42 protein-coding genes and 1 pseudogene (2 of these 43 running past the window's edge) are annotated in these 57,671 nt (G+C 59.8%); 22 read left to right on the top strand and 21 right to left on the bottom strand.

What is annotated here, in order from left to right:
- The 4 genes from AC07NR_RS17700 to AC07NR_RS17685 all read left to right on the top strand — a co-directional run.
- Nucleotides 1–175, top strand: partial view of an ABC transporter substrate-binding protein gene (locus AC07NR_RS17700; RefSeq protein ID WP_085730221.1) — the 3' portion only. It extends 929 nt beyond the left edge of the window; the window shows 175 of its 1,104 coding nt (coding positions 930–1,104); the start codon falls outside the window, past its left edge; its stop codon occupies nucleotides 173–175.
- Nucleotides 176–246: 71 nt separating this feature from the next.
- On the top strand, nucleotides 247–1,155 hold the full coding sequence (locus tag AC07NR_RS17695) for an ABC transporter permease (protein WP_495079060.1): 909 nt from the start codon (nucleotides 247–249) through the stop codon (nucleotides 1,153–1,155).
- A complete protein-coding gene (locus AC07NR_RS17690; RefSeq protein WP_273901620.1) occupies nucleotides 1,152–2,000 on the top strand; it encodes an ABC transporter permease in 849 nt (282 codons plus the stop codon). The genes AC07NR_RS17695 and AC07NR_RS17690 overlap by 4 nt, the downstream gene beginning before the upstream one ends.
- A gap of 16 nt (nucleotides 2,001–2,016) precedes the next feature.
- A complete protein-coding gene (locus AC07NR_RS17685; protein WP_248739223.1) occupies nucleotides 2,017–3,072 on the top strand; it encodes an ABC transporter ATP-binding protein in 1,056 nt (351 codons plus the stop codon).
- 112 nt (nucleotides 3,073–3,184) lie between these two features.
- On the opposite strand, the gene AC07NR_RS17680 is transcribed toward AC07NR_RS17685, so the two are convergent.
- Entirely contained in the window at nucleotides 3,185–4,126 is a 942-nt protein-coding gene (locus AC07NR_RS17680) for an AraC family transcriptional regulator (RefSeq protein WP_248739222.1), read from the bottom strand.
- A gap of 335 nt (nucleotides 4,127–4,461) precedes the next feature.
- Here AC07NR_RS17680 and AC07NR_RS17675 point away from each other — a divergent pair, with 335 nt between their 5' ends.
- Nucleotides 4,462–4,815, top strand: a complete 354-nt coding sequence (locus tag AC07NR_RS17675; RefSeq protein WP_085709576.1) for a putative quinol monooxygenase — start codon at nucleotides 4,462–4,464, stop codon at nucleotides 4,813–4,815.
- A gap of 43 nt (nucleotides 4,816–4,858) precedes the next feature.
- On the top strand, nucleotides 4,859–5,101 hold the full coding sequence (locus AC07NR_RS17670; RefSeq protein WP_065258578.1) for a hypothetical protein: 243 nt from the start codon (nucleotides 4,859–4,861) through the stop codon (nucleotides 5,099–5,101).
- 6 nt (nucleotides 5,102–5,107) lie between these two features.
- Here AC07NR_RS17670 and AC07NR_RS17665 read toward each other — a convergent pair whose 3' ends face one another.
- Entirely contained in the window at nucleotides 5,108–5,737 is a 630-nt protein-coding gene (locus tag AC07NR_RS17665; RefSeq protein WP_114885139.1) for a flavin reductase family protein, read from the bottom strand.
- A gap of 128 nt (nucleotides 5,738–5,865) precedes the next feature.
- A complete protein-coding gene (locus tag AC07NR_RS17660) occupies nucleotides 5,866–6,183 on the bottom strand; it encodes a hypothetical protein (RefSeq protein ID WP_114885136.1) in 318 nt (105 codons plus the stop codon).
- 347 nt (nucleotides 6,184–6,530) lie between these two features.
- On the opposite strand from AC07NR_RS17660, the gene AC07NR_RS17655 reads away from it, so the two are divergent.
- Nucleotides 6,531–7,289 (top strand): COG4705 family protein, encoded by a 759-nt coding sequence (locus AC07NR_RS17655; protein ID WP_119427823.1) that lies wholly within the window; start codon nucleotides 6,531–6,533, stop codon nucleotides 7,287–7,289.
- Nucleotides 7,290–7,351: 62 nt separating this feature from the next.
- On the opposite strand, the gene AC07NR_RS17650 is transcribed toward AC07NR_RS17655, so the two are convergent.
- The 6 genes from AC07NR_RS17650 to AC07NR_RS17625 form a co-directional block, all read right to left on the bottom strand.
- Nucleotides 7,352–8,671, bottom strand: coding sequence for an MFS transporter (locus AC07NR_RS17650; protein ID WP_114885132.1), 1,320 nt, complete (start codon nucleotides 8,669–8,671; stop codon nucleotides 7,352–7,354).
- Nucleotides 8,672–8,836: 165 nt separating this feature from the next.
- Nucleotides 8,837–10,165, bottom strand: coding sequence for a sigma-54-dependent transcriptional regulator (locus AC07NR_RS17645; RefSeq protein WP_248739221.1), 1,329 nt, complete (start codon nucleotides 10,163–10,165; stop codon nucleotides 8,837–8,839).
- On the bottom strand, nucleotides 10,165–11,925 hold the full coding sequence (locus AC07NR_RS17640) for a sensor histidine kinase (RefSeq protein ID WP_248739220.1): 1,761 nt from the start codon (nucleotides 11,923–11,925) through the stop codon (nucleotides 10,165–10,167). The genes AC07NR_RS17645 and AC07NR_RS17640 overlap by 1 nt, the downstream gene beginning before the upstream one ends.
- A gap of 297 nt (nucleotides 11,926–12,222) precedes the next feature.
- Nucleotides 12,223–14,973, bottom strand: a complete 2,751-nt coding sequence (locus AC07NR_RS17635) for an RHS repeat domain-containing protein (RefSeq protein ID WP_495079059.1) — start codon at nucleotides 14,971–14,973, stop codon at nucleotides 12,223–12,225.
- Nucleotides 14,970–19,427 carry a SpvB/TcaC N-terminal domain-containing protein gene (locus AC07NR_RS17630; protein WP_495079058.1) on the bottom strand — a complete coding sequence of 1,486 codons (4,458 nt, stop codon included), beginning with the start codon at nucleotides 19,425–19,427 and terminating at the stop codon, nucleotides 14,970–14,972. The genes AC07NR_RS17635 and AC07NR_RS17630 overlap by 4 nt, the downstream gene beginning before the upstream one ends.
- Nucleotides 19,428–19,579: 152 nt before the next feature.
- Nucleotides 19,580–21,103: a fumarate hydratase gene (locus AC07NR_RS17625; RefSeq protein WP_007960181.1), complete on the bottom strand. Its 1,524-nt coding sequence runs from the start codon at nucleotides 21,101–21,103 to the stop codon at nucleotides 19,580–19,582.
- Nucleotides 21,104–21,544: 441 nt separating this feature from the next.
- On the opposite strand from AC07NR_RS17625, the gene AC07NR_RS17620 reads away from it, so the two are divergent.
- From AC07NR_RS17620 to AC07NR_RS17610, 3 genes are read left to right on the top strand one after another with little or no spacing between them, the layout of a single operon-like run.
- A complete protein-coding gene (locus AC07NR_RS17620) occupies nucleotides 21,545–22,651 on the top strand; it encodes a GGDEF domain-containing protein (protein WP_134827912.1) in 1,107 nt (368 codons plus the stop codon).
- Entirely contained in the window at nucleotides 22,644–23,579 is a 936-nt protein-coding gene (locus AC07NR_RS17615) for an iron-sulfur-binding ferredoxin reductase (protein WP_495079057.1), read from the top strand. The genes AC07NR_RS17620 and AC07NR_RS17615 overlap by 8 nt, the downstream gene beginning before the upstream one ends.
- 29 nt (nucleotides 23,580–23,608) lie before the next feature.
- The gene (locus AC07NR_RS17610; protein WP_495079056.1) at nucleotides 23,609–24,358 is read left to right on the top strand and encodes an enoyl-CoA hydratase-related protein; all 750 of its coding nucleotides are present in this window, start codon (nucleotides 23,609–23,611) and stop codon (nucleotides 24,356–24,358) included.
- Between the two features lie 55 nt (nucleotides 24,359–24,413).
- On the opposite strand, the gene pyk is transcribed toward AC07NR_RS17610, so the two are convergent.
- A complete protein-coding gene (gene pyk, locus AC07NR_RS17605; RefSeq protein WP_085697206.1) occupies nucleotides 24,414–25,865 on the bottom strand; it encodes a pyruvate kinase in 1,452 nt (483 codons plus the stop codon).
- Between the two features lie 171 nt (nucleotides 25,866–26,036).
- On the opposite strand from pyk, the gene AC07NR_RS17600 reads away from it, so the two are divergent.
- Nucleotides 26,037–26,420 carry a tetratricopeptide repeat protein gene (locus AC07NR_RS17600; RefSeq protein ID WP_085709591.1) on the top strand — a complete coding sequence of 128 codons (384 nt, stop codon included), beginning with the start codon at nucleotides 26,037–26,039 and terminating at the stop codon, nucleotides 26,418–26,420.
- A gap of 216 nt (nucleotides 26,421–26,636) precedes the next feature.
- Nucleotides 26,637–26,996, top strand: coding sequence for a PilZ domain-containing protein (locus AC07NR_RS17595; protein ID WP_119427833.1), 360 nt, complete (start codon nucleotides 26,637–26,639; stop codon nucleotides 26,994–26,996).
- A gap of 114 nt (nucleotides 26,997–27,110) precedes the next feature.
- Here AC07NR_RS17595 and AC07NR_RS17590 read toward each other — a convergent pair whose 3' ends face one another.
- On the bottom strand, nucleotides 27,111–27,512 hold the full coding sequence (locus AC07NR_RS17590) for a DUF6124 family protein (RefSeq protein ID WP_495079055.1): 402 nt from the start codon (nucleotides 27,510–27,512) through the stop codon (nucleotides 27,111–27,113).
- Nucleotides 27,513–27,997: 485 nt separating this feature from the next.
- Here AC07NR_RS17590 and AC07NR_RS17585 point away from each other — a divergent pair, with 485 nt between their 5' ends.
- The 6 genes from AC07NR_RS17585 (at nucleotide 27,998) to AC07NR_RS17560 (ending at nucleotide 44,102) form a co-directional block, all read left to right on the top strand.
- A complete protein-coding gene (locus AC07NR_RS17585) occupies nucleotides 27,998–29,068 on the top strand; it encodes a hypothetical protein (RefSeq protein ID WP_495079054.1) in 1,071 nt (356 codons plus the stop codon).
- Between the two features lie 527 nt (nucleotides 29,069–29,595).
- The gene (locus tag AC07NR_RS17580; RefSeq protein WP_495079053.1) at nucleotides 29,596–31,155 is read left to right on the top strand and encodes an Ig-like domain-containing protein; all 1,560 of its coding nucleotides are present in this window, start codon (nucleotides 29,596–29,598) and stop codon (nucleotides 31,153–31,155) included.
- A gap of 226 nt (nucleotides 31,156–31,381) precedes the next feature.
- Entirely contained in the window at nucleotides 31,382–36,064 is a 4,683-nt protein-coding gene (locus AC07NR_RS17575) for a Tc toxin subunit A (RefSeq protein ID WP_495079052.1), read from the top strand.
- Between the two features lie 62 nt (nucleotides 36,065–36,126).
- Nucleotides 36,127–40,596, top strand: coding sequence for a Tc toxin subunit A-related protein (locus tag AC07NR_RS17570; RefSeq protein ID WP_495079051.1), 4,470 nt, complete (start codon nucleotides 36,127–36,129; stop codon nucleotides 40,594–40,596).
- Complete coding sequence (locus tag AC07NR_RS17565; protein WP_495079050.1) at nucleotides 40,593–43,385, top strand: hypothetical protein; 2,793 nt, start codon at nucleotides 40,593–40,595, stop codon at nucleotides 43,383–43,385. The genes AC07NR_RS17570 and AC07NR_RS17565 overlap by 4 nt, the downstream gene beginning before the upstream one ends.
- A gap of 3 nt (nucleotides 43,386–43,388) precedes the next feature.
- Nucleotides 43,389–44,102 carry a hypothetical protein gene (locus tag AC07NR_RS17560; RefSeq protein WP_495079049.1) on the top strand — a complete coding sequence of 238 codons (714 nt, stop codon included), beginning with the start codon at nucleotides 43,389–43,391 and terminating at the stop codon, nucleotides 44,100–44,102.
- Here the strand turns inward: AC07NR_RS17560 and AC07NR_RS17555 are convergent.
- The 6 genes from AC07NR_RS17555 to AC07NR_RS17530 are packed head-to-tail and all read right to left on the bottom strand — an operon-like array spanning nucleotide 44,099 to nucleotide 50,815.
- Entirely contained in the window at nucleotides 44,099–45,430 is a 1,332-nt protein-coding gene (locus AC07NR_RS17555) for a DUF58 domain-containing protein (RefSeq protein WP_248739209.1), read from the bottom strand. The two genes, AC07NR_RS17560 and AC07NR_RS17555, sit on opposite strands and share 4 nt — an antisense overlap.
- On the bottom strand, nucleotides 45,427–46,428 hold the full coding sequence (locus AC07NR_RS17550; protein ID WP_248739208.1) for an AAA family ATPase: 1,002 nt from the start codon (nucleotides 46,426–46,428) through the stop codon (nucleotides 45,427–45,429). The genes AC07NR_RS17555 and AC07NR_RS17550 overlap by 4 nt, the downstream gene beginning before the upstream one ends.
- Nucleotides 46,425–47,588: a DUF4350 domain-containing protein gene (locus tag AC07NR_RS17545; protein ID WP_495079048.1), complete on the bottom strand. Its 1,164-nt coding sequence runs from the start codon at nucleotides 47,586–47,588 to the stop codon at nucleotides 46,425–46,427. The genes AC07NR_RS17550 and AC07NR_RS17545 overlap by 4 nt, the downstream gene beginning before the upstream one ends.
- Entirely contained in the window at nucleotides 47,585–49,129 is a 1,545-nt protein-coding gene (locus AC07NR_RS17540) for a DUF4129 domain-containing protein (protein ID WP_495079047.1), read from the bottom strand. Before AC07NR_RS17540 ends, AC07NR_RS17545 begins: the two co-directional genes overlap by 4 nt.
- Complete coding sequence (locus AC07NR_RS17535) at nucleotides 49,116–50,093, bottom strand: stage II sporulation protein M (RefSeq protein WP_495079046.1); 978 nt, start codon at nucleotides 50,091–50,093, stop codon at nucleotides 49,116–49,118. The genes AC07NR_RS17540 and AC07NR_RS17535 overlap by 14 nt, the downstream gene beginning before the upstream one ends.
- The gene (locus AC07NR_RS17530) at nucleotides 50,090–50,815 is read right to left on the bottom strand and encodes an RDD family protein (RefSeq protein WP_305833462.1); all 726 of its coding nucleotides are present in this window, start codon (nucleotides 50,813–50,815) and stop codon (nucleotides 50,090–50,092) included. Before AC07NR_RS17530 ends, AC07NR_RS17535 begins: the two co-directional genes overlap by 4 nt.
- A 180-nt stretch (nucleotides 50,816–50,995) precedes the next feature.
- Here AC07NR_RS17530 and sbcB point away from each other — a divergent pair, with 180 nt between their 5' ends.
- Nucleotides 50,996–52,426, top strand: a complete 1,431-nt coding sequence (gene sbcB / locus AC07NR_RS17525) for an exodeoxyribonuclease I (protein ID WP_305833461.1) — start codon at nucleotides 50,996–50,998, stop codon at nucleotides 52,424–52,426.
- A 101-nt stretch (nucleotides 52,427–52,527) separates the two neighbouring features.
- On the opposite strand, the gene mvaT is transcribed toward sbcB, so the two are convergent.
- On the bottom strand, nucleotides 52,528–52,905 hold the full coding sequence (gene mvaT / locus AC07NR_RS17520) for a histone-like nucleoid-structuring protein MvaT (protein ID WP_007933316.1): 378 nt from the start codon (nucleotides 52,903–52,905) through the stop codon (nucleotides 52,528–52,530).
- Between the two features lie 337 nt (nucleotides 52,906–53,242).
- Here mvaT and purU point away from each other — a divergent pair, with 337 nt between their 5' ends.
- Both purU and AC07NR_RS17510 read left to right on the top strand, forming a co-directional pair.
- Nucleotides 53,243–54,091: a formyltetrahydrofolate deformylase gene (gene purU, locus AC07NR_RS17515; RefSeq protein WP_007912774.1), complete on the top strand. Its 849-nt coding sequence runs from the start codon at nucleotides 53,243–53,245 to the stop codon at nucleotides 54,089–54,091.
- Between the two features lie 85 nt (nucleotides 54,092–54,176).
- On the top strand, nucleotides 54,177–54,371 hold the full coding sequence (locus tag AC07NR_RS17510; protein WP_495079045.1) for a hypothetical protein: 195 nt from the start codon (nucleotides 54,177–54,179) through the stop codon (nucleotides 54,369–54,371).
- On the opposite strand, the gene gpgF is transcribed toward AC07NR_RS17510, so the two are convergent.
- From gpgF to AC07NR_RS17495, 3 genes and pseudogenes are all read right to left on the bottom strand, one after another.
- A complete protein-coding gene (gene gpgF / locus AC07NR_RS17505) occupies nucleotides 54,340–55,335 on the bottom strand; it encodes a glucosaminyl phosphatidylglycerol flippase (protein ID WP_495079044.1) in 996 nt (331 codons plus the stop codon). The two genes, AC07NR_RS17510 and gpgF, sit on opposite strands and share 32 nt — an antisense overlap.
- Before the next feature lie 189 nt (nucleotides 55,336–55,524).
- Complete coding sequence (locus AC07NR_RS17500) at nucleotides 55,525–56,289, bottom strand: methyl-accepting chemotaxis protein (RefSeq protein WP_371320922.1); 765 nt, start codon at nucleotides 56,287–56,289, stop codon at nucleotides 55,525–55,527.
- A gap of 93 nt (nucleotides 56,290–56,382) precedes the next feature.
- Nucleotides 56,383–57,414 (bottom strand): annotated as a pseudogene (locus tag AC07NR_RS17495) (HAMP domain-containing protein); the annotation flags it as partial.
- Between the two features lie 188 nt (nucleotides 57,415–57,602).
- Here AC07NR_RS17495 and AC07NR_RS17490 point away from each other — a divergent pair.
- On the top strand, nucleotides 57,603–57,671 hold the beginning of the coding sequence (locus tag AC07NR_RS17490) for a helicase HerA-like domain-containing protein (protein WP_423204175.1). Its footprint extends 1,419 nt past the window's final position; 69 of the gene's 1,488 nt are visible here — the first part of the coding sequence; the start codon lies at nucleotides 57,603–57,605; the stop codon falls past the right edge of the window.

The following is a 57,671-nucleotide window of genomic DNA, read 5'->3' as shown; positions in this document are numbered from 1 at the left end:
CATCTTCAACGGCCCGGTCAACGCCAAGGCGATCATCTCCGCCGAAGCGCGCAAGAGCCCGTTCATCCTCACCCCGGAGCAGATCGCGGAGAAGGCGATCATGCATGACAACGCCTTCCTGGCGACCGTGCATGACCAGTGGATTCGTCGCTACACGGAAATCTTTTCTTCCTGACGCCGACCTTCCGGGGCACCGCATGATCGGGGTGCCCGGGAGATTCGTTTTCCATTGACGAGATCATTGCTATGGAACATCAATCCCTGACCCAACCGGTCGGCGCGGGTGACGTGCGCCCGGCGCGCGGTGTTTCACCGACTGCGCGGGCGTGGTTTTTCCTCACGCCGTCGATGCTGTTTCTCGGCGTGCTGATTGCCGCCAGCCTTCTGGTGTTGCGCATGAGCGTCGGCACCAAGGGTGCGGAGTGGTCCGGTTTCAGCCTGGACAGTTACGCGCAGTTGCTCGAACCCTACTACCTCAAATCGTTGCTGCTGACCTTGCGTCTGGCGCTGATCAGCGCGGTGATCGCGGTGGTGCTGGCGATCCCGGTGGCGTACACCATGTCGCGCCTGACCTCGCCGTTCGTGCGGCGGATCTTTCTGGCGGCGGTGCTGTTGCCGTTGCTGGTCAACCTGCTGCTGCAAAGCTACGGCTGGCTGGTGATCCTCGGCCCCGGCGGCATGCTCAACCAGACCCTGATGGGCCTCGGTCTGATCAAACGCCCGATCATGTTGCTCTACAACCAGAACGGCGTGTTGATGGGCCTGGTGCAGACTGCGTTTCCGTTGGCCGTGCTGCCGATTGCCAGCGCCATGCGCGGTGTCGCCCGCAGCTACGAAGAAGCCGCCGCGACCCTTGGCGCCAGCCGTTTTCAGGTGTTCCGTCAGGTGGTATTGCCGATGAGTCTGCCGGGGATCATCACCGGCGCGACGCTGGTGTTCGCCTACAACGCCAGCAGCTTTGTGGTGCCGTTGCTGCTCGGCGGTCGGCGCGTGCCGATGCTCGCGGTGATGGTGCATGACCAGATCGCCCCGCTGATGAACTGGCCCGCCGCGTCCGCCGCCGGGGTGGTGCTGATCGTCACCACCCTGGCGATCATGACCTTGTCCGAATACATCACCGGCCGCCGTCGCCGTCTGCTGGAGGCTTCGCAATGAGTGCCCTGATCAAGAAGCGTCAGTCGCTGCTGCCGGGCGATACCGGCAAGTTTGCCGGCATCCTTTCGGGCGTCATCCTGTTTCTGGCGGTGTTGCCGATCCTGACGATGATCGTGATGTCGTTCAGCGGCGCGTCCAACCTCGACTTCCCGCCGAGCAGCTACAGCCTGCAGTGGTACAAGGCGGCGTGGCACACCTTCGTGTCGCCGGATGCCAGCGATGTGCTGAGCCTCGGCCAGGCCATGGGCACCAGTTTGCTGGTGTCTTGCCTGACGATGATTTTCGCCACGCTGATCGCGGTGCCGGCGGCTTATGCACTGACCCGTTGCGAGTTCCGTGGCAAGGGCGTGGCGCTGCAACTGATGTCGCTGCCGCTGGTGTTTCCGATGGTGGTGCTGGGGCTGGCCTTGCTGCTGGTGTTCGACAGCCTGCCGTTCCACATGACCACTTCGCGGCTGGTGATTGCCCACGTGATTCTGGCGCTGCCGTTCGTGGTGAAGAACTGCACGGCGGCCATGCTTTCCATCGGCAGTGAAGTCGAAGAGGCGGCGCAGATGCTTGGCGCTTCGCCGTTGCGCGCCATCGTCGATGTGGTGGTGCCGTTGATGAAATCGGGGATTCTGGCGGGGATGCTGCTGGCGTTCATCGTCTCGTTCAACGAATTCACCGTGACCTATTTCCTCTACACCATCGACGTCATGACCGTGCCGATCTGGATGTACAGCCGCACCGTGTCATCGCTTGACCCTACCGTGTTCTCGTTTGCCGTGCTGATCGTGCTGATCGACTTCGTCCTGATCTGGGCGCTGGAGAAACTGGTCGGTGAAGGTGGCGTTTCGTTCTGATTTCTTGAGGTGATTTATGTCTGGTCTGATTCTGGAAAACGTCGAGAAACACTACGGCTCGGCCTGCGCGGTAAAAGACGTCAACCTGCATTTGCCCGAGGGCAAACTGGTGTGCTTCCTCGGCCCGTCGGGCTGCGGCAAGACCACCTTGCTGCGAATGATCGCCGGGCTGGAAACCCTCACCGGCGGCGAGATCCGCCTGGACGGCGAGAACATCGGCCACACGCCGGCGCACCTGCGTAACTTCGGCATGGTGTTCCAGTCGCTGGCGCTGTTCCCGCACATGACCGTGGGCGAGAACATCGCCTATCCGCTGAAACTGAGGGGCGTGAGCAAGGCCGATCAACAGGCGCGGGTGGTGGAGTTGCTGGAACTGATCCAGCTGCAACCGATGATCGACCGTCCGGTTGCGAAGCTCTCCGGCGGCCAGCGTCAGCGGGTGGCGATTGCCCGGGCCATTGCCTCGCACCCGAAAATCCTTCTGCTGGACGAACCGCTGTCGGCGCTGGACGCCAAGTTGCGCGAGTCGATGCAGGTGGAAATCCGCCAACTGCAACAACGCCTGAACATCACCACCATCATGGTCACCCACGACCAGCGCGAGGCCATGACCATGGCCGATATCGTGGTGGTCCTCGGTGAACATCGGGTACAGCAGGTGGGCACGCCGATCGAAATCTACCGCCATCCGGCCAACGAATTCGTGGCGGACTTCATCGGCTCCGGCAATATCTTCCCGGCCACCGCGCTGGGCGATGGCAAGGTCGTACTGCCGGGCGGCGATGCCCTGCAGGTGCCGATCTGCAGCAGCATCGTGGTCGGGCAGAAAGTGAAAATGCTGATCCGCCCCGAAGACCTGCAACTGTCGGCGCCCCAGGCCACGGCGGGCAATCGCCTGCTGGGCAAGGTGACGTTCGTGCGGGATATCGGCGCGACCATCGAGACCACGGTGGAATGTTCCGGGGTGACCTTCACGGCGCTGAGCACGCCGTGTCAGGGCATCGGGCTGGGGATCGGGCATCCGGTTTCGGTGACGTTGCCGAGTGAGGCATGTCGGGTGTTGGGTGCTTGAATGAAAGGCCCCATCGCGAGCAGGCTCGCTCCCACAGGTTCAGTTGTACGCCGATCCAATGTGGGAGCGAGCCTGCTCGCGATGGGGCCAGCGGCCGCTATAAAAAATCGGATCAGACCGTCAGCCGCAACCGCGCCAGATCCCTCAACGGCGGCGCGCCGAACAACCGGCTGTACTCGCGGCTGAACTGCGACGGACTTTCATACCCCACCCGATACCCCGCCGCCGATGCCTCCAGCCCTTCAGCCAGCATCAGGCGCCGCGCCTCTTGCAGGCGCAGTTGCTTCTGATACTGCAACGGACTCATCGCCGTCATCGCCTTGAAACGGTGATGCAGGGTCGAGACGCTGAGGTTCACTTCTTTCGCCAGGTCATCGATGCGCAACGGCTGTTCGAAGTTGCCGTTGAGCCATTTGATCGCCTGGCTGATGCGATGGCTCTGGCTGTTGGCGATGGCGATTTCGTACAGCCGATGGCCCTGCGGGCTGCGCAGCAGGCGATAGAGGATTTCCCGGCGGATCAGCGGTGCGAGCATGGCGATGTCTTTCGGCGTGTCGAGCAGACGCGCCAGGCGCAACACCGCATCGAGCATCGCGCTGTCGATCCTTTCCACATACAGACCGCGCCCGGTCGGCCGGGTCGGTACACCCATCGGGCCGGCATCGGCGATCAGCGCGGTGATTTCCGCCGGGTCGATATCCAGGCGCACGGCGAGGATCGGCTCCTCGGGCGAGACATTCACCACCCGACCGCTCAACGGCATCGAGACCGAGACCACCAGATAATTCAGCGGATCGTAATTGAAGTACTCGTCAGCCAGCCGTACCTCCTTGCGACCCTGGGCCATGATGCACAGCGCCGGTTGCGCGAGCACCGGGGCGAAATCGTGGGATTTGGTGTGGCGCGACATGAACAGCGAGCCGACGGCGGTGGCATAACTGCCATCTTCGGAGGTGTTGCGGCGAATGATCGCCGCCAGTTCCTCGCGCTGCTTTTCCATGTCGGCTTCCATGTCGGCATCGCGCGGCGCCTGAAAACGATCGAATGACGTCATGCACAGCCTCCTCGGCAAGGGATGGAATGGGAGCAGAGCATAAGTTTGTGCAAGCGCAAGCGGTAGACACATCCTGCGAAATGCTTGCCTGATCCTGCATGGCGTTGCTGGCCCGTCCAGACATGACAGGGCGCCTCCCGGAAAACTTGCTCGAAACCGGTGTGACAGGACGGTGACAGCAATTCACGATCTGTTACAGGTCTGAAAGACAGTCTCGCAGGATTGTGCAACGCGACGGCAGGAATCGACTAACGGCGAGCATTGCCCGGCCCTTAACCTTGGATCCTGTCGCAGCCCGTCCCCGGCTGCCACGCGACTCCCTGGGAGGGTTGAACATGTCCAAGCAGATTCCCGTCAGTCATATGGCCTTCGTTCGAGCGCGCGCCGGGCGCTCGGCGGAACTCGGCATGCGCCTGAGCGCGCTGATCGAACCGTCCCGTGCCGCCGCCGGTTGCCTGAGCTTTTCCCTGCAGCATTCGCAGTGTGATCCGGAGTTGTGGCTGGTTTCCGGTTTCTGGAATAACCAGCAATCGATGACCGCCTATTTCAGCAGCCCGTCGATGGAGGTTTTTGCCGAGCTGGTGCAGGACCTGGTGGTCAACAGCCTGGATTTCCATACGTTTAAAGACGTGTCGGCAGCGCAGGCGCTGGGCCAGAGTTGCGCGCCGATACACAAACTCGCCGGTTGAGGGTTTAATGGCCGGCCTAACTGACTGAGCCAGGACCTGCGACATGGCACGTAAAGAGTTCGAACACTTCGAAGCGGTTTCCGCTGTAGTCCCCGTCGAATTGGGCAGCAACAAGGGTTATTTCGCGGCAATCGCGGTCAAGGCCCTGGTTGACGGCGGTGCGCCACGCTTTCACAAACTGTTGAATGACCAGGTCTTCCCTGGTGCCATTGCCGCCGATGAAGCGGCCATCAATGAGCTGGACAAGCTCAAGGGCGTCACTGATGACGCCGAGCTGATCTGGTAACTCCGTTTACTTGACGGCGCCCGGGCGCCACATCTTGAACAATGCCTCCGGCCCCAGCTGGAAGTAATCCGCCGGCCCGCCGCCGCGCAGAATCGGTTCTGCGGCGGCGGTGTCGTAGATCCCGTCCTTCAACAGCCATTTGGCGATGTGCACGGCGACCACTTCGCCGAGCACCAGCCAGCTCGGCACCGTCTCGCCGTCGGCGCGCTGCAACTGAATGATCTGCGTGACCTTGCACTCGAAGGACACCGGGCTTTCGGCCACGCGCGGCACGGCAATCACCTTCGACGCCACCGGCGTCAGGCCCGCCAGTTCGAACTCGTTGACCTCCGGTGCGACCGCCGCGCAGCTCTGGTTCATCTGCTCGGCCAGCGGGCGGGTCGCGAGGTTCCAGACGAACTCGCCGGTCTGCTCGATGTTGTTCAGGCTGTCTTTACGCCCGACGCTGGAGAACCCGATGATCGGCGGAATGTAGTTGAACGCGTTGAAAAAGCTGTAGGGCGCCAGGTTCAGCTTGCCCTCGGCATCCTGCGAAGAAATCCAGCCGATGGGGCGCGGACCGACGATAGCGTTGAACGGATCGTGGGGCAGGCCGTGGCCGTTGGCCGGTTCGTAGAAATGGATGTCATCGGGCATGGCGGGGTGTTCCTGAAGGCTTTTATAAGCGGCCAATAGTGCAAGTCCGGTCCGCGAAGATCAAATCCCGACCTTTGGAAATGAACAAGCCCGGCAATGGCCGGGCTTTGGTGTTTGCATTCTGCCGATCAGCTGATGGCAGCGGCGGTACCGGTTTTATCGAAACCGTCGGCTGCGATGGCAGCAGCGGTGCCGGTCTTGTCGAAGCCGTCGGCTGCGATGGCTGCAGCGGTGCCAGTCTTGTCGAAGCCATCGGCAGCAACCGCTTTGCCGACGTTGGTTTTATCGAAACCATCGGCAGCGTAGGCGCCCGAGTGGCTGGTTTCGATGGCGGCGCTGGCGCCGTTGATGAAATCGGCGGATTTGGTTTTGTCCGAGCCATCGGCGGCGAAGGTGTTGGCGGCCAGTACGGACAGGGTCAGGGCGAGGATCAGTTTGGTTTTCATGGTCGTTCTCCAGATTCGATATTCGTTGGCGGTGTGTCTTGCATGGGACTCATGGTACGCCAACTAAGTTGATTAAAAAGCGCAAAATAATGCTAAAAACAATCGATTAACTTGATGTTAAGGGCGACGCATTCAATTCGTCTCGTCGTGGGAGCGAGCGACGCGCAGTCAATCGATCAGGTAAGTGCAGGATGCGGCAGGGGCATTAACCGGTGATTAATCGCCGCTTTTGGCGTGTGTGACAGATTTTTCATACATTCCCGACCGGTTTTTCACCCTCGTAACGCCAGTCTGCCGGCGGCCAGAAAACCAAGAACCGGCCGTCACACACTGGAGCTTTACCTGCAATGAACAAACTGCCTCAAATCACCCTGGCCTTCTGGGTCATGAAAATCTGCGCGACGACCCTGGGGGAAACCGCGGGGGATTTGCTGTCGATGACCTTGAACGTCGGCTACGCCATGAGCTCGCTGATCCTGATCAGCGTGTTCGTCCTGACGCTGGTCACGCAACTGATGTCCAAGACCTACAAGCCGCTGCTGTACTGGATCGTGATCCTGTCGACCAGCACCGCCGGCACCACCATGTCCGACTTCATGGACCGCACGCTGGAGCTGGGCTACGCCACCGGTTCCATGATCCTGATCGCGATCCTGCTGGCGATCTTCGCGGCGTGGCGCCTGAGCGGTGATTCGCTCAACGTCACCAAGGTGCAGAGCTTTCGCGGCGAGATGTTCTACTGGATGGCGATTCTGTTCTCCAACACCCTGGGCACCGCGCTCGGCGATTACCTGGCGGACGACTCGGGCCTGGGCTTTGCCGGTGGCGCGCTGTTGATCGGCTCGGCGATTGCGGTGGTGGTACTGCTCAAGTACTTCACGAAGATTTCGTCGGTGGCGCTGTTCTGGGTGGCGTTCGTGCTGACCCGGCCGTTTGGCGCGACCCTGGGCGACCTGATGACCAAGTCCCATGAGAAGGGCGGTCTGGACTTCGGCACCATCGGTTCGTCGGCGGTGCTGGCGGGGATTCTGCTGGTGATGATCGTGGGCGCGTCTTATGCGCAAAAGCGTTATGGCGGCAAACAGGGCGTTGCCGAATTGTCCTGATCGGGAGATCGGACAGGAAAGAAACGCGCGAAGGTCTTGCACCTTCGCGCGTTTTTTTGCGATCAGTCAGTGACGATGCGCGAATGTTTCTGGGTGTCTTTCATGGTGATGTACACCAGCAGGGACACCGCGATGCACGCGGTCACGTACCAGTAGTAACCGGTTTCCATGCCGATGCTCTTGAACCACAGCGCGATGTATTCGGCGGTGCCGCCGAAGATCGACACGGTCAGTGCATACGGCAGGCCGACGCCCAGGGCGCGGATTTCGGTCGGGAACAGCTCGGCCTTCACCACGGCGTTGATCGAGGTGTAGCCGCTGACGATGATCAGCGCCGCCATGATCAGGAAGAACGCACCCCACCAGGTCTGGATGGTGTGCAGGGTCATCAGGATCGGCACGGTGAAGATCGTACCGAGCACGCCGAAGGCGATCAGGATCGGGCGACGACCGATCTTGTCGGACAGGCCGCCGATGATCGGTTGCAGACACATGAACAGAAACAGCGTGGCGGCGGAAATGGTGGTGGAATCGGAGATGCTCATGCCGACGGTGTTCACCAGGTATTTCTGCATGTAGGTGGTGTAGGTGTAGAACGCCAGCGTACCGCCCATGGTCAGGCCGACCACGGTGAGCAATTCCTTCGGATGGCGCAGCAAGGTGCGCATGGCGCTTTCCTTGGACTTCTCTTTCTTGGTGAACGACTCGGTTTCTTCCATGCCGCGACGCAGGTACAGCGCGACGATTGCGCACAGCGCGCCGATGGCGAACGGAATACGCCAGCCCCAGGCGTACAGTTGCTCGGTGGTGAGCATCTGCTGCAGCACGATCAACACGCCCAGCGCGATGAGCTGGCCGGAGATCAGGGTCACGTACTGGAAGCTGGAGAAGAAACCGCGACGCTCCTTGGTCGCCATCTCCGACAGGTAAGTGGCGGAGGTGCCGTATTCGCCACCGACCGACAGGCCTTGCAGCAGACGGGCGAACACCAGCAGGATCGGTGCGCCGATGCCGATGGTTTCGTAGTTGGGGCTCAGGGCAATCAGCAGGGAGCCGAAGCACATCAGGTACACCGAGGCCATCAGTGCCTTTTTACGTCCGACCTTGTCGGCGTACAGGCCCATCAGCCAGCCACCGATCGGACGCATCAGAAAGCCCACGGCGAAGATCGCGGCGGTGTTCATCAACTGGGCGGTGGTGGAACCGGCGGGGAAGAAAGTCTTGGCGAAGTACAGCGAGAAGGCGGCATAGACGTACCAGTCGTACCACTCGACCATGTTGCCGACAGAACCGCTGAAGATCGACTTGATGCGACTGGCGGTGGTTTTTTCTTTGACCGGCACGGCAGCCGACCCAAGAGGCAGGGCGTTGGAGTTATCCATTGAAGGATCCTTCGTTTAATTGTTTTTGTGGAGCGCGTTGAAACGCAGCCTGCGGGGGCTATAGCAGGAGCTGTGCCAACGGGGAGAGGGCCGGTTTAGAGGGGGGGGGGAGATGGGGTGAGCGGGATTTTGCCGATGGACCGGAATGAATGAGCGGATTTCCGCTCATTCAGGTACGAACATTTCCCGGGTCAGTCCATGTCGCTGCATCTTTTCATTAAACGTGCGACGCGGCAGTTGCAGCTCTTCAAGTACGGCTTTCACATCTCCCTTGTGCCGGGTCAACGCCGCCCGCAAACACTGCGCTTCAAACGCCTCCTGCTGCGCCGCCAGCGACTGGCCCGGATCGATGCCCTGCACCGGTTCATCCAGTCCCAAGACCTGCCGTTCGGCGACGTTCGCCAACTCGCGAACGTTGCCCGGCCAGTCATGACTCAGCAGGTGGCTCAATTGCGCGCCACTGAGCGGCGGGAAAGTCCGGCCCAAGCGCTGGGCGGCGCTCTGGGCGAAGGACTCGAACAACAACGGAATGTCTTCCCGACGATCACGCAACGGCGGCAGGCGCAATTCGGCGACGTTCAGGCGATACGCCAGGTCTTCGCGAAAACGCCCGGCCCGGGCTTCATCGAGCAGATCCGGTTTGGTCGCCGCAACAATGCGCAAGTCCACCCGAATGCTCTGGTTCGATCCCAGCCGCTCCAGTTTCTGTTCCTGCAACACCCGCAGCAGCTTCACTTGCTGGGCCAGCGGCATGCTTTCGATTTCATCGAGGAACAGCGTGCCGCCGTCGGCGTATTCCAGCTTGCCGATGCGCTTGCCGGAGGCTCCGGTGAACGCGCCGCTTTCATGCCCGAACAACTCGGCTTCAAACAATTGCTCGGGGATCGCCGCGCAGTTCAGTGCCACGAAGGGCTTGTCGGCGCGCGGGCCGAAGTCGTGCAGGCAGCGGGCGACCAGCTCCTTGCCGCTGCCGGTTTCGCCACGGATCAGCACGTTGACCGGCAGCGTCGCCAGATCCAGCACCTGCCGGCGCAGGGTCTGCAAGCCACGGGATACACCGAGCAGCGTGGCATCGAGTTTCGCGCGATTGTCGGCCTGTTCGTGCAGGGCGCGGTTTTCCAGCACCAGACGACGCTTGTCCAGCGCCCGGCGCAGACTGCCGAGCAGGGTCTCGGGGCTGAAGGGTTTTTCCAGAAAGTCATAGGCGCCGTCGCGCATGGCTTCGACCGCCATCGGCACATCGCCGTGGCCGGTGAGCAGAATCACCGGCAGGTCGGCATCCCGGCGCTGCACCTCGGCCAGCAGTTCAAGACCGCTGAGGCCGGGCATGCGCACGTCGCTGAGAATCACCCCGGCAAAATGCTTCGGCAGCGCCGCTAGGCATTCCTCGGCGCGGCTGAACAGTTGAACCTCGAAACCGGAGAGGCTCAACCATTGTTCGACGGCACTGCGAATACTGCTTTCGTCATCGACCACCATCACGCGATTGAGCATCAGAGGTGCGCCTCCAGATCGATTGGCAGGGTCAAGCTGAACACCGCGCCGTTGTCGCCGTTCTCGGCGCTCAGGCGCCCGCCGGATTCGTGGACGATGGCGAAGGATACTGCCAGTCCGAGACCGAGTCCGTCACCCACCGGTTTGGTGGTGAAGAACGGATCGAATACCTGACCCAGATGTTCTTCGGCGATGCCGCCGCCATTGTCGATGACGCTCAGGCGCCACAGTTGTTCGTCGGCCTCCAGGCGGATTTCCAGACGCTTGCACGGTTTGCCTTGCATGGCGTCGAGGGCATTGCGCAGCAAATTGATCAGTACTTGTTCGAGACGGATCGCATCGCCGCGCACCCAGGCCGGACGGGTCAGGTGCAGCACCAGGCTGACCTGTTCGTCGCGCATTCTCGCATCCAGCAATTGCAGGGCCTGATCGACCACTGTGGCCAGATCCAGCCGCTCGCGCAAACCGCTGGGGCTCTTGCGGGCGAAGGTTTTCAGGTGGCCGGTGAGGGCCGCCATGCGCGTGAGCATTTCATCCACCGGTTTGAGTGCCTTGTAGGCGTCATCGACCCGGCCGTGATCGAGCAGCAGCCTCAGAGTTGCAAGCTGCATGCGCTGGGCGGTCAGCGGCTGATTGATTTCGTGGGCCAGCGCGGCGGACATCTGCCCCAGCGCCGCCAGTTTTGCCGACTGCACCAGACCGTCCTGTGCAGTGCGCAGATCCCGGGTGCGTTCCTCGACCAGTTGCTCAAGCTCTTCGCGGCTGCGCTGGCGCATCTTCGCCAGACGCCAGCGCTGGTTGAGGAACAACAACAGAAACACCAGCGCCAGCCACACCCCGGCCGCGGCGAGCCCGGCATTGCGCTGGTCTTCGAAGGACAGTTGCGGGCGTCGCAGCAAGTGCAGGGTCCAGCCTTCGGCGGTCAGCGGCAGGGATTCCCACAGGTAATCCGCCGTGCCCTGCGGAGCCTCGACACGGCGCAGATCGCTGTTGTCGTCGAAGCGGCGCAGGGACAGATGAGTCAGCGGCACCAGCGACTGCTTGTCGTATTGGCGGGTGGCCTTGATCTCCCGATAGTCGGCCGGGGTCAGCGGATGCAGCAGGCGATAGCGCCACTCGGGCTGGTTGGCGATGAAGACGATGCCCCGGGCATCGCTGACCAGCAGGGTGTCGTTGCCATGGCTCCATTCGCGCTCAAGCTCCGGGAACTCCAGCTTGACCACCATCGCCCCGAGGAACTCGCCGTTGTCACCGAGCACGGCGCTGGACAGAAAATACCCGGGAATCCCGCTGGTCACCCCGACCGCGTAGAAACGCCCGGTGCCTTGGGTGCGGGTCTGACTGAAGTACGGGCGAAAGCCGTAGTTGTGGCCGACGTAACTGCTGGGCAGACGCCAGTTGCTGGCCGCCACCGCGAGGCCGGTATGGTCGAGCAGTTCCAGCGTCGAGGACTGCGCCGCTCCGTTGATCTTTTCCAGCTTCAGATTCAGCGCAGCCTGCTGTTCGGCATCCACGGGACCTGCCAGCGCCGCACGCAATTGCGGGTCCAGTGCCAGCACGGCAGGCAGGGCGCGATAGCGGTCGATCAGGGTGTGCAGCGAATTGGCGTACAGCGCCAGCTGCTGGTTGGCCCGCGCGGCGTCTTCTTCCAGCGCCTGGCGCTCGGCATGGCGGATCGCAAGCGTTGCAGCAAGGGCGGCACCGGCGATGATCAGCAGGGTGTACAGCGACAGACGCAGGGTACGGGAAGTCGCGAGCATATGAAGTATCAGGGCAGGTCGGGGCGAGCACGATAGCATGCACAAGCTGACTTCTTGCTACGTACCTTCCGGATCAGAGATTGCGTATACCATCAACTGATTGTCGTAGGTCGTGAGCCAGTAATTGCCCTGTGCATCCCTGCGATGAAGTTCTTCTACCGACTGACCAGGCAACACCATGCTAATGCCGGTATCGAAGCGATCACCAAAGGGGTATTTCGATGTGTTTGGGCGTCCATTATTGCCACTTGACCATAGTTTCACCTTTACATGCCCGGTTTGATCACCTGTCGGTTGTTACTTGTTCCTCTGTTTGTATGCGGTCTGCCTGCCATAGGTTTTGAGCATTTGCTTTCTGTCATCGACAACGTACAAGGCTTTCTCAGTGAGTGCGTGCAGATTGTCGAGTCTGACTGTTCTGGCTTGTTGAGTGCCGACTCTCCCTTGCCCCAGATCGAGTAGATGATCAACATCCGAGTTGTAGAACTCGATGACCTTAAGCTCGCTGAAGGCTATTTGGCCGGCATTGGATACTCTGACAATTTTCTCACGCAGTGCGTCGAGTGCGTTCAGGTGGGCTTCGATCTCTTGTGAAAACATGCCTTCCTCGGCCCTGATTCCCTGTTCTGCCACTTTCGCGAGTTCTATCAACTCTCCGACTCCGTAGAGTTGTGATCCCCCGGTGGCGGAGATGGCATTGACCGAGGCTTCGATGGCGTCCTTTGGCTCAAAAGATCTGACGTGCATGAAAGCATCGAGGGGACCACTTTCCACGCCCCTCGCCTGTTGCGAGATTGATTCAGCCGATATATCGGTTTTGCGGGGTATCAGAGGGTTGGAAACGTCCTGAAAGTTTGAAAAGGCCATATCGACCAGTTCAGCGGAACGTTCAGCGGTGAAGTTGCCGATGGTCAGACCCTTGAGTTCACCTATCATAGATGAATAAGGATCTCCTCCGGCTAATGTTTCCACCGCACTGAAAAGATCGTTTGTGGAGAACCAACTGGCAAGGACCTTCGCGACTTGTACGACAAATTTTGCAGTTATGACGGTACGGAACCGACTCCGACTCGAAAGGTTGTCAATCTGTCGTTCGAGAATATCCATTTGCCTGTTGGCTGCACTCAGGAAGTTCACCGAGTAGTCAGCCTGCCTTTTCAGCTCGGCAGGCGTCCTGGTCTGCCCGTTAGTGTCGACGTATGTCATCGGGTTGTTCCCGACAAACACATACCGATTCAATCCGTCCGCATCCTCCACCGGGTCGGCGCTCACCCAGCGACACAACCACGGCGCGTAATACCGCGCTCCGTAGTAATAGAGCCCGGTGACATCCATTTCCTTGCCCGAATAGCGGATGAATTTGTAGTCCGCTTCGATCTGCGAGCGGGCAGCCATCGTCGCGGTGTTGCCAAAGGCGTAGTAGCTTTCGCGGCTGATCACCTGCGCCCGTTGATCAATCTGCGTCACGCTCGATCCCAAGTGGTCGGAATGGGAATAACACACCTGATCAGCATCGATACCGGGTGGTTTTCCCGCGACCCAGTGCAGACACATCACCTCGCCGACACCGGTGGCGACGGTGATCCGGTGTAACTCTTCTCCGCTGCTTTTGGTGCGGACTTCCAGACTCCCCACGTAATGCACTTCAGCGATATGGCTGACTGTGCTGGCGTGGGTTTCATTGCGTTTGTAGACCCTTGCGCCCTGACTGTAGTGATACCGCTCCTGGTCGGGCGGACCGCTGGCATGATCCACGAAGATCAGCGACTCCAGGTGATTGCGGCTGGTCCAGTTCATCGGCTGGCCGGGTTGCAGGGCCAGCAAATTACCGGCGCGGTCGAACAGGGCGCTGAAGTCAGGTGCCGGGTCCCCCGCTTTCCAGCGCACACCTCGATTGCTGGCAGGGTCGATGAACATCTCGCGGGTGTAGGTGTTGCCGTCGCGTACGTGGGTCAGTTTTTTCAGGTTGTTGCCGTCGTCGTATTCGAAAGACTCGACATAGTTGCGTCGGTCTTTGGGATCGGTGGGTTGCGGCCGCCCGGGGTTATCCGTGGGCGGGGCGTCGCTGTAACCGGTGGCGCGGGTCAGGCGGTACACCGAGTCATAGCCAAATGTGCGTTCACCGTCGACCCGCTGGTTGCGGAAAAACGTCGGCGTGTAGGTGTGATCGATGATGCGGGTGACGTTTCCTGCGGCGTCATATTCATACTCGAAATCCTGAATCGCCGGCTCCGAAGCCTTTTGCGCGTACTGTCGAAGCAGACGTCCGTCGGCCTCGCGGTAATGCCAGTGGCTGGTCACGCCATTGCCGAGGCGCTGTTCGATGATCTGGCCGGCGGCGTTGTAATCTGCGCCGTTCAAAATCGGCTGCACACTTTGCCCGCTGAGTTGCAGTTGCACCTGAGCAAGCTGCCCGGCGATGTCGAAGGTTGAATGTTGGATATGCCCGCCGGCGTCCGTGGCTTGCAGCAGTGCACCGATGGCGCTGAAACGCTGACGGCCGGCGCAGATCTTGCCATCCTCGAAGGTGCGGATTTCTTGCGTTGACTGGTCACGCATGTTGAAGCTGTTGAATTGCACCGTACCCGATGGATCGCTCAGCGCCGTCATTTGTCCGCGCAGGTTGTGCGTCGGATCGGCCGAAGCCGTTTCATAGCTGAACGTTTCGAAGCCGGTTACCCCGTTTTCTGTGACGCTGCGCAGACGCAGTTGCGGGTCATAGCTCATCTCCCGGTGATTGCCGTTCGTATCCCAGCCTTGCAAAAGCTCACCGGCCAATCCTGGCAGGGCAGTATTTTCGCCACCGTCGACATTGCGGGTCTTGAGCGCCGTGCCGTCCAGTCTGTGCAAGGTCGTTGTATTGGGCGTTGCCAGACGCGGATCCCGCTGTGCGATCAGATGGCCGGCAGCGTCATGTTGCAGTCGGCTGATGAGCGCTCGCACGGCTTCCCCGGCCACCGTGCGCAGGTATTCGATTTGTCTGACGGCTTCGCCGCGAGGGCCGATTACCGACATCACGGGCGTGAGATGGTGCACGCTGGCGTTCATGACTTGACCTGTTTTGCGGGTTTTGCAGGCGCCGGTCTTTTTGCAGGCCTGGCCAGTGGCGGTTCTTGCGTATCGTTGTAGTCGTAGTTGAGAGTGAACCACGGATTCAGGAGGACGTATGCCAGATGGCCAAGGGCATTGATCGTCTTGATCGGCCGGCCCAGGGCGTCGTAGAACATCCGGTCGTGGTAGCCGTGCTTGCGCAAGGCGCTGTCATTGATGCAGCGATGGGTGTTGAGGAAATAAGAGCGGTAGATCCGAATGGTTTCACCCTTGTGGTTGTATTCCACACGACCCTGGACTCGCCAGCGTTGAATGGCCGGCAATTCGATCGGCTTGCCGTCGGTGCCGGTTGCGAGATTGTCCTCGAGGGTGGCTACAAACGCATCGCCCGGCGGGACGAGCTGTTTGCTTTGCAACTCGCGACCGAAGCCATCGACGTAGCTGATCGTCATCTGAATCTGTTGCAGCGAGTCGGTGTGATAGCGGTCGGCAACCAGGTTCAGGCTGTGCACTGGTTGTCTGAGACCGGTGCGGATGATCTTGAGCAGAGCCTGCTCGCTGGCCGTGCGTTTTTTGCGTTGGTTCAGCCAGCGCAGCGCCGATGCGCGTATGCGGCCATCGGGCAGGATCAGGCCCTTGGAAATCCATTCCTTTTTTTTGCGCGACAGCGTTTTGCGCGGGAGTGACGGCATCCAGCTGAACAGCTCGGTGCGTACCACGCTGGCGGCGGATGCCAGCACGGTTTTCGGATTGGCCAGGGCGAACTCGACACTCGTATCAGACTGCGGCGGGTAAGCGGACAAAGGCGCGAATCCCGCCGGCAATCCATCTTCGCTGCCATGAAAGCTGTGCACCAGGGGCTGACCGCCTGCGTCGTAGAGAACCTCCTGAATGTTCTCGTTGGGGTCGGTGACACTGAACGGCTGCAGGGTGTGCATGTCGTAGGTCACTGACGTCACACAGCCGTCCGGCAGGGTGATGGCAATGGTCAGCAGGTGGTCTGCATCCCAGGTGATGTGCGTCACACCGTGGCTTGCGGTCTGTTGCACCTCGGTGACGCGGTAAAAACCGCTGGCACTGGCGTAGGTGAAAAAGCCGCTTTGCGCTGACCACAGGTTTTGCAGCAGATCCTGTGCAGGGTCCTCCGGGAAGAACAGCTTCATGGGTGTGTAGCCGATCTTTGTCAGCTCGTCCCGGATGACTATCGGGACGTCGTCGTAGGCCTCAAGGGCCTTTTTGTCGAACACGGCCTGCTCGGTCGGCCCGGCCAGCGGCGGGTAGAGCATTTTGCCGGCGGATTCCAGATACGTGTGTTGCGAGAGTGAGGTCAGTTCCCGCGCGGCTTTCCATTCAGCGCTGTCTTTATGCTGCTCGAAATTTTCGAAACTGATATCCGCCGCTCGCAGCCCGCCCGGCAATGCGCCCTTGGGCAGTCTCATTGCGTTGCTGCGCTGGCGCCAGGGCAAGCCGAGCAGCCAGTGGCCGTCAGTGATCAGGTGAATGAAGGCGGCGAGTGATTCCGTCAGATAAAAGTACTGTTGTTGCTCATCGTGACTGTCCACCCAGGCCCGAAGCTGGTCTTCTCGGTCGAAGGGCGGCTTGTCCGTCCCGGTGCGACGGCGAGCACACGCTACCGTGAAACCGTGAATCAATTGGCCGTACTCGTCCCACGCCAGGTTGACCCTGTGCTGACAGTTCGGATCGTCCATGAAGCGTTCATATTGGTGGCTGCGGGTTTCCTGTTCGAACACCAGCAAACTGGACGGGTTGCCCTTGGTCACCCGCACCCGATAGCGAAATTCGCTCAGGGAGAACAAGCGTTCCGGGGCGGGATCATCCGCCTGACAGACCTCGATGCGCAGCGGACGACCGGCCAGGGCGTAGGCGATTTCGCGATTGTCGTCGGCCTTGCGCCGCTTGCGAATACTCTCCTTGCAGCGTTTGGAATCGAACGTTGAAGTGACGGTGGAACCCAGCGGCGTGATTTCTTTGTCGAGTGTGCAGATACCTTTCAGGACGGGGTCAGTGCATTGGCCGGTATGAAACCAGTGCGTCACCTTAATCGGCGCCGTATGGCCTTCTTCGGCCTTGCCAGGTTCCAGTTCACTGTCGATTTGACAGACCCGACCGAAGCCACGGAACTCACGTTCGAAACCGTCGTAGTAACCGTCCTGATAGTCGAATGACTGCTTCAAGCGGTTGCCGGTTATTTCATCGAGTTGCTCCAGCCAATGGAGCACCATCTGAGGAAACGGCAACTCGCTGACCGGATGCCTGTCAGCCATCAACTCCCGGTGTTTCTCATCCAGCCAGAATTGCGCACTGCTGCGATGTTGCAGTGTGGCGCTGTAGCCCATGTTGTTATTGCAGCCGGTGAGCAGGTACGGCCGTTTGCTGACGAAGTGATACACCCAGTGCTGCGGTGTCATGTGCGGCTTGGTGAACAGCAGGCTGGCGCAACCGATGCCTTGCAGGTCGGCGAAGGTCACCTGGCAGAGGTTGTCGTAGCGAATGCCGGTGGGCCATGGCACACGCTCGGGTGTCAAGACCAGGCCATTGCCACCCTGGTTGAACCAGATTTCGAAGTAATCCGAAGACAGGTAAATGAAGGCCGGGGCGCCGGAGCCGTCCAGATCGGCGATGCGCACCCGGTCCGCATCGAATTCGCCATGGTCGAACGGCAGGTCGCTCAGTTTGAAACCCTCTGCAAACCGACCATGTCCGAGGCTGGCCCAGCAGCGGATTTCATCGTGGCGGATCCGGCACAGCTCCATGCCACTGGCGCCCATACCGCTGAATGACACCAATTCGCTACGGGCGTTACTGAACAGCGGCAATCTGTCCGGGGCATGGGGCACATCCTGGCCGGGGGCGAATCCTTTCTCCCGCACATTGGCATACACCCGCACGCTGTTCGGGCCTATCAGGGCCATGGAATCCAGACCATCGCCACTCAGGTCCCCCAGTTGCGCCAGTTGATGGAAGAACTCCACAGGGAACTGGCTGAATGGTTTGAACAACGACCAGGTGCCATCCGGGTTGAGTGTGTAATACCCGCTGCCGCCGGATTGTGCGACAACCCAGTTCAGATGCCCGTCACCAGTGAGGTCGATCAGGATCACGACCACGGGCTTGCTGCTGTCGGCATTCGGGATCAGCGGCAGCGGTGTCCAGGGGCCGTAGACGATTTCGTCCGTACCGTGCGTGCCGCGCAAGGGCTCGCGGTAATACCAGGCGCCGTCGTACTGGCAGAGAAAGCCGGGCACGCCTTCGCCGTAAAGATCGACGCAATGGTAGGGCTGGCCGTCGTTGAGGCCGGGCATGTGATCGAGTGGCAGGAAGGGTTTGGGGGTGGTGTCGAGTATCAGCGCTTCATAAAAATATTCGAGGGGCGGCATGTGCTTGACGCGTCCTGTAGCGTCATAACTCATGTAGTGCGCGGCTTTCAGGTGGTTGTACCGGTGCAGTGTGGGTTCGTGTTCCAGCAGCAGTCGATTGACCAGCACCGGCGTGGGGCCGGTGTGGTTGAACAACAGAAACTGCCGGCACAGGCGCCGGGTGCCGACTTCAAAACCATAACGATGCATACGAAACGGGTCGGAACGCACCGTCCAGGCATCCTCGTTGGCGGCATACGGTGGAACATCGTCATATCCGGCGACGCGTTCGCCGTAGTCAACGATCAGTCGGAACAGCCAGTCGAGTAATTCGGGTTGCGCGTGATCAAGGCAATACAAATCGGTACTGGCGTTTTTGTTGTAATAACAGATCTGGCGCAGGTAGCGTTGGGCGCTGTAGTCAAAACGGGCGTCAGCGGTTTTGTCGTCGGTCTTGTACTGGTAAAAGATGTTTTCGCCCACGGGGTTCCTGACTTCCACCAGCAACCACACTGCGATAAGGGTTGGGTCCGCCGGGTCATGGATGCAGGCATCCAGGGTGTTGCCGTAGCAATACTGAGAGCCATCGGCGCCAAAGACCACCCAGAACCCATGGCCGCCACCGGTGGGGGTCCAAAGCTCGTAGCGGGTGAAGGTCGTTTCCAGGCGCGGAATGTAGAGCACCACGGAATAGGTTTTGGCGTTCCTGCCTTTACCGCGTGTACGCTTTTTGGCCTTGATCTTGCCGCGCGTCGTCAGCTCGGGACGCAGGTCGGTGCCGTCGGCCTGCATGACATCGGTGGCTTCGTACTTCGGTACACCCTTGCTGGTCTTGCGCGAGATGGCGGGCAGCGGCAGATCCCAGCCAAGTCCGCACTTGCCGTTGCCCGCGTTGCTGTCGTAGACCAGCTGCAACTCGGGATTTAGCGTGCGCGCATTCAGGATCGGAAGAGGCAGGGTATAAGAGCGCTGCCCGGTCGCACCGATCTCCCCCCAACTGCGTCCATTCGTTGCAATGGACGCAGTCTTGGCAATGGAGGGAGGGGTGACGAGCGCATCTGCATCCGGGGTCATGGCGACGCAACCTGAAGATGTCGAGGTGTCACGCTAGCAGAGCGGCATGCGCCAGGCACCTGTCAGATCTGACAGGTGCCGACTGACGGCAGACGAAAAAAAACCGGACGGTCATCGCTGACCGCCCGGTTTTTTACAAGCAGCTGAAACGCTTACTGCACTTCCACCGCCAGGCTTTCGCTGATCTTCTGCTGCCAGATCGCAGGACCGGTGATGTGCACCGATTCACCTTTGCTGTCCACCGCGACGGTGACCGGCATGTCCTTGACCTCGAACTCGTAGATCGCTTCCATGCCCAGCTCGGCAAACGCCAGCACCTTGGACTTCTTGATCGCTTGCGCCACCAGGTAAGCGGCACCGCCGACAGCCATCAGGTACACGGCCTTGTTGTCCTTGATCGCGTCGATGGCGGTCGGGCCGCGCTCGGACTTGCCGATCATGCCCAACAGGCCGGTCTGCTCGAGGATCTGACGGGTGAACTTGTCCATCCGCGTCGCGGTGGTCGGGCCAGCCGGGCCAACCACTTCGTCACCGACCGGATCAACCGGGCCGACGTAGTAGATGAAGCGACCTTTCAGGTCTACCGGCAGGGTTTCGCCCTTGTTCAGCATCTCGACCATGCGCTTGTGCGCGGCGTCGCGACCGGTGAGCATCTTGCCGTTGAGCAGGACGGTTTCGCCCGGCTTCCAGCTCTGCACGTCTTCCGGGGTCAGGGTGTCGAGGTTGACGCGACGGGCCGACGGGCCGGCTTCCCAGACGATTTCCGGGTAGGCGTCCAGCGGTGGTGCTTCCAGCGAGGCCGGGCCGGAGCCGTCGAGCACGAAGTGCGCATGACGGGTGGCGGCGCAGTTCGGGATCATGCACACCGGCAAGGAGGCGGCGTGGGTCGGGTAATCCATGATCTTCACGTCGAGCACGGTGGTCAGGCCACCGAGGCCCTGGGCGCCGATGCCCAGCTGGTTGACCTTCTCGAACAGCTCCAGACGCATTTCTTCGATGCGGTTCTGCGGGCCACGGGCTTTGAGCTCGTGAATGTCGATGGACTCCATCAACACTTCTTTCGCCATGACGGCGGCTTTCTCGGCGGTGCCGCCGATGCCGATGCCCAGCATGCCCGGCGGGCACCAGCCGGCGCCCATCGTCGGAACGGTCTTCAGCACCCAGTCGACGATCGAGTCGGACGGGTTGAGCATGGCCATTTTCGACTTGTTCTCGGAACCGCCGCCCTTGGCCGCCACGTCCACTTCCACGGTGTTGCCCGGGACGATGGAGTAATGGATGACCGCCGGGGTGTTGTCCTTGGTGTTTTTACGAGCGCCCGCCGGGTCGGCGAGGATCGAGGCACGCAGGACGTTTTCCGGCAGGTTGTAGGCGCGGCGCACGCCTTCGTTGATCATGTCGTCCAGGCTCATGGTCGCTCCATCCCAACGCACGTCCATGCCCACACGCACGAACACGGTCACGATGCCGGTGTCCTGGCAGATCGGCCGGTGGCCGGTGGCGCACATGCGCGAATTGATCAGGATCTGCGCCATCGAGTCACGGGCCGCTGGCGATTCTTCGCGCAGGTAGGCTTCGTGCATCGCCTGGATGAAGTCCACGGGGTGGTAGTAGGAAATGAACTGCAGGGCGTCGGCAACGCTCTGAATCAGGTCGTCTTGCTTGATCACGGTCATGAGTCGCGCTCCTCTAAAAGACGGGAACATTCAATAAGGTGCCTGCGGCTTGGGTGCATCGGTCGGTCGCAGACACCTTTCAAGGCACGCCGGGGCTGCTGGCGCGACGCTAAAAAGGCGCGGCAGTATACCGCGCCTCCCCGGTGGTGACACGCGCCGGTAGTCATTCGTTGGTCGCATGGCGGGAGCCGGTTGTCGTGGTTTTCCGGATGCGTGTCCGGCTCGCGGTTCCGGGGCCGTGAAGGCCGACAAAAAATCACGCGCGGCCGGTGCTTTTGGCGGGCGCTCCGGGAAGCCGGGAGGGGCGGGCTCAAGGGCTTTTTTGACGCCAATTATCCGGCCCGAAAATCAATGGTCATTTATCGACTGGGCCACTAAAGTGGCAGCCGGTCTGTAGAGTAGGACACTCGGTCAGCCTCTTATCGCACGGTGAGTCAACGATTGACCCATAACGCCATTCAACGTCTTTTGCTCAAACGCTTCGCCCTCGCTGCAGCCACCTATGGATTGGCCTTGCTGCTGCTGTGGCTGGCGTATTTCACCGGACACTACGAAGATTCGCTGGCAGGCGTCGCCGTCGGCAGCGCCCTGGTGGTCATCAGCCAGGCGACCCTGTTCGCGGTGTTTTTCTCGGGCGCCAACCTGCGCTTCTCCGATCCGAGCCTGACCGAAGCGCAAGTGCTGCTCGGCCTCGGCTGGCAGACGTGGCTGATCGCGCATCTGCAAGAAGCCCGGGGCGAGTTCCTGGTCTTCTATGTGCTGATCCTGCTGTTCGGCCTGTTCCATCTGTCGCGGCGGGCCTTCGTGCGCTGCGCGATGCTGGTGTTTTTCAGCTTCTGCGCCATCACGTTGTGGGACGGTTACCACTTCCGGTTGCATGATCCGGCACTGTCCGCGTTGCAGGCCTGCATCCTGCTGATCGTGCTGGCATGGCTGGTGATCTACGCACGCTTCGTCCAGACCTCGCGGCAACGCATGCGCCAGCGGCGGTTTGCCTTGCAGGCGCATCAGGACACCTTGCGCGGGATGATGCGCCAGCTCGAAGATCTGGTGGCCACCGACGAACTGACCGGGCTGTTCAACCGCCGGCATTTCCTGCGCCTGGCCACCCGCGAATTGAACGCGATGGAGGCGGACGTGGTGCATGGTCTGGCCCTGATCGATCTCGACCACTTCAAACGTATCAACGACCTGCACGGCCATGCTGCCGGCGATCAGGTCTTGCAGGCGTTCGCCGGCGTGGCCGGAGCCTGTCTGCGCGACGGCGACGTGCTGGCGCGTTATGGTGGTGAGGAATTCGTGGTGCTGCTGCCCGACTGCAACGCGGAACGCCTGACCGCTTGTTGCGAACGGCTGCGCATCGCCTTTACCGACGTCGAACTGGTGGGCCTGAATGTGAAAAACCTGAGCCTGTCCGCCGGCATGACCCTGCTGGAACTGGGCGATGATCTGGACGACGCCTTGCAGCGCGCCGATCAGGCGCTGTACCGGGCCAAGCGTGACGGGCGCAACCGTTGCGCCGCCGCGTGGGAGAACGTCGATGCCTGAACTGCGGGTCGGTGAACGACAATGGTCGGTGGCGGCGGGCAGCAACCTGCTCGACACTCTCAATCAGAACGGTGTGGCGGTGCCTTACAGCTGCCGCGCCGGCAGTTGCCATGCCTGCCTGGTGCAATGTGTGCAAGGCTTGCCCGCCGACAGCCGCCCGGATGCCCTGAGCGCCGAGCAGCGTGATCAGGGCTGGCGGCTGGCCTGTCAGTGTCAGGTGATCGAAGACTTGCAGGTGCATACCTTCGATCCCGTTACCGATGGTCGCCCGGCCTCGGTCGAAGCGCTGGACTGGCTCGGCGACAGCGTGTTGCGGCTGCGCCTGACACCCCAGCGACCGCTGCGCTACAGCGCCGGCCAGCATCTGGTGTTGTGGGCCGGCCACATTGCGCGGCCGTATTCGCTGGCGAGCCTGCCGGAGGAAGACCGCTTTCTTGAGTTCCACCTGGATTGCCGCCAGCCCGGCGAATTCAGCGATGCCGCGCGCCGCTTGCAGATCGGCGATCCGATCCGCCTCGGTGAACTGCGCGGCGGCGCGCTGCATTACGACCCGGACTGGCACGACCGGCCGCTGTGGCTGCTCGCCGCTGGCACCGGCCTCGGCCCGCTGTTCGGTGTGTTGCGCGAAGCCTTGCGCCAGGATCATCGGGGCGCCATCCGCGTCATTCACCTGGCCCATGATGCCGACGGACATTACCTGGCCAAACCCCTTGAAGCACTGGCCGCACAGCGGGAAAACCTCAGCGTCGAATTATGGACGGCGGCCGAGTTGCCGGGCGCTTTGGCGCAACTGCGTCTTGTCTCCCGACAAACCCTGGCTTTAGTCTGCGGCTCGACTGCCAGCGTCGACGCGTTTGCCAAGCGTCTGTTTCTGGCCGGACTGCCGCGCAATCAACTGCTGGCCGATGTCTTCCTGAGCCGTGGTTGAGCGCTGACCTTTCAGACGCGAGACCTGCCATGCCCGAAGCCATCCTGCTGCCCCGCGAACGCGGTTTGCTGACCCTGCGCCTCAACCGCCCCGACAAGAAAAACGCCCTGACCCGCGCCATGTACAGCCAGTTGGCCGAAGCGCTCAAGCAAGCCAATCACGACCCCGAGATCAACGCCGTGCTGATCACTGGCAGCGCCGAGTGCTTCACTGCCGGCAACGACATCGCCGATTTCATCCAGCAACCGCCGAGCGACCTCGACAGCCCGGTGTTTCACTTCATGCTCGAACTGCTCGAATGCCGCAAACCGGTGATCGCCGCCGTGGCCGGGGCGGCGGTGGGGATCGGCACGACGCTGTTGCTGCATTGCGATCTGGTGTACGTGGCGCGGGATGCGCGGTTGCGCATGCCGTTCGTCAATCTCGGGTTGTGCCCGGAATTCGGCTCCAGCCTGATCCTGCCGCGCTTGCTTGGGCAGGCCAAAGCGTCGGAATTGTTGCTGCTGGGTGAAGGTTTCACCGGCGAACAAGCGGCGCAATGGGGGATCGCCACCGAGGCGCTGGGCAGTGGCGAAGCCGCGTTGGCCAGGGCGCGGGAGATGGCGCTGCGGTTTGACGAGTTGCCGGCCGAGGCGGTGCGGATCAGCAAGCAGTTGATGCGGGCGCCGGATCGCGAGTTGATCCGCAAGGTGATCGAGGAGGAGGGCGCGCTGTTTACCCAGCGGCTGAGGTCGCCGGAGGCCTTGGCGGCGTTGACCGGGTTCATCAAACGCCATTAATGAAAAAGCCCCGCCATTCACATGGCGGGGCTTTTCGTTTTCAGCAACCGGTCACTCAGACCTGCGGGTCGCCCACGTGCAGGATCTTCATGCCGTTGGTGCCGCCGGTGGTGTGGTAGCTGTCGCCCTTGGTCAGGATGACCCAGTCGCCTTTCTCCACCACGCCGCGCTTGACCAGCTCGTCGATGGCTTTCTGGCTGACTTCGTTCGGGGCCAGCGAAGCCGGATCGAACGGCACGGTGTACACGCCACGGAACATCGCCGCGCGGGCCTGGGCTTCGCGGTGCGGGGTGAAGCAGTAGATCGGCACCGACGAACGGATACGCGACATGATCAGCGGGGTGTAGCCGCTTTCGGTCAGCGCGATGATCGCCTTGACGCCCGGGAAGTGGTTGGCGGTGTACATGGTCGCCAGCGCAATGCTCTCGTCGCAGCGCTCGAATTCCTTGCCGATGCGGTGACTGGAGGTCTTGCTGGTCGGATGCTTTTCAGCGCCGACGCAGATGCGCGCCATCGCCTGCACGGCTTCCAGCGGATACGCGCCGGCAGCGGATTCGGCCGAGAGCATCACGGCGTCGGTGTAGTCGAGCACGGCGTTGGCCACGTCGGACACTTCGGCGCGGGTCGGCATCGGGTTCTGGATCATCGACTCCATCATCTGGGTCGCCACGATCACCGCCTTGTTGTGGCGGCGTGCGTGCAGAATGATTTTCTTCTGGATGCCCACCAGTTCGGCGTCGCCGATTTCCACGCCCAGGTCGCCACGGGCAACCATGACGGCGTCGGAAGCCTTGATCAGACCGTCGAGGGTTTCGTCGTCGGCCACGGCTTCGGCGCGTTCGATCTTCGCCACCAGCCAGGCAGTGCCGCCGGCTTCGTCGCGCAGTTGACGGGCGTAGTTCATGTCGGCGGCGTCACGCGGGAAGGACACGGCGAGGTAGTCGACTTCCATTTCAGCGGCGAGCTTGATGTCGGCCTTGTCTTTCTCGGTCAGGGCCGGAGCGGTCAGGCCGCCACCGCGACGGTTGATGCCTTTGTGGTCGGACAGCGGACCGCCGATGGTCACCACGCAGTTCAGCTCGGTGGCGGTGGCGGTTTCAACGCGCATTACCACGCGGCCGTCGTCGAGCAGCAGCTCGTCGCCCACGCCGCAGTCCTTGACCAGGTCCGGGTAGTCGATGCCGACCACTTGCTGGTTGCCTTCGGTCAGCGGATGGCTGGTGGAGAAGGTGAACTTGTCACCGATCTTCAGCTCGATGCGCTTGTTGGCGAATTTGGCGATACGGATTTTCGGGCCTTGCAGGTCACCCAGCAGGGCGACGAAGCGGCCGTGCTTGGCAGCCAGGTCACGCACCAGCTTCGCGCGAGCCTTGTGCTCGTCGGGGGTGCCGTGGGAGAAGTTCAGACGGGCGACGTCCAGGCCAGCCAGAATCAGCTGTTCGAGAACTTCCGGCGAGTTACTGGCCGGGCCAAGGGTAGCGACGATTTTGGTACGACGGACGGACATGCAAAGACTCCTCAGGTTCAAGCGCCAGCGAAGGCTACTATGCTCGAAGGGTGTAGTCATTGTTCGTTTGCACTACTTACGATTTTCTTTTTTGAACGCGACAATCGGCGCAAACGGCTCTGAAGATTTCTCACAATGGGTCGATACAGAGCACAAGACAGGAGAACCCCCATGCGATTGTTGCCCATTGCCGCCCTTGCCCTCAGCGTCCTCGCCGCTTCGGGCTGCACCCGTTGGTCGATGAACCATCATCTGAACAACGCCTACAGCGCCTATGACCGGGGCAATTGCGAGCAGGTGATGCTCGAACTGTCCAAGGTCGAACGCGCCAGCCGCGCCCGCCCTTATGTGTGGCCGGAAGTGTCGATGATGCGCGGCCAGTGCCTGGAACGGCAAAAAATGTTTGTCGACGCGGCGCAGACCTATCAGTTCATCATCGCCTCGTACCCCAACAGCGAATACGCCTACCGCGCCCGTGCGCGTCTGGAAACCCTGCAGAGCCTGGGCCACTACCCGACCCGCAGCGCCGCCGTGGTGCCACCCGCCCGCTTCTGATGGCGGTTGTCATACAAAAGCTGGCCGGCTGTACAAGGTGAGCTATAGTCGAATGACACCGGTGCAGATGCATTCTGTACCGGCGCAACACCTGCGACCGGCATGAGCAGTACGTGGCGAGCGCCACACCGGAAGCGGGGAGAGCGGGCCTGTCGGGCAGGTTCGTTCCGAAGCACAGTGCGGCCCGTTTGCCGGGCCATGCATGGCGATACGCTCATGTTTACCGACCGTCGAATCGAACGGCACCAGTTGCCGTATTTTCTGCGAGTGTTCAACAGCGTCACCGACAAACCCATCGGCTTTCTGGGCAACGTCTCCGAAGACGGGCTGATGCTCATCAGCCAGTTGCCGATGATGATCGGTGCCGAATTCAAATTGCGTCTGAAGATTCCCGTGGGCGACGGTTGCCAGCAGGTGATCGACCTCAGCGCCTGCTGCCTGTGGTGCCATGAAGACGCCACGCCCCGGCATTACGACGCCGGTTTCAGCCTGTTTCGCACGCCGCCGGAATACGGGCAGCTGGTCGAGGCGTTGAAGCAGTACTTCAGTTTTCAGCCGTTGCCGGCTTCGGCCTGATTCAAATCCGCCAAAAGCATCGCGGGCAAGCCCGCTCCCACAAGGACACCACTAATCCCTGTGGGAGCGGGCTTGCCCGCGAAGGCGTCAGTACTGACACCTTCTATTTAACGGCTAGCCGATAGCAATCGCCCGCTCGTTATCCAGCGTCTTTTCCGCCAGCAACAACCCCATCTCGCTCAACTGATAGATCGCCATCGCCAGGTGTCGCGGCTTGTCGTCCAGGCTGTCGGCCAGGTCCAGCAGCAGAATGCTCACCGAAGAAAAGGTTTCGTAGGTCTGGATGGCGATCGCCTCGGAATTGATCTCGGGATCGACCTTGAACATCTGCATGCCGCGATCCACGGAGTTGCGCGGTTTTTCGGCCTTGGGATTGAGGTAGAAGTCGAGGGCCTTGTGGGCCGCGTCGTGGAGTTTCTTTGAATCGATTGAAGCGTAGGGGGAGACCGGATCGGGTTGATCGGTCGGGTCCTTTGGATCGGTGTCCGAAGGGGGATTTGGAACTGGCTTCTTCATGTATTTCGTACTCGTCGTTATGGCCACCATTGGCTCGCGACTAAACGAGAAAAGGGTGGCGGCTGTAAGCAGGTTAGTCGACCGGCGAGTACGAGAACCGGCGCGCCCGAGAGCGCCCTGCGAACAGCCACCATCGAGTGCGGGGATAGGGAATACCCGACTGGATGACGCTTATGCGCATCGTACTGAAGCCGGGCGACTAAACCCGGCCGCTGATTGGCAGCGACGGGGATCAAGTTACGGGGCAACGCCAAGGCGCACAAGCCGGCGGATTCTGAGTGATTTGTAGGCAATGGCACAAGGCGTCGTAGCCCGTTGTTACGACTTGCAGGACGCTGCCGGAGCGGGCTGTGGGAAGAGTTACCGCTTGTCGGGACTGTCAGATTTTACAGGTGTCGGAAGTGGCTGGTTCTGGTGCTCAATGGTTCAAGTCCGCTGGTATCGATGCCGGATGAGTATCAGGAAATTGTTTCGAGGAAGGCCGTATGGAAAAGCATGAAGGAAGTATCGGTGAAGATGGCGATCAGGTACCCAGTGACGGATCCTCAACTCAGGCCTCGATACCGGTCGGGTCTGAATTTGTAGAGTATGTCGTGCGTGCTGGTTTCAATGAACCTGGAAATTGGTTAGAGGCTAAGGTACAGGTAGCATTCCGTTCCGATGGATCTCAATGTACCTGCAAACTCATTGGATACAGAGCCAAAAATAATGGTAAAGGAAACGGGAAACTGTATTTAAGTTTCAACAGCCGCAATTCGTGGGTGCACCAAAGAGGCGACTGTGTGCAGGACGGCCAGTGGCATGCAATCAATGGCCAGGGGTCGATTTATTCAGAAAACAGACGTTTCAATCTCCTGTTGCGCTGTACGTATTACGTCAATGGCGCGGGTGATAAACCTTTTAGCGATGTCATCAATGAATACGCGTTCTCGCCCATACGACCCATCATTGACCCGACCAAGAACTTTACTGACTCATCCTTCAAAGTAACCGGCACTAAAGGGGTCCAGGCTTATTCTCTGCGCGTTTACAAAAGTTATGAAATGTCAACAAGTTTTGCCAGTATTGCAGCAAACGGAAAATGGTGGGCTGATATTCAAATTCCTTCTGGTGTAAATCAACTGAGTCTTACTGCTGAGCATCTATATGGACAATGGGGATCCGGTAAGTCAGACAATCGTTACCTGTATCGGGCGGCTCTTACTTCACCGGCAGCAGGTACAGTAGTGCCTTTAAAAAATCTCGTCTTCGGTGGAATCGCTGCGCCCAATACTTCAGTGAAAGTTGTCCTGGGGGGCGTCGGAACTCCCCTGTCTGCCTCGGCCAATACAGGTGCAGGAAGCAGTTGGCAGGCATCTGTGCTGGCAAACCTGACTCTGGGCAGTGGCAATTTGTCGGTGACGGCTGAAATCGATGGCGCGCAGAATTACACCAATCATTACACCATTCAGATACTGGGTTATCCGGTTATTACCAACACCCCATTGACTGTACCGCTGGGCTTCACACTGACAGGCCGTAACCGTCTGCCCGGTGCCACTCTGACGCCTACATAGGCCCCTCGAACACGCAAGTTGGAACAGCAGGGGCGGCGACAACGGATACGTTTTCCATCACGACAAACTATCTGGATCCGGGGGCTCACGCGCTCACGGTGGAGCAGTTCCATTCAGGCAAGGGGTCCGGGCGTAGCGCGGCCGTCACATTCAATGTCAAACCAGAGCCGCCTGTGGTTACTTCCACCATTACAGGTGAACGAGTCAAACTGCATGGCACCGGTTTCAGGGGCGGACAAGTCCATTTTCATCAGCCCGGGAACGCTAATACTCCTTTATTCAGTGTTGATATCAAGTCGGACGGCACATTTGAATACGATGTACCGCAGTCTCAGTTGCCGGGGGCTCTTCATTACTCCTGCCGGCAAAGTGTTACCGGCGTCGGGACGGCGCGTATTTACAGTGATGGGTGGGTTCAGCTACGCACCAACGTCCCTACACCAGTTCCAACACAACTGTCTAGCTCTCGAAACGGTCACAAACTGACGTTTTCGGGCCGTGGGCAGAACTGGGGCACGAGCCAGGTCGTGGTGGTCATTTACAATAACGGCGTGGACATGCGTCCCGGGGTGCCTGCCGGTACTGTCACAAACCAGGCGTGGTCCATTGTTTCCGTCGCCGACTTCGCCCCTGGAAATTACAATCAACTGACCGCCAAAATGTTGGTCAACAATGAGTATTCGCAGTCTGCGCCGGTCCCTGCGGTCATCATCCCGTCGCCCCCGCCGTCACTTACCCCCATCATCGCACCTACCGACCAACGTCCGCGGATCAGCGGCACTATGTGGAGTGGCTCGAAGGTCGAGGTACAGATCAATGGAGGGCCAGCCAAAACCGCTACCACAACGGGTGCCAGTTTCTATCTGGACGCCACGTCTGATTGGGCACCTGCTACTTATACGGTCAGCGTGACAGCGGAATTCGGTGGGCAAAAGTCCACCCCGTCCACACAATCGCTCACCGTTCGCGCACCGCAGCCGAAAATCCTTACCACCGGAGCGGTTCCGCTCCAGGCAATCATCAGCGGCGAAGGCTGGCCGGGCTGCCGGGTCAGGATCTTCACGACCATCGGCAATCGGGAGCTGGGCGCAGATAACGTGAAGTCCGACGGCAAGTTCGAGATCGCCCTGTTGAAACAGGCTGTGGGTGATCAGACCTTGTTTGCCGTGCAGTACCAGTCGGATAGTCCTGCAAACGCATCGGTCGAGAGTGTTCGTGTTGCGGTGAAATTCGTCATGCCGACGGCCGACATCACAGTTCCGCCCGAGGGCGGTCCGACGCCGCGAGTGTCGACGTTCAGCGGCACGACGACTGCACGCAGCGGAACCGTCGAGTTGTGGATTGGAGACGCGTCGCTCCGCACCAATATTGCGATAACCAACGGCATCTGGAGCGCGCCCGGTATCAATCTGGCCACAGGGCCTAAAGCAGTAAATGTTTATATTCGTGATGGTGGTGATCTCAGCGCCGCGACCATTCGCAACGTGAAAGTGGTGCCTGAGAAACTGAAGATCGATTCGCCTCTGACGAATCAGTACATCGGTCATCAATTGTGGATTTCCGGGGTCGGTGCATTCCCTGGCGATCAGGTTATCGTCAGGCGACTGCAGACATCGTTGGACTTTCCTCCCGTCACCGTGGATTCACGCGGTTACTGGACGACAAGTGTCCGGCACGATATGACCGCCAGCAGTAGAGTCGTTGCCATCGCGCGAGCCGGAACCGGGCTGGATTCCGAAACGTCTGACCAGATCATTCCCAAGTTGCTGCATACAGCCCCCCAAATCACACAGCCTCAGGCAGGCGACAGGGTCGGCACGAAGCCGGTTTTCTCAGGACGGGCCAGACCAGATGCGACGGTGACCATTGCTCAATGGTTCAACAACACGAACGTACTGGCGACGGCCAAGGCCCGTGCAGATGGCTACTGGGAGGCGCAAAGCACTGTTGCGTTGGCCGAGGGTGGGGGCTGGGTTCTGGTGCGCGATACGCTGAACGGTCAGCCTTCGGAATGGCGCAGGAGCGAGCGTTTCGAGGTGCGGGCGATGACTGCTGCTCCCGCTCCGTCGTCGATTCAATACCCTTGAACCGACACGACTTCGGCTGAGCTTTTGACCGAAACCTTTCAGGCCCTCCCTTGAGGGCCTTTTTTATTCCAGCTCATCTCGCATCAAAATCCCGACCAGTGGTCGAAAAACCTGTCAGATCTGACAGTAGTCCACTCATCCAAATCAGCGCTAAATCAACTTGAAGTCAACAAGGCCCGCTCACACGTCTTTGGCATTGGTTTTCCGTTCAATAGGAAGCGCCTGAATGAAAGCTACGCAAACGAGCCCCGTGCATCAACTGGTCAGAGCCGTGTTGGGCCAGGGCAAGAAACGTTTGTCTGTGCCGCGCAAGCTGGATCGTTACCTCGCGGAATTTTCCAGCGTATTCGACCTGATAAAGCACAGTCCGAGTGAGTTGCAGGCACTCGGTTTGACGCACGCGCAGGCCGAGACCCTGCTGCAGCGTGGCAGGGCATTGGCGCTGCAGATCACCCGGTTATACCGTCAGCAGGAACTGCGTGCGGCGCCGGGGCGCAGCAACAAAAAGGCGTTGGTGAGTTTGCCCACCTACGATCAATTGTTCACTCCCAATAATGACGGGGCGGCGCCAAAAGGCAGCCCGGAGCATCATGCCTCCCCGGTCGCCTATCTGGTCAGCCTGCGCGAATTTGTCCGTGACGAAATCGAGAAGCACGCGGGCCCTGATGCCATTCCGTTGCAAGACCGACGCCCGGATGTCGATCAACTGTTGATTGATCCTGCGGCCATCAACGAAGAGAAGTCCCGGGTCGACATCCACAGTCGGATACTGGAGTCGGTGCTTTCGAAAACGCTGCCTCCCGAGTATTCAACGGTTCAGGAATTTCTGGGCTCGACACGTGTCCCCCTCAGCATGCCGTTCGAGACGGATGCTGTGAGCATCTGGCATGTAGTGAGCCAGGTTGTGCCAAATGGCTCGTTGGGCGAAATCATTCGCAGGATGGACCGCGATTATCCGTATTTCATACGCTCGGGTGGCCGTGGCGCACGCGATCACGCAGCCTGGCAACTGACCTTGCCAATGGGGCGTGAAGCGATGGCGTTGCAGCTCGAGAGCTCGGTGTTTCCATTGAGTGCTGAGCTGGCTCTTCTGTCCATTGACAGGGTTGATCCACTGACAGGTTGCATCGATTCTGACCCGCAAAAAACCTCCACAGACTTTTATTTCAGGAACTATGGGCCGGCCATTTTCGGCAATCAGGATCTTCGCCGGCTGGGGCTGTTCAAGATTGCGACCCGCCTCGCGCAGTCGGAGGTGGACGGCTTGCTGGCGTGGGATAAATTTACGCCCAAGCTCTCGCCCAACGTTCCTGCAATAGGCAATCCGGAGGAGCTTCTGACGGGGGAGGTTGCCGGGGCGCGTTACGTCAATGGCGCAGAGCAGCCGGCGATCGGGCTCGATATCGGAGCGATCGATATCAAGCATTTGCTGACGAATATCGGTGAGTTTCCGGCGGTCAAGCTCGAACACCGTGCCGAGCGCATTCACCGCAAGGTGCGTCTGGATCACATCCTGAAATTGCCAAGCCATGAGGTGGACAGGCTACTGGTGGCCGCAATGAACGCCGAGCAGCGCGCAGGCGCCAGTACATCCCTCTGGATTCGCCCCACCACCCTGAGCTGCCTGGGCCTGTTCGTGGAACTGATCAACGTTCATGGCTGCACCGCCGAAGAGTGCGCGGGGCTGGTGGATGTGCTGTCGGTCCATGGTCAGAATGGATCAGCAGCATTCTTTGATCAGGTTTACAACGACCCTCTTCCAGTTGATGACCCGCTGCGCATCGATGGCAGCCCGTTGGCGATCATTCCGGTCACTGCAGCCGAGCAGCATAAGGTGCACCAGATTTGCACCGCGTTGCGTATCAATGGCGAAACCTGTCGCTACCTGAGCACCGTTATCGCCGAGGCCAAGGGCAAAACGACTTCCCTGGACTGCGATCTGCTTACGCTCTCGGCGTTGTGGCGGTTGGTACGGCTTGCCCGGCTGAGTGAGTTGACACCGATCGAGTACACCGCACTGGCGCAAACCCTCGGACTGAGCGTCCAGCTGGCGGCTGAGCCTGCAGTGTCCGAATCGGGGTCCACGGAAGGCGCGGATGTGCTGAGCGCCATCCATGGGTTGATCGAGTGCGCGCAATGGGCCAAGGCGTTCAATCTGCCGGTGCTGTGGTTGGTGCAACACCTCAATCCTGTCGTTGTCCCGACCGTGTGGACTGAAAGCCAGGAACAGTTTCTTCGGCAATTGGCCAGCCAGGTACCGTCGGTGCTGGTGCAAACGGCGACGTTGCTGGCAGCAGGCGCTCCGGTACGATTCCCGCATAGCGAACTGATCATCGACTGGTCGTCCTTGTTGAATTTGCTGGTGGACGAGCACGGGCTGGTGATCGGTGAGTACGACCAGACAGAAGAGCAATATCTGGCGTACGCCGAGGAGCAATGCGAAACCGTTGCATTGGTTGTTTATCAGGATTTGGTCGATCCGACGCTCGGAGCGAAAAGGCAAGCGTTGAAAGCGCTGCTGCTGTTGATTCTGCTGCGTTGCCGCGACGAGCAGCGCACGATGGTTGAAGAGAACCTTGCGGTCTATCTGCGGATCGATTCATTGCTGACCCGTCAGGTTCTCGCTTGGGCGCAGGGGCATCCCTACAGATTCCTGGCACAGGCACTGAGCATGCCTGCAGAGCGCAAGCGTTGGGCGTTGAAGAAAGCGCTGGAGGAGCCGGATCAGTTTCTGCGATTGTTCGCCGAGGTCGAGCGTCGAGCCCGGATTGCCAGCACGCTCAACTTGAGCCCGACACTGCTGGAGATGCTCCAGGCAAACGAAAACTATCAGTGGTTCAGTATTGGTGACCGCTACGAAATCTCGATCAATACCCTTTACTACCTGGCGATGTTCGGCCGAATGGTGGAGCAGGCCCGGGAGCCGGAAGAGAAGATTCTCGACTATTTCCTTCAGGTCAACCTTCTCGAGCCCGATCTGAGCGAGGATGCGCGTCGACTGGTGCGCGATGCGGCGGCTGACAAACTCGCCCGATTCTTCGGCTGCGGCATCAAGCATGTGCTGACAGTCGTCAGCCATTTGAAGGGGGAAGCTCAGGACAGCGACGCACTTCCGCTGCTACAGACTCTGCAAGAGCTTGATGTACTGCGACGCACACTTGAGCTGGCAGCCAAAGGGCTGGATGCCGAAGCCGTCGTCAGTCTTGGCAACCTGAATCCACTGGATACCCAGGCGCAATACGCCAAGGCTGCGCGCAGTTCGCTGGAAAGTTACGATCGTTTCGTCAATTTGCAGACGCTACCGGAGTCGGCCGAGGCAGGTCAGAGCTATACCACCCTGTGCACAGTCGACAACCGCTACCTGATCGCGAACGTGGATCAGGAAGTCTCGGAGTTTCTGCTGCAGTTGAAGGATTTCTTCGGTGTTCCCCTCAAGGGTGTGCCGATTCAGTTCAAAACCGATATCGGCGTCGTGCTCACTCCCGAAGTCAAGACCGATAACCAGGGACGTGCGGTGGCGCGTCTGCAGGCCGGCAAAACAATGGGGGCCGCCCATATCAGCTACAACCTGCTGCTCAGCGATCCAGTCTACGGTCCGACGGTAACCATAGGGCCTGATACGGAATCCCTGAGGCCCGAGCCCGAGTTGAGTTCGAGACTCAGGACCATCCCGCCGCTTCTGGCAGGCAGGCAAGAAGAAGTCATGTTGTTCACTGAAGTACTCGACAAGTACGGCAACCGCCCAGCCAGATTTCCGCTGGAGTGGCGAACAACGCTTGGCGAGATACGGCCGCGCCAGACGGTCACCGACAAGGATGGCAAAAGCTTCGTGTGGGTATCCAGCCTTTCGGCAGGCTCCGCCCGGTATATGGTCGGGCCTGTCGATCGCTCCCATACCATGACTTTCGCCGATTCGCTGCTGTTCAAGGATTCGCCGCGGATCTCCGCTGAGCCTTACGTTACCGAAGTAGCAAGGGTGGGCGTTCCATTGCCGGTGAGCTGCAAGGTCGTCGGGCTCGATGGGTTGCCTTCCGAGGGGCAGGTGGTTTCGTGGAGGACGGAGCCTGCCACGACAACAAAAGATGAAACCACCGATGCATCAGGAATCGCTACGTTCTCTGTACCCAACCCTGCGGCCGGCCCTCTGGCGATTTTCGCCAGGTTGGGCAGCGACGCCGAGGTCCGGCTCACAGTCGAGGTAATCGACACCGCCCAGATCGTGCTTTACCTGGCTAATCCTCCAATGGCGGTGATCGGTGCGCGTCCGACTTTATTGTGGGTGGATGTGGCGGATAAGCCCGGTGCAGATGGCAAGCCCATCGGGCTCTATCCGGTCGTCTGGAAAGTCGAATCGGTTCCTCCTGTCACCGATACCGTCCTGTCGGATGAGCAAGGTCGTTCCGTCTATCCGTTCGAGACATCAACGGTCGGCACGTACACGGTGACCGCAACCCTGCAACACCATCCGACGCAAGTACACAGCTTTACGCTTGAAGCCATCAAGGCGTTCGGATGGAGCGTTGTTCTGTTCACGCTGACACCTGACGGTGACGAGTTGAACCGTGAGCCGATTCTTCCGGCAGGCCCTAAGCGACTCGATTTGTTCAGAGGCACGCGCTATCGCATCGAGATCCAGCCGAGTGATCCTGCCTCCCTCAAAGATAGCCGCGGAGCTGCGGGGTGGAGTTCCCAGTACTCCACGAAAGCACTGGCCATGGACTTCCAGCCGCCCATGGCCGAGTCGTTCACCTATGGCGACACCCCTCACGTCATACAGCTCAGGACAGGAGACGTGCGCAACGGTGACTTCGAGATCAGTGTGCATGCCGACAAGTTGCCGCAGGCCTTGGTGATTCCAGGAAGTCTGCGCAAACGACCGCTGGTACGACGCCGTTCAAATAAATCCTGAGATGACCCACTGCCCAAGGCTACCTGCGGTCGGATTCCCACCGCGAGACAGGGAGAAAAACAATGCCTGCGTCCGTTGATACTTCGTTAAGAGAGCGTTATTTGAAGGCTATGGTCGACGTGGTGGTGGGGCACCGACTGGCCCCCGTCCCTGTCGCCGTCCCCGCTACGGAAACGTTGAGCGACGTGCTGCTGACTGACCTGGAGGACAAGGCTCAAGCGCAAGCCACCGATGTTTCCTCAACGGTGCGCACGTTACAGCGGTACATCCATGGCGTTTATGGCGGTATGGAGCTCGGTTACAAAAACGTTTCTTTCGATCGGGACGACCAGGACTATTGGTGGAAGATCCTGAGCAATTACAGTTCATGGTCGGCCAATGTGCTGCTCAAAGTGCATGCGGCCAACTACATCGAACCGCCATTGCGCCTGAACAAAACCGAGCTGTTCCGTGTACTGGAAGGCGAGCTGATGCAGAGGCGTCTGACTGATGCTTCGGTGAAAGTGGCGCTCATGTCGTACACAAGTGGTTTCGAGAAGCTCAGTAATCTGGAGGTCAGGAGCGGTTATATCGACGGGACGAAAAACCGCAACGCACCTTATTACCTGGTGGCAAGGAGTCGCACGCAACCGTTCGACCATTACCTGCGCAAGGTCAAGGTCGAAGTGGACGAGCACAGTACAAAAATCAACCCGGCGAACTGGGAGGAGTGGCAAAAGTGCAACATCGACACCACTGGCACGGTCCTCGATATCCGCTGTGTGCTGTGGCTTGGTCAGTTGGCACTGGTCTGGTGTGAATGGATCGATCGCCAGGTCGATGGTAATGGCGTGGTGCAGTCGCCCTGGACCTTGAACATTAAATTGGCGTTCAAGTCGGTCGACGAGACGTGGTCCGCTCCGTTGACGTTGCATAGCCGAAAATGTGAATCGGACGTTTCCGATGGTTGGCTGGCGGTATTTTCTGATGGTGATGGAAGCCCGAGCGATGATCGGCTGCGAGTGTGTTACACCAATCTTCACACCGCCGACAGGAACGGTACTCCCGGCGGGATCGAGATCCATGAAGTGCGCGATCATTTGATGAGACGCGTGGAGGGCGATATTTCCACCTCGCTGGCGATGGTCTACGGACGCTACAGGAATCGTAGCGGCGTGCAACAGAAAGTCGTGGCCGCCGATTATCCGAAGATCGAAATCACGCCTCAGACTCCACCGACAGGCCCCGTCGGTGAAGGGCTGAAAGTTGATGTTGTCTTCAGTCGCGAGAGGATGGAGGGCGGTAGTTGGTCCCAGGTGCTCAGAGTTCGTGGTCGCTGCACTGCCGTCAGCGAAGCCGGGCGGGTTTTGCAGCGTTTGTCAATCAGTTGGAGAGCACTGCATGCCGGCACTTACACCGATGTCAGTATTCAAGACGCTGACGATACGCACGTCACAATCACCCTGACGACGCGTCGACAACCTGTAGCTGAACATAAGGTGCTCCTCTCCACGGAAAACGCTCAGTACGTGACTGTCCATTCGTTTGCTGTCACGGATTTCGAGGAAGTCGCACCAGGCGACAGAACCTGGAAAGCGCAATCTGTCGTAAAACTCATAGACCCTGCATTGCGCTATCTCGTCGAAAGAACCTCGGAGGAAATCCGGGCCGGCGCCGGTTTTTCTGTCGATCCACTGGGGGCGACGGTGGTCAACGATGACAATCGACTCGAACAGAAAGTTCTCTATGACGCCGTTCCGTTCAGCATAGGCCTCCAGAATCCGACTCCGACCGATCCGGCCCCGTCGCAATTCACCGCCCCGCTGGACGGAGCCGTCACATCGCCGTGGGTTGTCTATCTAAGCCCTGTTTTTCCCGTCAACGCAGACATCCCTGTGGACTTCAGTGCGGATGGCGTGAAAGTGACGTTCCTCGTAAAGCTGACGGCCCCGCCGAAGGATTACCTGACCCCGACCATCGGTGAAACCAATGCTCGGGGCGCGCAATTTCTAAGCTTCAACGACCCGACTCAGGCGCTCAGGCACCTTCGACTGGGTTCCCAGATTGCTGCGATTCTGACCAGCCGTGCGGCGGTATCGTTGGATACGCTGATGAGCTGGGATACCCAGCATGTCGAAGAAGACCCTCTGCCGGACGGCTCGCTCGAACAGAATGGCCCGTTTGACGCTTGCAACGGCAAATACATCTGGGAACTGTTTTTTCATATACCGCATCTGGTGTTCTGGCGACTGTCCGAAGAGGGTCGTTACCAGGAAGCACAGCGCTGGCTGGAGTACGTCTTTCACCCACTTTCACCTGAGGTGGTGAAAAAGCGCGGCAGTACCAATTTGAATGCACGGCCGGCCTACTGGCTCTGCCGTCCGTTGAAAATCGATCATGTCGATTGCTCGTACGAGCAACTGGTGCCGACGGATCCGGATGCGCTCGGATATTGCGCGCCGATTCACTTCATGATTGCGGTCTTCCTGCATTACATCCAGAACCTGATCGCAGAAGGCGACGATCTGTTTCGGCGGCTTGATTACGACAGCATGGTCCGTGCCGGCCTGCTCTACAGCAAGGCCTGGAGGATGATCGGTGAAAAAAGTGGTACCGATACGGGTAGCACCTGGAGGTCGCAAACGCTGGATAAATTGCTGGCTGCAATCAAGAATCGGGACCCTCTTAAAGCGTTTGAGACCAGGCTCCACCTTTCACTGGCAGATATACCTATGTCGATGAATGGGAAACCGCGTCTGGATTTGACCGGTAGCGGCATCTTCAAGGCGGGCGTCAACGAACGCCCCGCTGCCATTTGGGATTCACTCAAATCGCGTCTGGACAATTTGCGTTCGAACCGCTCGATCGACGGTTACGATCTGGTGCTCCCCCTTTTCACACCGATGGGGGACCCCAGAGAACTGCTGATTGCTCAGGGGAATGGCACATTGGGCTCGTCACGCAGTCCGGGTGGCCAGATACAGGTCGTACCTTACAGATTTCAAACCGTCTACGAACTGGCGCGGGACGCCGTCGAGTTTCTGATCCAGCAGGAGGATCAACTGCGTTCGTGGCTGGAAATGCGTGACCGCAACAAGCTTGAAGAACTGCAGCATGAGCATTTGATGGGACTGGCCGAACATACCCGTTCGATTCACGAGGCAACCATCGCCCAGCTTGAGGCCACGGCTGCTTCTTTGCGCCAGAGCGAAAGCATGGTCAACGAACGGATGCAACATTACGAACGCCTGATCAGGGAGGGGGTGTCCACTGCCGAGAACAAAGTCATCGAAAAAAACCGCGATGCCCGTCAGGTTGTTATGGGGGCTGCGGCACTCGAGACCGTCGGAGCGGGACTGAGGTTGCTGCCCAATGTGTTCGGGACGTCTTTTGGGGGCGTTGATCTGTCGGCGGTTCCCTATACGGGCGCCCAGTTGCTCCATTTGGTGGCCCAACAGTGGAGAGGTGAAGCCGAGGAGGCCGGCATCAACGAGTCGTATCGTCGGCGCGGTGAAGAATGGACGCTTGAATACAATCAATCCCGCGCCCAGGCACGGGGCTTGCGCGAACAGATATTGGCTCAGGAACACGGGATCAGGGCGGCCAGGGCCAGCCTGGAGCAATCGGAAATGGCCAATACCCAGTCAAAGGAAATTTACCGATTTTACAAGGAGCGCAGTACCGGCCCGGATCTGAGCAACTGGATCGTGGGGCAGATCAAGACCCTGCTGTACCAGCTCAATGACCTTTGCGTCAGTCTTTGTACGAATGCCGAACGCGCTCTGCAGTATGAAACGGGCGACTTCGAAACGAACATCATTCGTTCCGATGCCTGGAATGACACCCGCCATGGATTCACATCCGGTGCGGCATTGAAAATGGGCCTGTTACAACTGTCGGCCGCGCGGATCCAGCGCCATGAACGTCAGTTGGAAATGACGAAGACGTTCTCCCTGAGTCAGCTCGTGGGCGAAGATGAATGGAACAACTTCATCAAATCGGGAAGCCTGAATTTCAGGTTGAAGGAAAGCCACTTCGCCAATGACTATCCGCAGCATTACTGCCGGCAGATAGTGGAACTGACATGCACCTGCCCGGGGCTGTTGGGGCCATACGAGAATCTTTGCGCCATCCTGATGCAACTTGGCAGTTCGACAATGCTGCAACCGGATATCGACACGTTCAAATATCTGCACGATGAAAGTGGCGAACCGACTCCGGGGGCACTGGTGCAGAACCTGCGGCCCTATCAACAGATAGGTTTGTCTCGAGGCGTGGATGACAACGGTATTGTCGACCGGGCCCCCAGCGATCGCCTGCTGCCTTTTGAAGGCACCGGTGTCCATGGGAACTACAAAATTACGTTTCCCAGGCCAACCAGGGAGAGTCAGGCCAACCTGTTGCAGTCTTTGAGTGATTTTATTTTGACCGTGAGTTATCGCGCTCGCGATGGCGGCCCGCTTTTCGGTAGTGCTGTAGAAGCCGTGCTTGCAGCACCGCGTCAGTCACCGAAAAAACGCCTGGCCACTCAGGCAGGGAAGGTACGGCCATGAACCATAGCTTTCTTGAAAATGGTGACTTCATCAATGATTTGGTTCCTTGGGAAACCAATGATTTGGGTTCGGTAAATCACAACATTGATAAGTGGAACGGTAACGATGTCCACCTGATGGTTGCCAAGAATCTGGGGGAAGGCTGGCAAGGAATAGTATTGCCGGACAAGCCGCGGCCGAAGGCGGACAAGGCGGTTTACTGGCTGCATTTCTTGTACGAAGTTACAGGGCTCCTTCCTGGCGCGCACGGAACTGTCCGGATCACTGGCGCCGAGTCAGGCCAGACGAATCTCAAGCTTGTCAATTCACTCAGAATGGCGACCGAAGAAGGACCTCAAGACGTCTATTTGAACAAGTGGGAGGAGGAGCTGAAGCTCGTCGAGAGTGAAACGCAACTCGAAGTCCGTGTCATGAGCCCTTCAAATGGAGGTATCGGGCCAGGTGCCGTACGTTTCACGCATGCAGAGGTGTTATTGCTGCTGGAGGATCTGGAGCTGTCGTCTTTGACGGTCGACGGAGTGACTCAGGTTCCGGGTGAGATCCGCCTGTGCATTGGTGGCACCCAGGAAGTCGGATTTCTGGTGGAGGATGGAAACGCCTGGGAGGGGACAGAAGCAGGGCTGGTCCCGATCGCCGATACCGATGACCTGCTTCGGGCAGTCCCGGCGATGGAGCAGGAGCAATCCATCGACAATGCCTGGCAACTTTCCTGCAAGGATACGGAGGCTGATGCGCAAGTCACTGCCACTCTGGCCATACGCAGTAAATACACCGCTGAACTGTATGAGTTGAAAGTGGTTTGTGGTCATTTCTGGCTGGACATCATTGCGGTGGAGGAGCCCTGGTTTTTCCCGGTTATCGACCTGGCTCAGTCCGTGAGACTGATTGTGCAAGTGGTCAACCACTTCACCAAGATGCCCTTGGCCAATCGCAAGGTCACTTTCAAACTGGGTGATACGGTGTTGCTGGAGCAGGACTCGGATGCGGATGGCAAGGTTTCTTTGTCATGGCTGCCGACGACCTCGGGCAACCACGAAATCAAGGCATCGGTCGTTAGCTACTACCGGCCGGAAGAGGCCCGGTACACGTTCAGCATCCACGCCATCCAGAGCGATCCCTGGAAAAGCTTCAAGATTCAACTGGACGAACTCCCTGAGGGGAACTGGGGGAGTAGTCCGATCTACCTCAACCGTGGTGCAAGCCATGTGATGAGGGCGACGTTTGCTGATCACGTCTTGGACGAAACATTGTTGACGATGGAGTTTCAGGGAGACGAGACGCCCGGGGACGTGGGCATCACGATCACCCCTGAGGTCCAACCTGTCGTCGGGGGTGAAGTGAAATTGAACGCGGTTTGTGAAAACCGCAGAAACGGAAAAGTCCCATTGTTGTTCAAGTGTTCGAAGTTGCTGCTGGCCTCTCCATCGCAGGAACTGAACCTGGGGCATCACTGGCTATCCATCGTCGATCCGAAGGTTTTAACGAAATTTCCAGTGGCGGGCGGTCCCAGAGTGCGGCTGTCTGCACGAATTGAATCGCGAGTGCCCGGTGTTGGCGGTGTTCAGAATGTCACCACTTACTGGAGTGACAACGGCGACCCGGAAACCACGGAGCCGACGGGGCCCGGCGGCAATATTCAGACCTCGTTCGAGCCAGGTCCCGAAGGCGATTCCGAAGTCATTTTGAGAGTTGCCAATCCTTACGATGGAGTGGATGGCCGGCACGCGTACAAATTTCCGGTCTTTGGAGAAAGTCCTTGGGCCCGATTGGCGGAAGTGACGCTCGATGGGCGAGAGCAAGGGCGTGTGGGGCTCATCTGTTTTCGCAATGCCGAGGCAGTGCCACTGAAGATCGAACCGAAAGAAAATCTTCTGGTAGGCGAATTCATTTCCATAAAGGTTTCAGCTGAGGATGGGCGTGATCTTGAGTTTCACGCTGAGCCTGATCTGACCACCCCACGTCAAGTGACCGAGGACGGCCTGATCTATAGAGTCCGTTCCACGTCGCCCATCGGTTCCTTTTTCCTACTGCAAGTACTCCACCACTCAGAAGATCCGGATTCCGGACTTCCACCCAATGACCTTCAGGGGCGATTGTTATCCGCCATTCTGTCGGAGGAAGGGGAACTGAACTTCGATGACCGGGCGTTGGCTGTCGGGGAGCCGATACCTGCCTGCCTTGGAGCGCTCCATTCGCTGCGATTTACACCATTCGAGCAAAGCCCCATGGTCGGGCTTGCCATGTCGGCGACATTGCAGGATGGCGACGATCTGGGAATGAAACTGACGGCCGAAGATAACGAACCTGTTCCCATCTCCGGAAAAGAGTGGGAACTCGATGCCCGTGCCAGTACCGAAAGTGGTGAGCAAGGCATTGTATTGACCCTCGATGAAGCCGGGTTCAGCTACCCGTCGATAAACGTCCCGTTGAATCACAATCGAATACTGGCTCGGGCCGACGGGCCTGATGTCGATCTGGAAGTGGGGCAGTCAACACGGTTGTATCTGATGGCTCGTTCGTTTTACACCAACGAACCCGTTTCGACGCTGCCAGTGACCTTTGAGCATGCAGACGATGTAAAGACCGAGCTCACCGATGAGTCGGGTGAGGCCCGATATCTTTTCACCGCTACGGCGCCCGGCACGTTTGCGGTTACCGCTACTGCCGAGAGTCCTTACGACGCAGTTCCACAGGTCGAAACCTTCAGCGTATTGGTTATTGGCTCCCGTACTCGTGACGCCGATCAAATGGGTGAGTCATCCATTCCAACTTTACGGAAAAGGGACTGAATCATGTCTAACACAATCATGCAGACAACCGTGGCTGGCGAGATTGTCGAAGTAGAGGACGCCTCGTACGATCCGGAGACTGGACAATCGGTACGACTGGCCGTCCGGGTAGCCGTTGTTGGCACAGGTGAAGCCTTGGCCAACGCAAACGTCGTATTTGAAACCCTGCCTGGGCCGGAGCCAGTGCGAGTGGCGACAGACAGCGGGGGGTGGGCGCCGTTTGTCTACAAGGCCAACGTGCAAGGACGCGTTCAGGTAACGGCAGTAGTCGAGGGGAGCCAGGCGAAAACGGCGTCACATACTTTCCATGTCACGGTCGTGAAGGCTGGAGTCTGGGACGAGGCCACGATGACTCTCAATAGCGTCGCCACGAGCGAGGCTCGCTGGGGGGCAGAAAGCAAGTTTCCCCGAATCACTCCGGCAACTCATACCATCACTTTGAAGGCTGCCGCCGGAAGCGCTTTGCTCAATCGTAATGTTCAACTGGGCGTCCTGAGCGAGTCATCTCTGGCTGAGCTGGGTATCACGAATGTGAACCCGGCATTGGGTACCGCGCGGTTATTCACTGCCGCCGGGCTGAGTTGGACATTTACCGCCAGTACAGCGGCCGGGGGAACTTACTTCCTGGTTCTGGCGGCGGATCGCCTGATCAATCAATCGGCAGAAAACCATATGTCGCTGGGGCCAAATCCACCGTCGCCGGGTTTGGCAACCTAAAAAACACCCGTCTTCTTCCAGGCAAGATACCGCGTTATGACCCCGGCCCCCAGTTCTTCGGGACGGGCCTGCACTACTGCAACACCTTGAGTGCTCAAGCGCTCATGGTGTTGCGCGCTGGCGTTGAGGTAATCCACGGCCGCGCAATAGGTCAACGCTTCATCCAGCGTTTGTACCGATCGATGACGCAGATCATCCAGCGTGGTTTCGCGCAGGCTGGCGACCAGAACCCGGTGTTGCCGGCTCAGGTGCCGGACTGCATTCAGCAGCTCCTCATCAACCTCATCCCGCAAATTGGTCACCAGCACCACCAGCGCCCGACGCTTCTGCCTCGCCAGCAACTGATTCACCGCCGCCGGATAATCCGCCGAACGTTGCGTGCTATCCAGATCGTAAACACCGTTGAGCAACACCTTGAGCTGCCCTGCACCTTTGACCGGTGCAATGAACCGCGGCTGATCACTGGCAAATGTCATCAACCCCACCGCATCCCCCTGCCGCAACGCTACATAACTCAACAGCAGACACGCATTCAACGCATGATCAAAATGCGACAGCTCACCATCCTGACTGCGCATCTGCCGCCCGCAATCGAGCATGAAGATGATCTGCTGATCCCTCTCGTCTTCGTATTCACGAGCAATCGGTGTGCGATGGCGGGCGGTGGCTTTCCAGTCGATCTGGCGCAGGCTGTCGCCTTCGCGAAACTCCCGCAGTTGATGGAATTCCATCCCCTGGCCACGGCGTTGGCGCTGGCGTACGCCGAGCTGGCTGAGCCAGTTGTCGACCGCCAGCAACTGGCCGCCGTAGAGGCGGGCGAAGTCGGGGTAGACGCGGGTGTGGTCGGTGAGGTTCAGCAGGCGTTTGCCGGACCACAGGCCGAAGGGGCTTGGCAGGTTGAGTTCGCAGGTGTCGAAGGTGAAGTGGCCGCGTTTGAGCGGCCGCAGGCGATAGCCGATCAGGCTGCGCTGGCCGGGTTGTAGCTCGGTGGTTAGCGGATGATTTTCATAACTCAGGCCATCGGGCACGTGGTCGAAGATTTGAATGGTCAGTGGTTGGTCGAAATCATGTTCGACTTCCAGCCGCACTTCGCTCCAGCGACCGAGTGCCAGGCTACCGGGCATCTGTCGTTGCACGCGGGGCGAGGGCAGGCGCTTCAGGCGCAGGGCGTCCAGCAGGCTCAGCGCGAACAATGCCAGCAACAATCCCCAATTGATCGACAGCAGGCTCGAAGGCACTTCGATGTCCAGCGCCTGCAAAGTGCCCAGCACAATGCCGATGGCCAGCAGGATCGCCAGCCAGATCAACAGCAGGCGCGAGGGTTTCACAGGCGCGGCGCCGGTACTTGGTCGAGCAGTTGCTGAAGGACTTGATCGACTTGCAGCCCTTCGATGTCCAGCTCCGGCGCGAGGCGCACCCGGTGACGCAGCACCGCCAGCGCGCAACCCTTGATGTCGTCGGGAATCACGAACTCGCCGCCGCGCAACAAGGCCCGGGCGCGGGCGCAGCGCACCAGTGCAATGGACGCTCGTGGCCCGGCGCCGAGGTTCAGCCCCGGCCAGGTGCGGGTGCTGCGGGCGAGTCGCACGGCGTAATCGAGGACCTGATCGTCCAGCGGCAGATCGCTGGCGATGCGTTGCAGGGCTTGCACGTCCTTGGCCTGCAACACGGTGCGCAGCGGTTGCACATCGAGCATGTCGGCGCGGGTCGAGCGGCTGACTTGGCGCACCATGTCCAGCTCCTGATCGGCATCGGGATAATCCATGCGCACCTTCAGCATGAAGCGATCGAGCTCGGCTTCCGGTAGCGGGTAAGTGCCTTCCTGTTCGATCGGGTTTTGCGTGGCGAGCACCATGAACGGCTGGGCAATCGGCAGGGCCCGACCTTCGAGGGTGACCTGACGTTCCTGCATCGCTTCGAGCAATGCGGCCTGGGTCTTGGCCGGGGCGCGGTTGATCTCGTCGGCCAGCAGCAGGTTGGTGAACAGCGGGCCTTTGCGCAGTTTGAATTGTTCGGTCTGCAGGTCGTAGACCGCGTGGCCGGTAACGTCGCTGGGCATCAGGTCCGGGGTGAACTGGATGCGCGCGAACTCGCCGCCGAAGCATTTGGCCAGGGCGCGTACCAGTAGGGTTTTGCCGAGGCCGGGAACGCCTTCCAGCAGCACATGGCCGCCGGCGATCAGCGCGGTCAGCACGTCGTCGATCACCGGGTTCTGGCCGATCAGCGCCTTTTGCAATTCGCCGCGTACCGCTTGGGCCAACTGACTGGCTCGGTGGCGTTGCTGGGCCGCGTGGCTGGGCGAGCCGGGTTCGATGTGTTCGGTCATAGCGAGTTCCTCAAGGCTTGCAGGTGGGCGACCTGACGGCAGAATTCGGCGCTGGACATCCGCCGCTTCGGTGTCGGGCTCAGAGCCTGGCTGATGGCGCGGGTCGGCTGGCGGGTCAGGCGCGACAGGGCCAGCCATTGTTCGGCGACGTTCAATTGGTCGAAACCGGGATGGCGGTGACGGGCGCGGCGCAGGACGTCCTGCTGCAAGGCTTGCAGCAAGGTCTGTTGGCCGTTGTGGCGCAGGATGAAATCGGCACTGGCGCGCAGGTGTTCCATCAGCTGACGACGACCGCTCGGGGCAGGGGCCTGCATCGGCCCGTGACGCACGCCGACATGCCACAACCACAGACCGATCAGCGCCAGCAGGGCGACGATGGCCTGCGGGAAATAGCGCCAGAGCAAGGTCAGCAGACCGTCGTGTTCGGTGTTGTACAGCAGCGTCACGGCGGTGTCGGCGCTCAGGTACCAGAGCAGCCAGGCGTTGTCGTGCTGCGCAATCGCCGGGGTTTTCCACAGTTCGGCATCGGTGACCACGGTGATCGTGCCGACGCCGTAGGGCAGTTGCATCATGTGCGTGGCGCGGGCGCTGTTGGCCCAGGCCTGGGCGAGGTTTTTCGGGTCGTCGAGGTGGAACGTGGTGTCGAACCCGGCGTAGGCGGGGGCGTCTTCGTCTTCCAGATAGAGCTTGGTCAGGTTGGGCCAGGGATCGTCGTCGGCATCCGGCGGCGGGTCTTTCAGATCCTTGCTCAGGGACTGATGCAGTTGCACACGGTCGAGCAGCAGGTCGTTGCTCTGGCCGGTCTTTTCATCCCACAGCGATTCGGCGACGAACACCAGCCGCCCGCCGGCGCGGGCCCAGTTCAAGACCTGATCGACCTGACGCGGCGTCATTTTCGAGCGGTCGTTGAACAGCAGTAGCGTGTGTCGGCGCGGGTCAATCTCGGGCAACACGGCGAGGCTTTCAGCATGGCCGACGGTTATCCCGTGACCGCGCAGATACATCTCCGCCGCCAGATAAGGATTGGCTTGCGCGGCGGGGGAAGGGCCGTGATCGATCACGGCCTGGTAAGGCGTGGCCTTGAGGTAAAGATAAACGCCCAGCGCACCCAACAAGGCAACAATCAATGCGCCGATCAGCCAGAGTGCGCGCCGGTTCAACGGGCAGCTCCATGGCCGAACAGTGACCGCCAGCCATCGCACAATTCCTGTTGCAGGTGCGCCGCCGGTACGCGGTGCCCGTAGGCCATGTTCTGCCAGTGGCGGGTGAGATGACGGCTGTAGGCGAGCAGGTCGGGACGCTGCAAATGTTCGATCCGCGCCAGTACTTCGCTTTCGGTATCGGCCGGTTTCAGGGTCAGGTTGAAGTCATGCAGCAGGTGACTGAGCAGCGCCCGATACAGCAGGCCGAGCGCTGCACGGGGCTGGGTTTGCCAGAGCTGTTCGGCGCTGGCGGCGATGTCGTCGGGCAGGGTTTCCTTGCTCAGGTCGAGGCCGAAGGCTTGTTGTGGCGCGGGTCGTTTGATCCGCTCGGGCAATCGCGGGCGACGGCTGACGAACGTTTGCAGAAACTCGCGGTAGCGCCAGATCAACCAGCCGACCGCCCCGATCACCACGGCCCACAGCAACACTTCAATGGCCTTGGCCAGCCCGTTGAGGTGTTGACCGTTGAGCCAGCCCAGCAGGGTTTTCAGCCAATGCGGCGCCTTGCCATCCTTGGGTTTTTCGGCGGTGGCAGGATCTTCGCCAAAGCGATAACGGGTGACGGTTTCCTTGTTCTTGAACGGCGGTTGTTCCAGCAAGGCCTTGATGCTGTCGCGGGATGCCTGACTGGTCAGTGGCTGATTCAGGAGCCGGGGCGCATCCGGGGCGGTGGCAGGGTCGGCGGCCCATGCCGAGGGCACTCCCGGCAGCAGCAGACAGACCACCAGCAGCAAACCGAGTGCGCTGCTGTTCACGCGTTGGCGCAAGCGGCGGAACACCAGTTCGATGTCCCACGCTTCGAGCACGGTGCGCCGGTTCAGGTAAAGGCTGAAACCGCAGGCGACGTAGATCGGTTCCCAGATCACCAGTATCAGGGCATAGAAGGCATTGGTCAGGTGCTCGAGCCAGCGCCATTGGTGGTCGGCGGTGAAGATCAGGCTTTGCCAGTCCCAATCGGTTTCGACGTGTTGCGGCAGGAGCAGATAGAACAACACCATCAGGCCGATCCACAGTGCCGTTTCCAGATGCACGCCGATGATCGTCAGCCACTGGGCCGCGCCGGCATTGCGTTGCAGCAGTACCCGCAAACGCTGCTGGCGCGCGAGGCCACCCAGGCCTTCGAGTTGCACCACCGGCATCAGGAAACTGCGACTGAAGCTCAGGCGTCGCCAGGTCAGGCTCGCCAGCAGTTGAGGTTTGAGCAGTTTCGGCCATTGGCACAATGCCTGTTTCAGCGTGGGTGTTTCGCCGAACAGCGCTTTGGACAGGATGTACAGCGGCAAGCGTTCGTACACCGGTTTCAGCCACCAGAAGATAAACACCGCGAGCGACGGCGAATCCCACAGCAACAGGCTCAGCACCACGAACAGCGGCAGGGTGACGATGGCCCAACTGGTCATCAACAGACGCCGGTGCTGCTGGCTCATGCGCACGCCCAGGTCCATGGCTTCCCAGGTGGTACGCGGGCGGATCACCACGGTGGCGTCACTCAGGCGCATGGCGGGTCCTTCCGGCGAACAACAGATACGTCGCCACGCAGAGCCAGAGCCCGGCGCCGACCAGGTATTTGGTCTGCGGCGTGACCCCGGTGCGTGACGACCAGTACGCCTCGATAAACGCGGCGATCAACAGGAACAGCATCACCCCGCAGATCAGCAAAACACTCTGGCGCGCCGAGTGTCTCAATGCCTCGCCGCGTGTCAGGCGTCCTGGCGCAATCAACGCCCAACCCAGTTTCAGTCCCGCCGCCCCGGCCAGGGCAATGGCGGTGAGTTCGAATGCACCGTGCCCGATGACGAAGGACCAGAAGGTCTGGCCGTAGCCGATTTCGCTCAGGTGCCCGGCCACGGTGCCGATGATCAAGCCGTTGTAGAACAGGAAAAACGCGCTGCCCACCCCCAGCAGCAAACCGCTGGCGAAGGTCTGAAAGGCGATGCCGATGTTGTGCATGATGTAGTAGCCGAACATCACCCAGTCTTCGCTCGCCGCGCGTTCGGCGGAGCGCCCGAGGTGGCCGGCGGCGGGGTCGTACATGCTCTGCATCTCGCGCACCTGATCGGCGGGGATCAGGTTGTAGACCAGCTCGGGGAACAGGTACACCAGTAATCCGAACCCGATCAGGCTGCCAAAGAACAGCAGTCCGGCGGCCAGCACGAAACGCCATTCGGCGCGTACCAGCCGTGGAAATCCGGCCAGGATGAAGCCCAGCAGGTTGGCGGCGAGCTGACTGCGGTGACGGTAAAGCTGTTGATGGCCGCGCAGTACGAGCTGTTGCAACGAATCGACGAGAAAACTGCTGTAGCCACGTTCCTGCGCCAGCGCCAGATGTTGGCAGAGTCGCCGGTAGGCCCTTGGAAATTCCGCTACCTGCGAAGTGTCCTTGCCGCGCTCCAGACGTTCGAGGGCGAGGGTGAAACGCTCCCATTCGGCTTTGTGCCGGGTTTCGAAAAGGCTTTGCTTCATGTCGGCCCCAACAGGCCACGGGCGATGCCGTTGAGTTCGCCGACGGCTTTCGGCGCGCTGATGTGCAGTGGCTGAGCCAGGAGTGCCGCGAGTTCGTTGACTCGCGCCGTCGATAGTTCACCCTGACGCTCGGCGAAAGCGAGCAGGGCCCGTTGTTCAGTCAGGGTCAGCGGGATCGGCGAGCGGCGGGGTTCGGCATCAGGCAACTGCGGGCGCTTGAGCGGGCGTTCGCTGTAGATCACCAGCGTGCCGGCAGCAATGTCGCCGAGGCGTTTGAAGGTCGGATGTTGCAGGCAACTGATGGCGCCAAGGAAATAACCGAACGGCATCAGGTCAACGAAACGCAGCAGATTGCGCAGCAAGGATGCCGACCAGCCCACCGGGGTTCCATCGTCGTGCACCACCCTCAGGCCCATCCATTGCTTGCCCGGCGAACGGCCCTGACGCAGCACTTCGAACAGCACCATGTACCACCAGCTCACGGCGAATAGCAGCAGTGAACCGAGACCAATGCCGAGTTTGCCGAGCAGCGCCAGCAACATGAACAGCAGCCCCAGGATCAACCCGCGCAAACAAAGATCGATGGTGAAGGCCACGGCACGCACCATCAGGCCGGCGGGACGCAGCGGCAGATCGATGCCTTCCGGCGTTTCGACCTGGTGCCGTGTGTCCAGCGGCGGGGCCAGCGTTGCTTTCCTTGGCGGTGCTGTGGTCTCGAGCATGGGCTACCTGATGTTGCCGGATCGGGATGCGAGTGAATCCGATGCTAGCAGCCTCTCGGGGGAAAACGACATAACTATGTCATTCACATCGTTCAACCAAAGGTGACTGAATGATGCGGTGCTGGCCGCGACGGCAGTCGAACGCCTAGACTTTGCCGATCTTCAGTTCAGGAACCGCCCGTGACTTCCATCTTCTGGTACGACTACGAAACCACCGGCATCAATCCGCGATGCGACCGACCGTTGCAGGTGGCCGGGATTCGCACCGACCACGATCTCAACGAAATCGACGAACCGGTCAATCTTTACTGCCAGCCCAGCGAAGACATCCTGCCGCACCCGGCGGCGTGCGCAATCACCGGCATCACGCCGAGCCGCCTTGCCGAACAAGGTTTGAGCGAAGCCGACTTCATGACCCGGGTCCACGCCCAGCTCGCGGCTCCCGGCACCTGCGGCGCGGGGTACAACACCTTGCGTTTCGATGACGAGATGACCCGCTACAGCCTGTATCGCAACTTTTTCGATCCTTATGCCCGCGAATGGCAGGGCGGCAACAGCCGCTGGGATCTGATCGATGTGGTGCGCGCCGCTTACGCATTACGTCCCGACGGGCTGGTCTGGCCGACCGATGACGAAGGCAAGGTCACGCTCAAGCTCGAACGCCTGACCGCCGCCAATGGCATCGATCACGGCAATGCCCACGAGGCGCTGTCGGACGTGCGCGCCACCATCGCCCTGGCCCGGTTGATCCGCGAGAAGCAGCCCAAGCTGTTTGACTGGCTGTTCCAGCTGCGCAGCAAGCAGAAGGTCATGGACCAGATTCGCCTGTTGCAGCCGATGGTGCACATTTCCGGACGCTTCTCGGCGGCGCGCAGTTTTGTCGGTGTAGTGCTGCCGCTGGCCTGGCATCCGCGCAACAAGAACGCGCTGATTGTCTGCGATCTGCACCTGGACCCGCAGGGCCTGCTCGATCTGGATGCGCAGACGTTGCGTCAGCACCTGTATACCCGTCGTGATGATCTGGCCGAAGGCGAATTGCCGGTGCCGCTCAAGCTCATTCACATCAACAAGTGCCCGGTGGTGGCGCCGTTGTCGGTGTTGAGGGCAGAAGATCAGCAGCGTCTGGGTCTGGACATGGCGCTGTATCAGGCCCGCGCATTGCGACTAAGTGACGCACAACAAGTTTGGAAAGATAAAGTCCCGGCGATTTATGCCAGCGAAGATTTCACCCCGAGTGAAGATCCCGAACAACAGTTGTACGACGGATTTATCGGTGATCGTGATCGTCGTTTATGTGAGCAAGTGAGGACGGTGGATCCTGCGCAATTGGCGCGAGAGCAATGGCCGTTCGATGACGAACGTTTGCCTGAATTGTTGTTTCGATATCGAGCACGTAACTTTCCGGATACGTTGAATTTCGAAGAGCAAGAACGCTGGCAAATCTTTTGTCGGCAGCGCTTGTCCGAGCCTGAATGGGGCGCCCCTAATACCTTGCAATCTTTTACAGAGGCCGCGGAGCAATGGTTGCTTAGTGCCACGCCATTACAGCATGAGGTGCTGATTGAATGGCAGAATTATGTCCAGGCATTGCGCAAACGTTTGAATCTTTGAAATCGAACATGTCCGTCGCCTGAGCGACGGGCATAAAAAAACGCCAGCGGATGCTGGCGTTTCTTTTGTGTCGCGGACGGGTCTGCGACAAGGGTTGCGGCTTAGCCCAGCAGGGTAGCCCAGCCTTCAACCACGTCACCGCCCCACTTGGCTTTCCACTCTTTCAGAGTCTTGTGGTTGCCACCTTTGGTTTCGATGACTTCGCCGTTGTGCGGGTTTTTGTATTGTTTAACTTTGCGTGCACGCTTGGTGCCGGTAGTTTTTACTGCGCCGCCACGTGGGGCCTTGGTTTTGGACTCTGGATCCAGCAGCGCGATGATGTCACGCAGGGACTTGGAGTATTCACCCATCAGGGTGCGCAGTTTGCCTTCGAATTCCAGCTCGGTTTGCAGTTTGTCGTCTTGCGACAGGTTCTTCAAACGGGCTTGCAGCTCTTTGATGGCTTCTTCGGTGGCACGATATTCGTTGATCAAGGACATGATTACTACCTTATTGGGAGTGCGCGATGGCAGGGGACAGTGCGGCAATAATAGTCAGGCTGTTTCATCAAGTAAACATTTAACCGGGCTTTTTATTTGGATTAGTTACGTTGAAAAGCCCGGAATTGAATATTCAGTTAAATAATGTGATGCAGTCTTCACAGATATTCACAGAGATCGGTTGGTACAGGGCTATTACCGCGCCATCATCCTGACGATTGCCTGCGTCAAAAAAGCTGCGGCGAGGCCTGGCGGGGCTCAAGGCTCATCGATACTGCAGTTTTGCGGCGTAGTCGCTAGAATGTCCGCCTTTGCGAAGTTCTGGAGTTTCCCCCTCATGCGCACTTTTCGGCTGGTGATTTCTTGCCCGGACCGCGTTGGCATCGTTGCCAAAGTCAGTAACTTTCTGGCGGCCCACAATGGCTGGATCACCGAAGCGAGCCACCACTCGGACAATCAGGTCGGCTGGTTCTTCATGCGTCACGAAATCCGTGCCGATTCCCTGCCTTTCGGTATCGAGGTGTTGCGCGAGAAGTTTGCACCGATCGCCGAAGAGTTCTCGATGGACTGGCGCATCACCGACACCGAGCAGAAAAAGCGCGTGGTGCTGATGGCCAGCCGTGAGTCTCACTGTCTGGCCGACCTGCTGCACCGCTGGCACAGCGATGAGCTCGATTGCGAGATCTCCTGCGTGATTTCCAACCACGACGACCTGCGCAGCATGGTCGAGTGGCACGGCATTCCTTATTACCACGTCCCGGTCAATCCGCAGGACAAGCAACCGGCCTTTGACGAAGTGTCGCGCCTGGTCAAGCAGCACGACGCCGAAGTGGTGGTGCTGGCGCGCTACATGCAGATCCTGCCGCCGGACATGTGCCGCGAATACGCGCACAAGGTCATCAACATTCACCACAGCTTTCTGCCGTCGTTCGTCGGTGCCAAGCCGTATCACCAGGCATCGCTGCGTGGCGTGAAACTGATCGGCGCAACCTGCCACTATGTGACCGAAGAGCTGGATGCCGGCCCGATCATCGAGCAGGACGTGGTGCGCGTCAGCCACAGCGACAGCATCGAAGACATGGTGCGTTTCGGCCGTGACGTCGAGAAGATGGTGCTGGCCCGTGGCCTGCGTTATCACCTGGAAGACCGCGTGCTGGTGCACGGCAACAAGACCGTGGTGTTCTGATCGAACCTTTCGGTTGAAAAACCAAGGGCCTGGGCGTTCAATCGCCTCAGGCCCTTTTTTGTTTCAGCCCCCGGAGAAAACGCCCATGAGCGATCCACTGGACAAAGCCACCTCCAAAGCGCCCGCCACCTTGGGCGAAGGCTGCCTGAGCCGCTATGACCCGGATGACCTGAGCCCGGAAGATGGCACGGACTTCCCCGACGCCGCCGCGTTGTGGGAACAGCTCAACGAAGAGAGGCCGGGCGACGTCAAGCCTGCCGCACCTTCATCAGTTTCCTGAGCAGCGGACGCCCGAGCATCAGCAGGAAAATCGGCCCGCCGACCAGCAGGTAGAAGTAAAACGTCATCGCCCGCCAGATCAGGATCGCCGCCGCAGCGGTCGACGCCCCCACCATGGGCGCCAACAGCGCCGCCGACGTCAGTTCCGCCGCCCCGGCCCCGCCCGGCAGCAGGCTGAACTGTCCCGCCCCCAGCGAAAGCATCTGAATCAGAAACGTCCAGGCCCACTGCACGTCCGCCCCCAGCCCCCGCAGCGCCAGATACAGCACGCTGTAACGCAGTGACCAATGCACGCAGGTCAGGGCAAACACCTTGAACAGCGTTTGTCGCGGTAACTTCAGAGCATCGGTGAACGCCGCAAGAAAATGCAGCAGCTTGCGCGCCCAGCGCCATCGTGTGGCGGGTTGCACGTTCATGCGCGCCAGCAGCCGGCCACTCCAGCGAATCAGCATCCGGTGATAACGCGCCACCAGCACACAACCAAACAGCCCGCCGAACAATGAAATGGCGCTGACGATCAGCAGCCATTCCATTCGGTCGCTCAGATGCTGGAACAGCGCATAAATCAAAATCCCGCCCAATGCACACAGGAAGAACAGCAAGTCACTCAACTGATCCATCGCAAACACCGCGCTGCCCCGGGCCGGACGCACGCCGCTGCGGGCCAGCAGTGCCATGATCGTCAACGGCCCGCCAGTGCCGCCGGGTGTGGCGCACCAAGCGAATTCGGCGGCCATGACCACGCCAAGGCTCTTCAGCGGTGTGACCCGTTCACGCTGATCGCCGAGCAGCAGACGCAGGCGCAACGTATTGATGCCCCAGCACAGCAGAACCATGGCCAGCAGGATCGACAGCCAGTGCAGGGGAAAGGCTTGCAGCCGCGTCCAGGTTTCTCCGCCGCCCAGTAAAGAAGGGATCAGCACCGCCGCCAGCAGGCCGATCAGTAACAGGATGCCACGACTCATGCGCGATGTCCGTGCTGGCGCGCCAGCGTGGTTTCAGCGATTTGCACAGTGAACGCCCCTCCGCGTGTTGATGTCCCGTGTTGACCTTACTCCAGAATAGATGTTCGGTCGGGATGTGCGGTGGGGGAGGTTTTGCAGGAGGTGAGATGCCTTCGCGGGCTGACCTGCGAAGGCATCCAGGGGAGGGGATTAAATACGGAAGCTGCCGACCAATTGCTTCAGCCGCGAAGCCTGCTGTTCCAGATCGGAACAGGCACGCAAGGTCGCCTGCAGGTTCTCGACGCCTTCCTGGTTCAGCGTATTGATCTCGGTGATATCGACGTTGATCGACTCGACCACGGCAGTCTGTTCCTCGGTCGCGGTGGCCACCGACTGGTTCATCCCGTCGATCTCGCCGATGCGCTGGGTCACGCTGTTCAGACGTTCGCCGGCGAGGTTGGCGATTTCTACGCTGTCCTGACTGTGGCGCTGGCTGTCGCTCATGGTGCTGACCGATTCGCGGGCGCCGACTTGCAGCTCCTCGATCATGGTCTGCACCTGTTGCGCCGATTCCTGGGTGCGGTGGGCGAGGTTGCGCACTTCGTCCGCTACCACGGCAAACCCGCGGCCGGCTTCACCGGCCCGCGCAGCTTCGATGGCGGCGTTGAGCGCCAGCAGGTTGGTCTGCTGGGAAATGCTGGTGATCACTTCGAGAATCTGGCCGATGTTCACGGTCTTGCTGTTCAGCGATTCGATGTTGCTGCTGGATGCGCTGAGCATGCTCGACAGCTGATTCATTGCCTTGATGCTGCGATCCACCACTTGCTGACCGTCTTCGGCCAGGCCTCGGGCGTCGCTGGCCTGGGTCGAGGCTTGCGCGGCGTTGCGGGCGATTTCCTGAGCGGCGGCACCGAGCTGATTGATCGCGGCGGCCACGCTGTTGGTGCGCGAGGCTTGCTGGTCAGAGTTGTACATCGACGAGTTGGAGGCCGCGACCACGCGCAGGGCGACTTCGTTGACTTGCCCAGTGGCGGACGACACTTCGCGGATCGAACCGTGAATCCGCTCGACGAAGCGGTTGAATGCCGTGCCCAGCACGCCGAATTCGTCCTGGTTCTGAATGGTCAGGCGCTTGGTCAGGTCGCCTTCGCCGTCGGCGATGTCTTCCATGGCGCGGGTCATGACGTGCAGCGGCTGGATCAGGATGCGGATCAGCATGCCGAGCAGGGCGATGATGATGGCCACGGCAATCACGGTCGCGATCACCGCCGAGGTGCGGAACTGGCTGAGCATCGAGAAGGCTTTGTCCTTGTCCACGGACAGGCCGATGTACCAGTTCACCGACGGCAGGCCCTTGATCGGAGCGAAGGTGACGATGCGGGTCTTGCCGTCGACAATGATTTCACTGAAATCGCTGCTGATGCGCGGGGTGTCCTGCGGATAGGCTTCCTTGAGCGATTTCATCACCAGGGCCTTGTCCGGGTGCACCAGGATCTTGCCGTCGGCGCTGACCAGGAACGCGTAGCCCATGCCGGAGAAGTCCCGGGCGCTGAGGGTGTCGATCAGGGTTTGCAGGCTCAGGTCACCGCCCACCACGCCGACGCTCTGGCCGGCCTTTTTCGCGGCGGTGGCGATGGAAATGATGGTCTGGCCGGTGGCCGCGTCGATGTACGGTTCGGTCAGGGTCGAGGTGCTGCTGCTTTCGGCACCTTTATACCAAGGACGGACCCGCGGATCGAAACCGTCCGGCATCTTCGCATCCGGACGGATGGTGAAGTGCCCGGTGGCGTCGCCGAGGTAGGACGCCATGAAGGTCGACGTCAGGGCTTTCTGTTCCAGCAGGCTGGCGACGGCGGACGGCTCGGGGTTGATCGCAATGTTCTGCGCCGCGTTCTCGATCAGCAGGATGCGCCCGCTGAGCCAGGTCTGGATGTTGTCGGCAGTGACCTCGCCCATCTCGTTGAGGTAGTTGTTCAGGTCGTCGCGGATTGCATTGCGCTGCAGCCAGTCGTTGTACAGCGTGAACGAGGCGAAGGCGGCAATGACGATGAGGGCGGCGGCAAGCAAGATTTTATGGCTGAAGCGTAGATTTTTGTTCATGGCTTGGGGTTCCGCTAAGGTCTTAATGTCCAGGGCGTGCTTTTATAAAGGCGCGCAATATGGGCAGGGGTGAAAGCTCACTGATATTTCCGTCTCTCCTTAGGGAAATCTCAGACCGGACTTTTGATCGGGTCTCTCACTCCTCTCTATCGGCCATGCTCGACAAAGATTAACTATTGGGTGACCAAATGCCTGACTCCTCGCAACTCGTTATCGGCGCCGATCTCGCCGGGCAACCGATCGCCCAGGCGATGCGC

The organism is Pseudomonas sp. GW821-FHT09C09, assembly GCF_059418105.1.
The sequence above is the reverse complement of the archived record's forward strand: the minus strand, read 5'-3'. Positions and strand labels throughout refer to the sequence as shown.

Bases quoted from the DNA above. Each gene is read 5' to 3' on its own strand.
- AC07NR_RS17570 (WP_495079051.1), top strand. From the start codon at position 36,127: ATGCCTGCGTCCGTTGATACTTCGTTAAGAGAGCGTTATTTGAAGGCT.
- gpgF (WP_495079044.1), bottom strand. From the start codon at position 55,335: ATGAGTCGTGGCATCCTGTTACTGATCGGCCTGCTGGCGGCGGTGCTG.
- AC07NR_RS17695 (WP_495079060.1), top strand. From the start codon at position 247: ATGGAACATCAATCCCTGACCCAACCGGTCGGCGCGGGTGACGTGCGC.
- AC07NR_RS17585 (WP_495079054.1), top strand. From the start codon at position 27,998: ATGGAAAAGCATGAAGGAAGTATCGGTGAAGATGGCGATCAGGTACCC.
- AC07NR_RS17650 (WP_114885132.1), bottom strand. From the start codon at position 8,671: ATGGATAACTCCAACGCCCTGCCTCTTGGGTCGGCTGCCGTGCCGGTC.
- AC07NR_RS17510 (WP_495079045.1), top strand. From the start codon at position 54,177: ATGAGCGATCCACTGGACAAAGCCACCTCCAAAGCGCCCGCCACCTTG.
- AC07NR_RS17675 (WP_085709576.1), top strand. From the start codon at position 4,462: ATGTCCAAGCAGATTCCCGTCAGTCATATGGCCTTCGTTCGAGCGCGC.
- AC07NR_RS17600 (WP_085709591.1), top strand. From the start codon at position 26,037: ATGCGATTGTTGCCCATTGCCGCCCTTGCCCTCAGCGTCCTCGCCGCT.
- AC07NR_RS17645 (WP_248739221.1), bottom strand. From the start codon at position 10,165: ATGCTCAATCGCGTGATGGTGGTCGATGACGAAAGCAGTATTCGCAGT.
- AC07NR_RS17615 (WP_495079057.1), top strand. From the start codon at position 22,644: ATGCCTGAACTGCGGGTCGGTGAACGACAATGGTCGGTGGCGGCGGGC.
- AC07NR_RS17565 (WP_495079050.1), top strand. From the start codon at position 40,593: ATGAACCATAGCTTTCTTGAAAATGGTGACTTCATCAATGATTTGGTT.
- AC07NR_RS17660 (WP_114885136.1), bottom strand. From the start codon at position 6,183: ATGAAAACCAAACTGATCCTCGCCCTGACCCTGTCCGTACTGGCCGCC.
- AC07NR_RS17665 (WP_114885139.1), bottom strand. From the start codon at position 5,737: ATGCCCGATGACATCCATTTCTACGAACCGGCCAACGGCCACGGCCTG.
- AC07NR_RS17560 (WP_495079049.1), top strand. From the start codon at position 43,389: ATGTCTAACACAATCATGCAGACAACCGTGGCTGGCGAGATTGTCGAA.
- AC07NR_RS17575 (WP_495079052.1), top strand. From the start codon at position 31,382: ATGAAAGCTACGCAAACGAGCCCCGTGCATCAACTGGTCAGAGCCGTG.
- AC07NR_RS17655 (WP_119427823.1), top strand. From the start codon at position 6,531: ATGAACAAACTGCCTCAAATCACCCTGGCCTTCTGGGTCATGAAAATC.
- AC07NR_RS17540 (WP_495079047.1), bottom strand. From the start codon at position 49,129: ATGCGCCTGAGTGACGCCACCGTGGTGATCCGCCCGCGTACCACCTGG.
- mvaT (WP_007933316.1), bottom strand. From the start codon at position 52,905: ATGTCCTTGATCAACGAATATCGTGCCACCGAAGAAGCCATCAAAGAG.
- AC07NR_RS17640 (WP_248739220.1), bottom strand. From the start codon at position 11,925: ATGCTCGCGACTTCCCGTACCCTGCGTCTGTCGCTGTACACCCTGCTG.
- AC07NR_RS17630 (WP_495079058.1), bottom strand. From the start codon at position 19,427: ATGACCCCGGATGCAGATGCGCTCGTCACCCCTCCCTCCATTGCCAAG.
- AC07NR_RS17635 (WP_495079059.1), bottom strand. From the start codon at position 14,973: ATGAACGCCAGCGTGCACCATCTCACGCCCGTGATGTCGGTAATCGGC.
- AC07NR_RS17530 (WP_305833462.1), bottom strand. From the start codon at position 50,815: ATGCTCGAGACCACAGCACCGCCAAGGAAAGCAACGCTGGCCCCGCCG.
- AC07NR_RS17500 (WP_371320922.1), bottom strand. From the start codon at position 56,289: ATGTACAACTCTGACCAGCAAGCCTCGCGCACCAACAGCGTGGCCGCC.
- AC07NR_RS17610 (WP_495079056.1), top strand. From the start codon at position 23,609: ATGCCCGAAGCCATCCTGCTGCCCCGCGAACGCGGTTTGCTGACCCTG.
- AC07NR_RS17625 (WP_007960181.1), bottom strand. From the start codon at position 21,103: ATGACCGTGATCAAGCAAGACGACCTGATTCAGAGCGTTGCCGACGCC.
- AC07NR_RS17550 (WP_248739208.1), bottom strand. From the start codon at position 46,428: ATGACCGAACACATCGAACCCGGCTCGCCCAGCCACGCGGCCCAGCAA.
- AC07NR_RS17590 (WP_495079055.1), bottom strand. From the start codon at position 27,512: ATGAAGAAGCCAGTTCCAAATCCCCCTTCGGACACCGATCCAAAGGAC.
- AC07NR_RS17680 (WP_248739222.1), bottom strand. From the start codon at position 4,126: ATGACGTCATTCGATCGTTTTCAGGCGCCGCGCGATGCCGACATGGAA.
- AC07NR_RS17535 (WP_495079046.1), bottom strand. From the start codon at position 50,093: ATGAAGCAAAGCCTTTTCGAAACCCGGCACAAAGCCGAATGGGAGCGT.
- AC07NR_RS17685 (WP_248739223.1), top strand. From the start codon at position 2,017: ATGTCTGGTCTGATTCTGGAAAACGTCGAGAAACACTACGGCTCGGCC.
- pyk (WP_085697206.1), bottom strand. From the start codon at position 25,865: ATGTCCGTCCGTCGTACCAAAATCGTCGCTACCCTTGGCCCGGCCAGT.
- AC07NR_RS17670 (WP_065258578.1), top strand. From the start codon at position 4,859: ATGGCACGTAAAGAGTTCGAACACTTCGAAGCGGTTTCCGCTGTAGTC.
- purU (WP_007912774.1), top strand. From the start codon at position 53,243: ATGCGCACTTTTCGGCTGGTGATTTCTTGCCCGGACCGCGTTGGCATC.
- AC07NR_RS17595 (WP_119427833.1), top strand. From the start codon at position 26,637: ATGTTTACCGACCGTCGAATCGAACGGCACCAGTTGCCGTATTTTCTG.
- AC07NR_RS17690 (WP_273901620.1), top strand. From the start codon at position 1,152: ATGAGTGCCCTGATCAAGAAGCGTCAGTCGCTGCTGCCGGGCGATACC.